The organism is Pseudomonas sp. AOB-7 (genome assembly GCF_003696305.1).
GTDB lineage: Bacteria > Pseudomonadota > Gammaproteobacteria > Pseudomonadales > Pseudomonadaceae > Aquipseudomonas.
In genome coordinates this window covers 337418-390606 of sequence record NZ_RFFK01000004.1, presented here as the reverse complement: position 1 = coordinate 390606, position 53189 = coordinate 337418, and the positions used below count along the sequence as shown (strand labels likewise).

The following is a 53189-nucleotide window of genomic DNA, read 5'->3' as shown; positions in this document are numbered from 1 at the left end:
AACCCTTCCGCCTCGCGCGCCGCCCAAGCCGCTCAATCGCCGTCGCCGCGCAGCAATGCGGCCGATGCGCAGTCCGTTCTGGCCAACCGCTTGGCCGACAAGCTCGGTTTGCAGCCCGGCGCGCTGAGTGGCAAGCAGGACGATTTCACTCCCGAGAAGGTCGCCGGGCGCATCCTCGGCTTTATCGAACAGCGCCTGCAGAGCGAGGCTGCGGCGGGTGCCGATCCGGCCAAGCTGGAGAAACTCCTCGGCCAGGCACGCGAAGGCGTGGAGAAGGGCTTCGCCGAAGCGCGCAAGATTCTCGACGGCATGGGCGTGCTGGCCGGCAAGGTGGCCGGCGATATCGACGATACCTATCAGCGCATCCAGGACGGCCTCGGCGATCTCGACCGGCGCTTCGGCGCTGTCGCACCGGCGTCGGGCTCGCTCGCCCTGGCCGGCTACAGCGAGCGCTTCAGCGCCCTGGCGGAAACCTTCGACCTGTCGGTGACCACCCGCGACGGCGACCGCCTGCGCATCTCCGTGGCGCAGGCTTCGGCCAGCTGGTCGCAGAGCAGCTTCGCCGCCGCCAGCAACGGCAGCGGCACGGCCGTGACGGCCAGCAGCCAGTCCGGCAGCCTACGGATCGGCGGCTGGCAGGTCAGCGTCGAAGGCGAGCTGGATGCCGACGAGGTCAAGGCGCTGGAGAAGCTCTTCAGTCAGGTGCAGGAGCTGTCCAACCAGTTCTACGCCGGCGACCTGGCCGGTGCCTTCGACCGCGCCATGGCCCTGGAAATGGACGGTGAGCAATTGGCCTCGATGTCCCTGCGCCTGACCCAGACCAGCGTGCGCCAGGCCACCGATGCCTATGGCGCCGTGGCCGGGCAGGGCGCCAGCGCGGTCAATGGCGACCTACAGAACTATGCCCAGGGCTTGCTCGAGGCGCTGCGCAGCGCCGAAGGCCTGGCGCAGGACGCCGGCGGCCTGCTCAAGGACCTGCTCAAGGGCGGCTTCTCGCTCGACGAGCGCTTCGACCTGCCGCGCCTTGAGAAGGCCGAAAGCCTCAACCGCAGCCTGCTCGACGGCCTGCAGGCGCTGTTCGCCGGTCAGCTCGGCGAGGGCGCGGCCGCGAGCTGATTCGCGGCGGTGCTAAACTGCGCACCTTGCCGACAGTGAGGTGCGCACATGACGCCGGAATGCCAACTCTTCGGAACCCTGGGCTGCCACCTGTGCGAGGTGGCCGAGGCGCTGCTCATGCCGTTCGTCGAGAACGGCCTGCTGGTGGAGCTAATCGATATCGCCGAGCACGAGGGCATGGTGGAGCAGTACGGCCTGCGTATCCCGGTGCTGCGTCGTTGCGACACCGGCGCCGAACTGAACTGGCCGTTCGACGGCGAGCAGGTGGTGGCCTTTCTTCGCTGAGGCGTTGGCCGGCGCCAGGCGGGATGGTAATCGCAGGCATAAAAAAACCCGCCGGTTAAGGCGGGTTTTTGATTTGGTCGGAGAGACAGGATTCGAACCTGCGACCTTCTCGTCCCGAACGAGACGCGCTACCAAGCTGCGCTACACTCCGAATGAGCCGTATTCTACCGAAAAACTTTTACCGCACAAGGGGTTAGCCCGAAAAAAATTTAGCGCAGCGGCCGTTTTCGTGCCAACCCCACAGCCTGCCTGGGCCTCGCAGGGGAGGCCCGGGGCGTCGATTCAGAGTTCCTTGACGGTCTGCACCTGGTCCTTGTTGACGGTGGCGCGCTTGCCGTCGAGTTGCTCGAACTCGTAGAAGCCGGAGTCCTCGTCGAACTTGGGCTTGTCCACGGTCTGGATCTCGCGGCCGTCGTTCAGGGTGATCACCGACGGCGAGGCGCAGCCGGCCAGTGCGGCGAAACCGAGGGCGATAAGCAGGGCGGGGATGATCCGTTGAGTCATGGTCTGTCTCCTTGGGTGATACAACCTATGTACCCAGGCTCAGACGCAGTAGCGGCGTGCGAGTTCCACCGAGTTTTCCCGGCGCCTCAGTCGGGTCGGGCGGCGGCGAGGAGTTCCGGCGTATTCAGGTTGGCCAGGCGCGCATCGTCGAGCGGGCAGTCCAGCGGCGTCGGTGCGAGGCTGTCGAGCCAGCGCTGCGGGCTGCGCTGGCCGGCCTGCCAGGCGCGTTCCAGATCGTCCCTCAACGCGGTCGGCAGCAGGCAGAACAACGGCTGCCAGTACTGCCCCTGGCGCACCACCGCCGGTTTGCTACCGGCGCGTTCGAGCAAGGCGTCGAGCAGCGGGCGATCCACCAGCGGCGCGTCGCAGGGCAGTACCAGCAGCTGGCTGTGGCGCGCCGCCGCCAGGCCCGCGCGAATGCCGGCCAGCGGTCCCTGGAAGTCGCTGTCCTGGTCGCTCACCAGGCGGTCGGCATAGGGCGCGTAGCGCTCGGCGTTGCGGTTGCAGGAAATGATCAGGTCGTCGCTCAAGGGGCGTACCAGCTCGTGCAGCCAGGCGATCAGCGGCCGCCCGCGCCACTCCAGCAGGCCCTTGTCGCGACCGCCCATGCGTTGGCCGCGGCCGCCGGCAAGCAGCAGCACGGAGCAGGGTGGTGGGGCGTTCGAGGCGGGCATGCTGGCGTCTCCGGTGGCGGGTGGTGTGATATAACTCCGGCCATTCTCTCGCAATTGGAAGCCTGCCATGAACCATAAGGCCGAGGCGCTGTTCGTGCCGCTGCAGATCGCCGTGCTCACCGTCAGCGACACCCGCACCCTGGAAACCGATACCTCGGGACAACTGTTCGTCGATCGCCTGCAGGCGGCCGGTCACCAGTTGGCCGCGCGCGTCCTGCTCAAGGACGATCTCTACAAGATCCGCGCCCAGGTCGCCGGCTGGATCGCCGATGACGGCGTGCAGGTGGTGCTGATCACCGGCGGCACCGGTTTCACCGGGCGCGACAGCACGCCGGAGGCGGTCGCCTGCCTGCTGGACAAGCAGGTGGACGGCTTCGGCGAGCTGTTCCGGCAGATCTCGGTGGCCGATATCGGCACCTCCACCATCCAGTCGCGCGCCTTGGCCGGCCTGGCCAACGGTACCCTGGTGTGCTGCCTGCCGGGTTCGACCAACGCCTGCCGCACTGCCTGGGACGGCATCCTCGGCGAGCAGCTGGATGCCCGGCATCGTCCCTGCAATTTCGTCCCCCATCTGAAACAGGTGGCCGCCTGCGAGAGCCGCGGATGAGCGGTTGCGAGCAACCCGGCCTGTTGCCCATGGAGGCGGCGCTGGCACGCCTGCTGGCGCTGGCCGAGGCCGCACCCATCGCGCAGCAGGAAACCGTCGCGTTGGCCGATGCCGATGGCCGGGTGCTGGCCGAGCCGCTGCTCGCTGCACTCGACCTGCCGCCTTGGGACAACAGCGCCATGGACGGTTACGCCCTGCGCCTGGCCGACTGGCAAGGCGAGGCGCTGCCGGTCAGTCAGCGCATCCAGGCCGGCACGGCGCCCTTGCCGCTGCAGCCGGGTAGCTGCGCGCGCATCTTCACCGGTGCGCCGCTGCCGGCTGGCGCCGACAGCGTGGAAATGCAGGAGAACGTGGAGCTGGATGACGCCGGGCGGGTGCGCTTTCGCCAGCCGCTCAGGCTTGGCCAGAACGTCCGCGCCCGCGGCCAGGAAACCCGTGTCGGCGACTGCGTGCTGCCGGCCGGCACGCGCCTGGGGCCGATCGAGCTGGGCCTGGCCGCCTCTCTCGGTGCGGCCGAACTGCGCGTGCGGCGGCGGCCGCGGGTCGCCGTGCTGTCGACCGGCGACGAGCTGGTCGAGCCCGGCCAGGCGCTCGGTCCGGGGCAGATCTACAACAGCAACCGGCGCCTGCTCAGCGCCTGGCTGCAGCGCCTGGGTTGCGCCGTGGTCGACGCCGGCATCCTGCCGGACGACCTGGCGCTGACGCGCGAGGCCCTCGGCAGGCTCGGCGACGTCGACCTGATCCTGTCCACCGGCGGGGTCTCGGTGGGCGAGGCGGATTATCTCGGCCTGGCCCTGCGCGAGGCTGGCGAGCTGACGCTGTGGAAGCTGGCGATCAAGCCGGGCAAGCCGTTGACCTTCGGTCATTACCAGGGCGTGCCGGTGATCGGTCTGCCGGGCAATCCGGCCTCGACCCTGGTCACCTTCGGTCTGCTGGCGCGCCCCTACCTGCTGCGGCGTCTCGGCGTGCAGCGCATCGAGCCGCTGGGCTTCGTCGTGCCGGCCGGATTCGCCTGGCACAAGCCGGGCATACGCCGCGAATACCTGCGCGCGCGCCTGGAACACGGTCGCGCGGTGCCTTACGCCAACCAGAGTTCCGGCGTGCTGCGCAGCGCCGCCTGGGCCGAAGGGCTGGCCGAGGTTCTGGAGGGGACGACGCTGGAGGAGGGCGACAGCCTGCGGTTCATTCCCCTCAGCGAGATCCTGGGCTAAGGCCATGGACGAGGCGCTGCGGCGAGTCGCGCGGGCCATCGAGCAGGCCGAGCGCATTCTGGTAATTACCGGGGCGGGGTTGTCGGCCGACTCCGGCCTGCCCACCTACCGCGGCCTCGGCGGGCTGTACAACGGCCATACCGCCGAAGGCCTGCCGATCGAGGCGGCGCTGTCCGGGCCGATGCTGCGCCGCGACCCGGCACTGTGCTGGAAATACCTGGCCGAGCTGGGCAAGGCCTGCCTCGGCGCGGCGCCGAATGCCGGCCACCTGGCCATCGCCGAGCTGCAACGGCGCAAGCCCGGTTGCTGGGTGTTGACGCAGAACATCGACGGTTATCACCGCGCCGCCGGCAGCCCCGGCGAGCGTCTGATCGAGATCCACGGCGAGCTGGCGCCGCTGTACTGCCAGTCCTGCGGCGCCGAGGACAGCGAATTGGCCGAGCACCTGCAGCGGCCGTTGCCGCCGCGCTGTCGGCAGTGCGGCGGAGTGTTGCGCCCGCCCGTGGTGCTGTTCGAGGAAATGCTTCCGGAGGCGGCCGTCGACAGCCTCTACGGCGAGCTGCGCAAGGGCTTTGCCGTGGTGCTCAGCGTCGGCACCAGCGCCAGTTTCCCCTACATAGTCGAGCCGGTGCTGCGTACCCGCCAGGCCGGCGGCCTGAGCGTGGAGATCAACCCCACGCTGACCGACCTCAGCGACGTGGTGGATGTACGGCTGGCTGGGCGGGCCTTAGATGTTTTGCCGGAACTACTGGGTCACATTTCGAGCGATAGAATTTGCAAATAGACGGCATAGAGGGCATAGTCGCGCACTTGTAAATTCAACCGACACGGTCGTGCCCATGCCCAAACGCTTCGCACCCCTCGTGCCTTTTGCACTCATCGCCTTCCTCGCCGCCTGCGCCGGCCATGCGCCGCAGCCGCAGCTCGACGAACCCGCGGTCAAGCCCGTCGCTCAGCAGGTCGAACCTGCCGAGGACGAGATAGCCGCGCTGATCGACGACAAACCCTACGAAATGCCGCAGCTGGCCGATAGCCTGCTCGACCTCGGGCGTTCGCTGGTCGGCACCCGCTATCGCTACGGCGGCAACTCGGTGCAGTCCGGCTTCGACTGCAGCGGCTTCGTCGGCTACCTGTTCCGCAAGGAAGTCGGCCTGGAACTGCCGCGCTCGACCCGCGAGCTGATCAACCTGGACGCGCCCAAGGTGGCCCGCGCCGACCTGGAACCGGGCGATCTGATCCTGTTCAACGACCGCGGCCGCGGCCGCGTCAGCCACGCCGGCATCTACCTCGGCGACGACCAGTTCATCCATTCCAGCAGCAGCCGCAGCGGCGGCGTGCGCATCGACAGCCTGGACGACAGCTACTGGAATCGCAGCTACCTGCAGGCCAAGCGCGTCCTCGCCCTGGCCCAGGTGGACGACGAGCAGGCCGCCAAGCGTCATCCCTGATGGCTTGCGGCGCGGCCCCGCAGGGTTGCGCCGTTCGTCCCGAGCCGGCAGAGTAGGGCGTATCCAGGCTCAGGATCGCCTCGCTCATGCCCGTCACGACCCGTGTTGCCCTGCTCGTTCTCGCCCTGCTGCTGAGTGCCTGCAGCAGTCGCGCTCCCACCCCCCAGCCCAGCTACACGCCAGCCACCGGCCAGTTCCAGGGCGGCGCCGACGACGTGCTGTTCCGCGCCCTCGGCCTGGTCGGCACGCCCTATCGCTACGGCGGCAATACCCCGGACGGCGGTTTCGACTGCAGCGGCCTGATCGGCTACGTCTACCGCGACGCCGCCGGCATCAGCCTGCCGCGTTCGACCCGCGAGCTGAGCGCCATGCGCAGCCCCAAGGTGCACCGCGACGCCCTGCTGAGTGGCGACCTGGTGTTCTTCGCCACCAACGGCGGGCGCGGCGTCAGCCATGCCGGCATCTATGTCGGCGAGGGACGTTTCGTCCACGCGCCGTCTTCGGGCGGCACGGTGCGCCTGGACAGCCTGGACAACAGCTACTGGCAGCGCGCCTATCTGGACGCCAAGCGCGTGCTCGCCCCCGAACTGGCGCGCAATCCGTGACCCAGCGCAGCCTGCAGCTCGACGACGCGCTTTACCAGTACCTGCTGGACGTCTCCCTGCGCGAGTCGCCGTTGCTCGCCCGCCTGCGCGCGGAAACCGCGCAGCTGAGCGAGGCGCGCTGGCAGATCGCCCCGGAGCAGGGTCAGTTCATGGCCCTGCTGGTGCGCCTGGTCGGCGCGCGGCGGATCGTCGAGGTCGGCACCTTTACCGGCTACAGCGCCATCTGCCTGGCCGATGCCATGGGGCCGCAGGGCCAGCTGATCTGCTGCGACCTGCCCGGCGACTACAACGCCACCGCGCGCCGCTATTTCGCCGAGGCCGGTCTGGCCGAGCGTATCCAATGGCGTCTGGGCCCGGCGCTGGACAGCCTGGCGGCGCTGGAGCACGAAGGGCAGGGCGACTTCGACCTGATCTTCGTCGACGCCGACAAGGCCAACTACCCGGCCTACCTGGAGCAGGCGCTGCGCCTGTTGCGCCAGGGCGGCCTGCTGCTGTTCGACAACACCCTGTGGAGCGGCCGGGTGCTGCAGCCGCAGCCGGACAGCGCCGACACCCGCGCCATTCAGGCGCTGAACCGGGCGCTCAAGGACGATGCGCGCGTCGAGCTGTCGCTGCTGCCGCTGGGCGACGGCCTGACCCTGTGCCGCAAGCGCTGAGCCGCCGTGGCCGACGCCATCCGCCTGCCGCCCCAGCCCGACGCCTGCGAACTGTGCGCGCGGTCGGTGGCGCTGACCCGTCACCACCTGATCCCCAAGGCCCTGCACGACAAGGCCTATGTGCAGAAGCGCTATCCCCGCCACGAACGCATCACTGCCACGCTCTGGGTCTGTCGCGCCTGCCATAACCAGATCCACCGGCTGTTCAGCGAGAAGGAGCTGGCACTGAGCTACAACAGCCGCGAAGCGTTGCTGGGCGACGAGCGCTTGCGCGGCTTCGTCGAGTGGCTGGCGCGCAAGCCGGCCGGCTTCGTCCCCCGCCACTGAGTCGCGTCGGCGTTGACGGGCGAGGCGGCCAGCCTCTACCCTGCGCGCCTTGCTTCAGGTGCCCGACGCCACGCGCGTACGAGGTGAAACAGGGAAGCCGGTACAGAATCCGGCGCTGCCCCCGCAACGGTAGGTGAGTCAAACGCCGCTCTATTGCCACTGTGCTTCGTGCATGGGAAGGCGCGGCGCTAGCCCGCGAGGCTCGCTCACAAGCCCGGAGACCGGCCTGCTGCAGTCCACGGCATCGCGGAGGGCGTTGTCTGGCGTGCGGGCTCGCCTTCCTGGTGGCCCGCGCGCGCCGTTCTCCGCCTGCCTTGTCCAGCCCAGTGTGTTCGGGAGCGCAACGATGCCGCCACGCCAGCTTGCCAGTCGTGCACGGCGGCCCGCGCCCGGATGCCCGCAGACCAGGAAACTTCGATGAGCGAATCGACCGAACGCGACAGCGAATCGCGCCAGCGCGACAGCGCATCGGCTGACCGCGACGCCCGGCACCAGGCGCGCATGGCGCGCAAGAAGGCGCTGATCGACGCGAAGATCGCCCAGGCCCAGGACCAGTACGGCCTGCTGCTGGTGCACAGCGGCAACGGCAAGGGCAAAAGCAGCAGCGCCTTCGGCATGGTCGCCCGCGCCCTCGGCCACGGCATCAAAGTCGGCGTGGTGCAATTCATCAAGGGCGCCGCCAGCACCGGCGAGGAGGCCTTCTTCCGCCGTTTCCCCGAGGAAGTCAGCTACCACGTGATGGGCGAGGGCTTCACCTGGGAGACCCAGGATCGCCAGCGCGATATCGCCAAGGCGGGCGAGGCCTGGGCCGTTGCCCAGCGCCTGCTGAACGACGAGGGCGTCGGCCTGGTGGTGCTGGACGAGCTGAATATCGCCCTCAAGCACGGTTATCTCCAGCTCGCTGCGGTGCTCGCCGATATCCAGGCGCGGCCGCTCTCGCAGCACGTGGTGGTGACCGGGCGCGGCGCCTTGCCGGGGATGATCGAGGCGGCCGATACGGTGACCGAGATGAGCCTGGTCAAGCATGCCTTCAAGGCCGGGGTGAAGGCGCAGAAGGGGGTGGAGTTTTGACCTCGCGCCAGTGCCCGGCGCTGCTGATCGCCGCGCCGGCCTCGGGGCAGGGCAAGACCACCGTCACCGCCGCCCTGGCGCGCCTGCACAGCCGTCAGGGGCGGCGGGTGCGGGTGTTCAAGTGCGGCCCGGATTTCCTCGACCCGATGATCCTCGCCCGCGCCAGCGGCGCGCCGGTGTACCAGCTCGACCTGGCCATGGTCGGCGAGGCGGAGAGCCGCCGCCTGCTCTGGCAGGCGGCGGGCGAGGCCGAGCTGATCCTGATCGAGGGGGTGATGGGCCTGTTCGACGGCCAGCCCTCGGCGGCCGACCTGGCGCGGCAGTTCGGCGTGCCGGTGCTGGGGGTGATCGACGGTTCGGCCATGGCCCAGACCTTCGGCGCCCTGGCCCATGGCCTGGCGACCTTCCAGCCCGACCTGCCGTTCGCCGGCGTGCTCGGCAACCGGGTGGCCAGCGCCCGTCACGGCGAGATCCTGCGCGCTGCGCTGCCGCCGAGTATCCGCTGGTACGGCGCGCTGCCGCGCAATGCCGCGGTGGAGCTGCCTAGCCGCCACCTGGGACTGGTGCAGGCGCAGGAGCTGGCCGACCTGGATGCGCGCCTGGATGCCGCCGCCGATGCCCTGGCCGCCAGCGCCGAGGTGGCCTTGCCGGCACCGGTGCGCTTTGCCGCGCCGCCGCCGCGGGTGGTCGAGCCGCTGCTGGCCGGCGTGCGCATCGGCGTGGCGCGCGATGGCGCCTTCGCCTTTCTCTACCAGGCCAACCTCGATCTGCTGCGCGAGCTGGGCGCCGAACTCGAATTCTTCTCGCCGCTGGCGGGCGACGGCCTGCCGCAGGTGGACAGCCTCTACCTGCCCGGCGGTTATCCCGAATTGCATCTGGCCCAGCTGCAAGGCAACCAGGCCATGGCCGCGGCGATTCGCGCCCATCACCAGGCCGGCAAGCCGATCCTCGCCGAGTGCGGCGGCATGCTCTATCTGCTCGACGAGCTGGCCGACAAGCAGGGCGTCAGCGGCCGCATGCTCGGCCTGCTGGCCGGCCGCGCGGCGCTGCAACCACGATTGACCGCCCTGGCCCTGCAGCAGGTGACGTTGCCGGAAGGCGAGCTGCGTGGCCACAGCTACCACCATTCGCGCCTGGACAGCCCGCTGGCGCCGCTGGCCCTGGGCCGTTGCCCGAACGGCAAGGCGGTGGCCGAGGCGGTCTATCGCCTGGGCCGGCTGACGGCCAGCTATATCCACTTCTACCTGCCGTCCAATCCCCTGGCGGCGGCGGCGCTGTTGCGTCCATGAGCGAGCAGGCCTTCAGCGCCGCTGAGCGCGCCGCGGTCTATCGCGCCATCGCCGAGCGCCGCGACATGCGTCATTTCAGCGGCGGCGAGGTGCCGGCCGAGGTGCTGGCACGCCTGCTGGAGGCGGCGCACCGCGCACCCAGCGTCGGCCTGATGCAGCCCTGGCGCTTTCTGCGTATCAGCGACCCGCAATTGCGCGAAGCCGCCTACGCGCTGGTGGAGGCCGAGCGGGTGCGCACCGCCGAGGCGCTGGGCGAACGCTCCGATGAATTCATGCGGCTCAAGGTCGAGGGCATTCGCGAGTGCGCCGAGCTGCTGGCGGTGGCGCTGATGGACGGGCGCCAAAAGCATGTCTTCGGCCGCCGCACCCTGCCGGAAATGGATATGGCGTCGGTGGCCTGCGCCATTCAGAATCTCTGGCTGGCCGCCCGCGCCGAGGGCCTGGGCCTGGGCTGGGTGTCGCTGTTCGAGCCCGAGGCGTTGGCCGCGCTGCTGGGCATGCCGGCCGGCAGCAAGCCGGTGGCGCTGCTCTGCCTGGGGCCGGTCGCGGCCTTCTATGACCAGCCGATGCTGGTGGAAGAGGGCTGGGCCAGGCCGCGGCCGCTCGCCGAGCTGCTGTTCGAGAATCGATGGGGAGAACGCGTTGACTGACCTATCCACTGGCAACGGGCGGTGGCGATGAGCCTGGCGCTCAGCACCCTGGCCGGGGTGGCGCTGGACGCCGCGCTCGGCGAGCCGAAGCAGGGCCACCCGCTGGTGGCCTTCGGGCGCCTGGCGAATCGTTTGGAGCAGCGCTTCAACCCCGCCGGCGGCGGCTGGCGCAGCCATGGGGTGAGCGCCTGGTGCCTGGCGGTGCTGCCGCTGACCCTGCTGACCTGGCTGCTGGCCCAGGTCTCGGCCTTCGGCTGGGCGGTGGAGATCGCTGCGCTGTACTTCGCCCTCGGTCTGCGTAGCCTCGGCGAGCACGCGCGGCCGGTGGCGCAGGCGCTGCGCCTGGGCGATCTGGCGCTGGCGCGCGAACGCGTCGGCTGGATGGTCAGCCGCAACACCGCCGCGCTCGACGCCGGCGGCGTGGCCCGCGCCGGCACCGAGTCGGTGCTGGAAAATGGTTCGGATGCGGTGTTCGCCGCGCTGTTCTGGTTCGTCGTCGCCGGCGCGCCGGGCGTGGTGCTGTACCGCCTGAGCAATACCCTGGACGCCATGTGGGGTTATCGCAACGAGCGCTTCGAACGCTTCGGCTGGGCCGCGGCGAAGATCGACGATGTACTCAATTACCTCCCCGCGCGTCTGGTGGCGCTGACCTACGCGCTGCTCGGCCACAGCGCCCTGGCGCTGCGCTGCTGGCGCCGCCAGGCGCCGCAATGGGACAGCCCCAACGCCGGCCCGGTGATGGCCGCCGGCGCCGGCAGCCTGGGGGTGAGCCTGGGCGGTGCGGCCGAGTATCACGGCGAGCTGCATGTGCGCCCGCAACTGGGCGAGGGGCCGCCGCCGCGGGCGCGCGATATCGAACGGGCGTTGAATCTGGTGTGGGGCGGCGTGCTGCTGTGGCTGGCGCTGCTGGGACTCTGGGAGGTACTGGGTGCTTGAGCATGGAGGCCGCCTGCGCGCGGCGGCGCAGCAATACGGCATCGCCCGGGAGGACTGGCTGGACCTGTCCACCGGCATCGCCCCCTATGGCTGGCCGCTGCCGGCGATTGCGGCCGAGGCCTGGGCCCGCCTGCCGGAGCCGGACGATGGCCTGGAAGCCGTCGCCCGCGACTACTACGGCGCGGCCAGCCTGCTGCCGGTGGCCGGCTCGCAGGCGGCGATCCAGGCCTTGCCGCGCCTGCGCAAGGGCTGCACGGTGGGCATCCTCTCGCCGACCTACGCCGAACACGCGGCCGCCTGGCGCCGCGAGGGGCACCGGGTGATGCAGCTCAGCGAGGGCGCCATCGACCGCGCCCTGCCGCGCCTCGACGTGCTGCTGCTGGTCAACCCGAACAATCCCACCGGCCGGCGCATCGAGACGCCGCGCCTGCTCGCCTGGCACGCGCAACTGGCCGAGCGCGGCGGTTGGCTGCTGGTCGACGAGGCCTTCATGGATTGCACCCCCGAGCACAGCCTGGCCGCTCACGGCGCGCAGCCGGGAATGATCCTGCTGCGTTCGTTCGGCAAGTTCTTCGGCCTGGCCGGCCTGCGCCTGGGCTTCGTCCTCGCCGAGCAGGAGCTGCTCGACGAATTGGCCGAGCTGCTCGGGCCCTGGGCGGTGAGCGGCCCGGCGCGGCAGCTGGCGCGCCAGCTGCTGGCCGACGGCGCCGGCCAGGCGCGTCAACGCCAGCGCCTGCAGGCCGACGGCGAGCGTCTGGCCGCGCTGCTGCGCGACTGCGGCCTGCCACCCACCGGCGGCTGCGCGCTGTTCCAGTTCTGCTGCCCGCCGCGGGCCGGCGACTGGCACGTGGCGCTGGCGCGGCGCGGCATCCTGGTGCGGCTGTTTCCCTTTCTCGATAGCCTGCGCTTCGGCTTGCCGCCGCACGAGGCGGGCTGGCAGCGCCTGCAGCAGGCCCTGCGCGAGTGCGCCGAGGAGCTGGGGCAATGATCGGCGCCACTCTGATGGTGCAGGGCACCACCTCCGACGCCGGCAAGAGCACCCTGGTGACCGCCCTGTGCCGCTGGGCGCGGCGCCAGGGCGTGGCGGTGGCGCCGTTCAAGCCGCAGAACATGGCGCTCAATTCGGCAGTGACGGCCGACGGCGGCGAGATCGGCCGCGCCCAGGCGGTGCAGGCCCAGGCCGCCGGCCTCGAACCTCACACCGACATGAACCCGGTGCTGCTCAAGCCCAACAGCGACACCGGCGCCCAGGTGATCATCCACGGCCGCGCGGTGGGCAATATGCAGGCGCTGGCCTATCACGGCTACAAGCAGGTGGCCATGGCTGCGGTGCTCCAGTCCCACGAGCGTCTGCGCCGGCAGTACCCGCTGGTGCTGGTGGAGGGCGCCGGCTCGCCGGCGGAGATCAACCTGCGCGCCGGCGATATCGCCAACATGGGCTTCGCCGAGGCGGTGGACTGCCCGGTGATCCTTATCGCCGATATCGACAAGGGTGGGGTGTTCGCCCACCTGGTCGGCACCCTGGCGCTGCTCAGCCCGTCCGAGCAGGCGCGCATCCAGGGCTTCGTGATCAACCGTTTTCGCGGCGACATCGCCCTGCTGCAACCGGGGCTGGATTGGCTGGAGCAGCGCACCGGCAAGCCGGTGCTCGGCGTGCTGCCCTACCTGATGGATTTCCACCTGGAGGCGGAGGACGCCGTCGACACCCGCCAGCAGGCCAAGGCCGAGGACGCGTTGCGGGTGGTGGTGCCGGTGCTGCCGCGCATCAGCAACCACACCGACTTCGACCCGCTGCGCCTGCACCCGCAGGTGCAGCTGAGTTTCGTCGGCCCTGGTCAGGCGATGCCGCCGGCCGACCTGATCGTCCTGCCCGGTTCCAAGAGCGTGCGCGCCGATCTGGCGCGGCTGCGCGAGCAGGGCTGGGACGCCGCCATCGCCCGTCATCTGCGCTACGGCGGCAAGCTGCTGGGCATCTGCGGCGGCCTGCAGATGCTCGGCCGGCACATCCACGACCCGCACGGCCTGGAAGGCGCCGCCGGCAGCAGCGAGGGCCTCGGTCTGCTCGATTTCGAAACGCGGCTGGAGCCGGAGAAACAATTGCGCAACGTGCGCGGCCGCCTGTGCCTGGAGCAGGCCGAGGTCAGCGGCTACGAGATTCATGCCGGGGTCAGCACCGGCGCCGGCCTCAATGGCGCGGTGAGCCTGGACGATGGCCGTCGCGACGGCGGCCTGAGCGGCGACGGTCAGGTGCTCGGCACCTACCTGCATGGCCTGTTCGAGCGCCCTGAAGCCTGCGGCGCGCTGCTGCGCTGGGCCGGGCTGCGCGAGGTGCAGGCGGTGGACTACCAGGCCCTGCGCGAGCGCGATATCGAGCGCCTGGCCGATCTGGTGGAGGCGCATCTGGATACCGATCAACTCAAGGCGCTCTGTGGCCTGGCGTAGGGTGGACGACGCTTTGTTCGTCCACCGCTGTGATCGCTGGACACCTGCCAATGGTGGATCGGTAAAGCGCGATCCACCCTACGTATTTGATCTGCCAACGGTGCGCACGGCGCACCCAACGGAGTGGACATGCTTGAACTGATCCTCGGTGGTGCCCGTTCCGGCAAGAGCCGGCTGGCGGAGAAGCTGGCGGCCGAGTCCGGCCTGGAGGTGGTGTATATCGCCACCAGCCAGGCGCTGGACGGCGAGATGAGTGCGCGCGTTGCCCAGCACCGCGCGCGCCGTCCGGCGCATTGGGCGCTGGTGGAGGAACCCGTGGCGCTGGCCCGTGTGCTGCGTGAGCAGGCGCGCGAGGAGCGCTGCCTGCTGGTGGACTGCCTGACCCTGTGGCTGACCAACCTGCTGCTGTTGGACGACGAGGCGCGCCTGGCCGCCGAGCGCGACGCGCTGCTCGACACCCTGGGCGAGCTGCCCGGGCGCATCCTGCTGGTCAGCAACGAGACCGGCCTGGGCGTGGTGCCCATGGGCGAGCTGACCCGCCGTTATGTCGACGAGGCCGGCTGGCTGCACCAGGCCCTGGCCGAACGCAGCCGGCGCGTGCAGTTCTGCGTCGCCGGGTTACCGATGATCCTCAAGGGAGAGGCGCTATGAGCCTGCACTGGTGGCAGGGCCCCTGCCAGCCGCTCGATCACGTGGCGCGGGCCAAGGCCGAGGCGCGCCAGCAACAGCTGACCAAACCGGCCGGCTCGCTCGGTCGCCTGGAAGCCCTGGCGATCCAGCTGGCGGCGCTGCAGGGCAGCGAGCGACCGAGGCTGGACAGGCTGTGGATCGCCATCTTCGCCGGCGATCACGGCGTGGTGGCCGAGGGCGTGTCGGCCTACCCGCAGGCGGTGACCGGGCAGATGCTGAGCAACTTCGTCCACGGCGGCGCAGCCATCAGCGTGCTGGCCGGCGAACTGGACGCCGCGCTGGAGGTGATCGACCTGGGCACCGCCGTGCCGCTGGAGACTCTGCCAGGTGTGCGTCATCTGTATGTCGGCGCCGGCACGCGCAATCTCGCCCGCGAACCGGCGATGACCAATGCCCAGGCGCTGATCTGCCTGCAGGCCGGCTGCGATAGCCTGCTGCGCGCCCGCGCGGTGGGCTGCGAGCTGTTTATCGGCGGCGAAATGGGCATCGGCAACACCACCGCCGCCGCCGCGCTGGCCTGCTGGCTGCTCGATTGCCCGCCGGCCGAGCTGGCCGGCCCCGGCACCGGGCTGGACGCCGCCGGAGTGGCGCACAAGGTACGGGTGATTGAGGCAGCGCTGGCCCTGCACCGACCGCAGCTCGCAGGGCCCTTGCAGGCGCTGGTGCACCTGGGCGGCTTCGAGATCGCCGCGCTGGTCGGCGCCTACCTGGCGGCGGCGCAGCAGGGCGTGGCGGTGCTGGTGGACGGCTTCATCTGCAGCGTCGCCGCGTTGCTGGCGGTGCGCCTGAAGCCCGGCTGCCGCGATTGGCTGCTGTTCGCCCACCGCGGCGCCGAGCCCGGGCATGCCCGGGTGCTGCAGGCGCTGGACGCCGAGCCGCTGCTGGAGCTGGGCCTGCGCCTCGGCGAGGGCAGCGGCGCGGCGCTGGCCGTGCCGCTGCTGCGCCTGGCCTGCACGCTGCACGGGCAGATGGCGACTTTCGCCGAGGCGGCGGTGGCGGAGCGTCCGGCATGAACCTGCGCCTGGAATTGCTGCGCCACGGCGAAACCGAGCAGGGCGGCGGCCTGCGCGGCAGCCTCGACGATGCCCTGACCGCCGCCGGCTGGGCGCAGCTGCGCGCCGCCGTGGCCGGCGCCGGGCCCTGGGACGCGCTGGTCAGCTCGCCGCTGCAGCGCTGCGCACGTTTCGCCGAGGAACTGGCGGCGCAGCATGAGCTGCCATTGGCCTTCGACGCCGCTCTGCAGGAGCTGCACTTCGGCGCCTGGGAGGGGCGCAGCGCCGCCGAACTGATGCAGACCGATGCCGAGGCCCTCGGCCGCTTCTGGGCCGATCCCTATGCCTTCACCCCGCCGGGCGGCGAGCCGCTGCTGCGCTTCGAGGCGCGCATCCTCGCCGCCCTGCAGCGGCTGTACGACGCGCACCGCGGCCGGCGCCTGCTGCTGATCACCCATGGCGGGGTGATGCGTCTGTTGCTGGCGCGCGCCCGCGGCCTGCCGCGCCACGAGCTGCTGCAGGTCAATGTCGGTTACGCCCAGCGCGTGCGCCTGCAGCTGGACGGGCAGGGCGCCCTGACGGAGCAGGCATGAGCCCGGCGCTGATCGCCCTGCAGTTTCTCACCCGCCTGCCGGTTCGCCTGCCGGGCATGCCGACGCCCGAGCAGCTCGGCCGTTCGCTGCTCTGGTATCCGGCCGTGGGCCTGCTGCTCGGCCTGCTGCTGTGGGGGGCTCACTTGCTGCTGGGCGCGGCCCCGGCATTGCTGCAGGCGGCGATCATCCTGGCGCTGTGGGTGGGCTTGAGCGGCGGCCTGCACCTGGACGGCCTGGCCGACAGCGCCGACGCCTGGGTCGGCGGCTTCGGCGACCGCGAGCGGACCCTGGCGATCATGAAGGACCCGCGCAGCGGGCCGATGGCGGTGACGGTGCTGGTACTGCTGTTGCTGCTCAAGTTCGCCGCCCTGGTCAGCCTGTTGCAGGCCGGGCAGGGCCTGCTGCTGGTGCTGCTGCCCTGGCTGGCGCGCGGCCTGCTGCCGTTGCTGCTGTGGACCACGCCTTACGTGCGCGCCGGCGGCCTGGGCCAGGCGCTGGCCGAGCAGCTGCCGCGGCACCAGCTGCCCTGGCTGCTGGCCGGTCACGGCCTGGCCATCTGCCTGCTGTTCGGCTGGGCCGGCGGGCTGGCGCTGGTGGTCGCTGCGCTGGTGTTTTTCTGCTTGCGGCGTCTGATGTGCCAACGCCTGGGCGGCACCACCGGCGATACCGCCGGCGCCCTGGTGGAGCTGGCCGAGTGCGCCGTTGTCCTTGCGCTGGCCTTGCTGGTCTGAAGGCAGAACCCGCGGCATCACCTAGGCTTCAGGCATAACCACAAAGATTGCCTGCCTTTATGCCTCTTCTGCGCTGGATGCTCGTGCTGCTGTGCCTGCTGCCGCTCGGCGTGCGCGGCGAAACCCTGACCTGGGGCGTGCTGCCGCTGCCCGGGGTATTCAACGTACGCGACGGCGAGTTGGTCGACGGCGTGCTCTACGAGGCCATGCAACTGCTCGATGCGCAGCTGGCGGAGTTGCAGATCCGCTACGAGGTGCTGCCGTTCGCCCGCCTGGAGCAGCGCCTGCTGGCCGGCGAGCCGCTGTGCATCAGCGGCCAGTTGCAGAGCGCCGAGCGCGACCGCCTGGGACACTTCGTCGCTTTTCTGCAGTCGCCACCGATCCATGTGCTGGTGCGGCGCCAGACCTATGCCCAGCTGGCCCTGGACGAGGGCCGGGTCAGCCTCGCCTGGCTGCTGGCCAACCCCTACCTGCGCGGCGCGCTGACCCGCGGCCGGGTCTACCCGCCGGCCATTCGCGAACCCCTGCAGCAGGCGCTGGACGCTCGCCGCCTGCTCGAACTGGCGGCCGGCACCGCCGGCGACGACCTGCTGCTGATGGTCAGCCACCGGCGCATCGACTACGCCTTCGAGTACCCCATGGTCTACACCGAGGTGGCGCGCAGCTTCAGCCTCGGCGACAGCCTGGTCAGCGTGCCCTTGCTGGAGGGCGATGCGCTGGTGCCGGTGGGTTTCTACTGCCCGCGCACGGCCTGGGGCGCGCGCATGGCCGCGCGCCTGGAACGCGCCGTGATCGCGCTGCTGGCGCAGCCGCAGGACCTGCTGCAGGTGCAGCGGAGTTGGCTGCCGGAGGAGGTCTACGCGCGATTCGCCGCGGATTTTCGCCGCTATTACCGGCAGCGCGCCGCCGGGCGCTAGCGGAAGCCCCTGGCGGACTGTTATGCCGACAAAGCGGGCAACTGTGCCTGTGTCTCGGGGCGAAGCGGGTATATACCTGTACCCCATGTTGCCGACCACCTGCCTCTGCACCCAATTGCGCCGCGCCAGCCGCGGGGTCACCCGACGTTACGACGACGCGCTCGCCGCGGTCGGGCTCGGCGCCGCCCAGTTTTCCCTGCTGCGCCATGTGCAGCGGCTGGGGCAGCCGAGCATTTCCGCGCTGGCCGAGGCCATGGGCCTGGATCGCAGCACCCTGGGACGCAACCTGCGGGTGCTGCAGGAGCAGGGCTTGCTGCAGCTCGGCGAAGGCCGCGATCAGCGCAGCCGCGAAGTGTTGCTCAGCGCCGCCGGTGTGCAGCGTCTGCAGCAGGCGCTGCCGCTCTGGCAACAGGTGCAGGACGAACTCAACGCACGCCTCGGCGAGGAGCGCCGCGCCGAGCTGATGCAACTGCTGGAACAACTGGCCTGATCGCGTATCGGCTCTTACTTATCGCCTTCACGGCCGCGACTGGCCGCCCCTGGGAGACACCCTAATGACCACCGCATGGCGCTCGACCACCTGGCTGCTGCTGGGCGCGTCGCTGATCCTGGCCCTGTCGCTGGGCACCCGCCACGGCTTCGGCCTGTTCCTGCCGCCGATGAGCGCCGAGTTCGGCTGGGGGCGCGAGGTGTTCGCCTTCGCCATCGCCCTGCAGAACCTGATCTGGGGCCTGGCGCAGCCATTCACCGGGGCGCTGGCCGACCGCTTCGGCGCACGCCGCACCATAGTGGTCGGCGGCCTGCTGTACGCCATCGGCCTGCTGCTGATGGGCCTGGCCGACTCGCCGCTGTCGCTGTCGCTGAGCGCCGGCCTGCTGATCGGCATCGGCCTGTCCGGCACCTCCTTCTCGGTGATCCTCGGCGTGGTCGGCCGCGCCGTGCCGGTTGAAAAACGCAGCATGGCCATGGGCATCGCCGCGGCGGCCGGCTCCTTCGGTCAGTTCGCCATGCTGCCCGGCACCCTGGGGCTGATCGGCTGGCTCGGCTGGTCGGCGGCGCTGCTCGCCCTCGGCCTGCTGGTGGCGCTGATCCTGCCGCTGGCGGCGATGATCAAGGAGCAGCCGATGCCGCTACCGAGCGGGCCTCAGCAGACCCTGGTCGAGGCGCTGCGCGAGGCGGCCGGCCACTCCGGCTTCTGGTTGCTGGCGCTGGGTTTCTTCGTCTGCGGCTTCCAGGTGGTGTTCGTCGCCGTGCACCTGCCGGCCTACCTGGTCGACCATCATCTGCCGGCGCTGACCGGCACCACGGTGCTGGCCCTGGTCGGGCTGTTCAATATCTTCGGCACCTATATCGCCGGCTGGCTCGGCGGGCGCATGTCCAAGCCGCGCCTGCTCAGCGCCCTGTACCTGACGCGCGGGGTGGTGATCACCCTGTTCCTGGTGGCGCCGCTGACGCAGTGGAGCGCCTACCTGTTCGGCATGGCCATGGGCCTGCTGTGGCTGTCCACGGTGCCGCTGACCAACGGCACGGTGGCGACCCTGTTCGGCGTGCGCAACCTGTCCATGCTCGGCGGCATCGTCTTCCTGTTCCACCAGCTCGGCTCCTTCCTCGGCGGCTGGCTGGGCGGCTACCTGTACGACCACACCGGCAGCTACGACCTGGTCTGGCAGATTTCCATCCTCCTCAGCCTGCTGGCCGCGGTCCTCAACTGGCCGGTGCGCGAGGTGCCGGTGGCGCGTCTGCAGGAGGCCGGCGCGTGAGCACGCGGCCGCTGCTGATCGGCGCCGCGCTGCTGGCGGCGGGCCTGCTGCTGGCGCTGGCCTGGTGGGGCTGGCGGCAGGGCGGCCTGGCGCTGCTGCAGCTGGGCATGAGCTTCTGCTGAGTTGCCCTGGGCACGCATGACGAGTAGCGTGGCCGGATAGCACCAGACTCTTCAGGGAAACCACCATGTCGCTGCGCCGCTTCGCCTGTACCCTCCTGTTGTCCGGCCTGGCCGTGCCGGCGCTGGCCGCCGACTGTCCGGCCCTGCTGCAGGGCGAGCTGCCGCGCCTGCGGGCCAAGGACAGCATCGACCTGTGCCAGTTCGCCGGCAAACCGCTGCTGGTGGTCAACACCGCCAGCTTCTGCGGCTTCACCCCGCAGTTCAAAGGCCTCGAGGCGCTCTATCAGCGCTACAAGGGCCAGGGCCTGGAAGTGCTCGGCGTGCCCTCCGACGACTTCCGTCAGGAAGCCGACGACAGCGAGAAGACCGCCACCGTCTGCTACGTCAACTATGGTGTGACCTTCACCATGAGCGAGCCTCAGGTGGTCACCGGTGCCGAGGCCATTGCGCTGTTCAAGGGCCTGGCCGAGCAGAGCAAGGCGCCGCGCTGGAATTTTTCCAAGTACGTGGTCGACCGCCAGGGCAAGGTGCTCGCCAGCTTCTCCAGCCTGACCAAGCCGGACGATCCGCAGCTGATCGAGGCGGTCGAGCGGGCCATCGCCTCGCAGCCCTGAGCCCGCGGCAGGCGCGCCGCCTGCCGTCTTAGCAAACGAGACCCGATGCACAGCCTCTCACCCATCTGGGCGATGGGCCGTGCCCGGCTGCCTGCCTAGACTGGCGCGGCGCCGGACGCAGTTCCCCGGCGTGCCCACAAGAACAATAACGGAGGCACCCATGCGTCGCGTCTATACCACTGCCCTTGCCACTCTGGCCCTGCTCGGCGCCGCCCAGGCCCAGGCCAACTACACCCAGACCAAGCACCCGATCGTGCTGGTGCACGGCATCACCGGCTTCGACACCATCGGCGGGCTGGTCAACTACTTCCACACCATCCCCTGGAACCTCGAACGCGACGGCGCCAAGGTGCATATCGCCAGCGTCGCCGCGTTCAACGACAGCGAACAGCGCGGCGCCGAGCTGGCCCGGCAGATCGTGCCCTGGGCCGCCGCCGGCGGCGGCAAGGTCAACCTCATCGGCCACAGCCAGGGCTCGCCCACCTCGCGGGTGGCGGCCTCGCTGCGCCCCGACCTGGTGGCCTCGGTGACCTCGATCAACGGCGTCAACAAGGGCTCCAAGGTGGCCGACGTGGTGCGCGGGGTGATCCCGCCGGGCGGCGCCATCGAAGGCGGCGCCAACGCCATCGCCAATGCGCTCGGTTCGCTGATCAACCTGCTGTCCGGCGCCAGCAACCCGCAGAACGGCCTCAATGCCCTGGCCACCCTGACCACCCCCGGCACCACCGCGCTCAACGGCCGCCATCCCTGGGGCGTGAACAGCAGTAGCTACTGCGCCAAGTCCACGGAAGTGCATAACGTGCGCGGACACAGCATTCGCTATTACTCCTGGACCGGCAACGCCGCCTACACCAACGTCTTCGATGCCGCCGATCCCTTCCTGGCCTTCACTGGCCTGGCCTTCGGCAGCGAGAAGAACGACGGCCTGGTGGGCGTTTGCGCCACCTACCTGGGCCAGGTGCTGGGCGACAGCTACAACATGAACCACGTCGATGCGATCAACCACCTGTTCGGCATCCGCGGCTGGACCGAGCCGGTAGCGCTGTATCGCCAGCACGCCAACCGCCTGAAGAACAAAGGCATCTGACCTCCCACCCGCGGCGGGCCCGCCGGCCCGCCGCAGCGAGTTGCTCATGTCCCGATCCCTGAGCCTTTGCCTGGCCGCGGCGCTGCTCGCCGGCGGTCTCACCCTGTATTGGCGCTGGCCGGCTGCCGAGGCCGTGCCGTCCGCCTTCGTCGCTCCCGTCGGCGCCAGCGTCGAGCAGCCAGCGCCAGCGTCGGTGCCGCGCGCAGCCGCGGCGACGCCCACCGCCACGCCACAGGCGCCAGCGGCGCCGCTGCCGAGCCTGGCCGGCACCGAAGTCGACGGCCGACTGCAGACCGATGCCGCCGGCAATCTGGTGCTGGAGCTGGCGCTGCGCGATTACTTCGATTATTTCCTCAGCGCCGTCGACCACTCCGGCCTCGACGCCTCGATCGCGGCGCTGCTGGCCGATGCTGGCGCACGTTTGCAGGAGCCGGCGCTGGGTCAGCTGACCAACCTGCTCGGCGACTACCTCGACTACAAGCGCGCCAGCCTGGCACTGTTGCAGCAGCCGCTGAACGCCCGCCAGCAGGTCGACCCCCAGGCCCAGCTGCAGGCGCTGCAGCAGGCCTTCGAGCGCCTGGATGCCCTGCGCCGCACGCATTTCTCGGCCGCCGCGCAGGAGGCACTGTTCGGCGCCGAGCAGGCCTACGCCCGCTACACCCTGGACAGCCTGGCGCTGCAGCAGCGCGACGACCTCGGCGAGGCGCAGCGCGCGCAGTTGCACGAGCAGCTGCGCCAGCAGTTGCCGGAGGCGCTGCGTGCCAGCGAGCTGCGCCAGCAGCAGGCCCAGGCACAACTGGCGCGCAGCGAACAGCTGTGGCGCGACGGCGCGGACGAGCAACAGGTGCGCGAGTTCCTGGCGATGACCTATGATCCGCCCACCGTGCAGCGCCTGCTGGCCGAGCAGCGCCGCGAGCGCGACTGGCAGCAGCGCTACCAGGCCTACCGCGCCGAGCTGGCCGGGTTGCAGGGCCAGGGGCTGAGCGCGGCGGATGGCGCGCAGGCGCAGCAACGGCTGCGCGAACGGCTGTTCGCCAGCGAAGATCGACACCGGGTGGAGACCTATGACGCCATCGCCGCCAAGCAGCCGCAGACGCCGCCCCAGCCCTGAGCGGCGGTGCCCATGAGCGTCGAGCAGCAGGAGCGCCTGCTGCTGGCCCAGCAGCGCCGCGGCTACAGCCGGCTGTGCTTCGTGCCGGCGCTGGAGCAGGCGTTCGTCGAGCACCGGGTGCAGCGCATTCGCCGCCGCCTGCCGTTGATCGCCGCCACCGCGGTGCTGTTCCAGCTGGCCTACGCACTGCTGGATATTTTCGCCATGCCGCTGGCCGTCAGCCTCTCGGCCTTGCCGCTGCGCCTGCTGGCGCTGGGCGCGGTGCTGCTGGCGTTCGTCTACTGCCGGCGTGCGGCTACGCCGCCGCGGCGGGCGGCCGCGGTCTACGCCGGCGCCTACCTGTGCAACGGCGTCAGCGTCGCGGTGATCGTCCACCTGTGCTGGCAGCAGGGCGTGGCGATGCCCTACGACGGTCTGTTCCTCATCCTGCTGTTCGGCTACGCGCTGCTCGGCCTGTCCTTGCGGGCGATCGGCCTGTGCAGCTGGGGCTTCTGCCTGCTGTTCGTCGGGCTCGGCCTGGGCCTCGGCGAGGCGGGGGACGAGCTGGCCTATCAGGCCATGTTCCTGTTCTGCGCCAACCTGATCGGCACGGTCGGTGCCTATATGCAGGAGCACGGTCAGCGCGGCGCCTGGCTCAACCTGCGCCTGCTCGATCTGGCGCGCCAGCGCGCCGAGGCCGACGACGCGCGCAAGCTGCGCCTGCTGGCGGCGGCCAGCCACGACCTGCGCCAGCCGTTGAACGCCATGGGCCTGTACGCCCAGCACCTGGTCGAGCAGGGCGGCGATGCCCAGACCCAGCGCATCAGCGCACGTCTGGCCGCCTCGGTGGAGCAGCTCGGCCGCCTGCTGCAGTCGCTGCTCGACTACAGCCGGCTGACCCTGCCCGGCGGCGTGCAGGCCAGGCCGCATGCCTTCGCCCTGCGCCCGCTGCTCGAACGCCTGCTCGGCGAGCTGGCCCCGGAGGCGCAGCAGCAGGGCGTGGCGCTGCGCCTGGAGTGCGCCGACTGTGGCGTGCGCAGCGACCCCCTGCTGCTGGAGCGGCTGCTGCGCAACCTGCTGAGCAACGCCCTGCAGCACGCCGGGGCGCGGCAGCTCAGCCTGAGCGCGCGCGTGCAAGGCGGCACGCTGCTGCTGGAGGTGAGCGACGACGGCCGCGGTTTGAGCGAGGCGGAGCAGGCGCTGGTGTTCGAGGAGTTTCGTCAGCTGGACAACCCCGGGCGCAATGTCGAGCGCGGTCTGGGCCTCGGCCTGGCCATAGTGCGGCAGCTGGCTGCGGTGCTGGAGCATCCGCTGCAACTGCATTCGCAACCCGGCGCCGGGGCGCGTTTCGTCCTGCGTCTGCCGCTGGCCGAGGTGCCGGCGTCGGCGCTGGCGGCGAGCGACGGCGTGCGGCGGTTGCGCGGACGCATCCTGCTGCTGGAGGACGACGCCACTGGGCGCGAGGCCCTGGCCGGCCTGCTGCGCCGCTGGGGCTGCGACGTACAGGCCTGTGCCGACCTGGCCGGCGCCCTGGCCGCCCTGCGCCGCGAACCGCCGCAGCTGCTGATCAGCGATTACCGCCTGGCCGAGTCGGGCGACGGGCTGCAGGCCATCGAGTGCCTGCGCGAGGCCGCCGGGCAGATGCTGCCGGCGCTGCTGATCAGCGCCGATCTGAGCCCCGAGCTGCAGGAGCGTTGCCTGCCGGCGCACGTCATGCCGCTGGGCAAGCCGCTGCTGCCGGCGCGCCTGCGCCAGGTGCTGGCCAGCCTGCTGCCGCGCAGCGCGGAGCAGGAAACGGCCTGACGCCGACTACAGCCAGCCGCGCTGGCGTGCGGCGCTAACGCAGGCGGTGCGGGTGTGCACGGCGAACACCTCGAACAGCGCCTTGAGGTGGGTTTTCACCGTGTCCTCGGCCAGGCCCAGCTGGCGGCTGATGGCCTTGTTCGGCAGGCCTTCGGCCAGCAGCTGGAGGATTTCCAGTTGGCGCGGGGTCAGCGGCGAGGCGCTGGCCGGGGCCGGCAGGGTTTCGCCGAGCAGCACGCGGGTGACCGCCTGGCGCAGGGCGTTGCCATCGGCGCTCTTGGGGATGAAGCCGAGCGCGCCGGCGGCCAGCGCGGCCTGGGCATCCAGGCTCGAGTCGCTGGCGCTGAGGATCGCCACCGGGGTGGCGTCGCCGCGCGCCAGCCAGCGTTGCAGCAGCTCCAGGCCGGGTTCGTCGGGCAGGCGCAGGTCGAGCAGGATCAGGTCGTAGGAATGCTGGCGCAGGCGCTGTTCGGCTTCCGCGGCGCTGTGCGCGGTGTGCACCTGCAGGTCTCGGGCGAGTGGCGCCAGGGCCAGGGCCAGGCCATCGAGGAAGATCCGGTGGTCGTCCACCAGCAGCAGGCGCAGGCGGTCGGGCAGGGTGGTGCAGAGGGCAGTCATGATGTTCTCACGCGGCTTTTCTTGTTGTTCTGCCGCGCGAGTGTAGCCAATCTCCGGCGCCGATTAGTAGCGGTAGGTCACCTGGGCGCCAAGACCGTGGGCGCTGTTCCGGTAGGTGGCGCGGTAGGAGCCCTTGAGCGGCTCGTCGAGGTCGATCTTGGCGTCTTCTTCCATCAGGTAGGAGTAGGCCAGGTCGAGGGTCAGGTCGTCGTTCGGGCTCCAGCCGGCACCGACGCTGAAGATGGTGCGGTCGCCGGTGGGGATGCGCGGCGAGCGGTGCCGATTGTTGGTCGGCGACTGGTCGACGGCCACGCCGGCGCGCAGCACCCACTGCTTGTTGAGCTGGTAGGCGGCGCCCACGGCATGCGCCCAGGTGTCGTGCCAGCCCTGTTTCTCGGTGATGGTGGTGAGGTTGGCGGCGAACGGGCCGGCCACGCCCTTGTTGTCCACGGTGATCTCCTGCAGGCGGCTCCAGCGCGTCCAGGTGCTGCCGGCGTAGAGGGTCCAGCGCTCGTCGAGGGCGTGGGTCACCGAGAAATCCACCGACTCGGGCGTCTGCAGCTCCAGGCTGGCATCGTACTTGCCGGCGGAGCCGGCCAGCAGGCCGTCGCTCTCGACCTTGGTGTGGCCCTTGAGCTTGTAGTCCACCTTGGAGTGATAGGTCAGGCCGAAGCGGGTGGCGGCGTTCAGTTCGAACAGCACGCCGGCGTTGAAGCCCATGGCGAAGTCGTCGCCCTTGACCTTTACCTGGCCGGCCGCCGAGCTGGGCAGGAAGGGGTTGGGAATGGTCGAGGTCAGCTGGCCCTCGATATGGTTGAGGGTGGGGCCGAAGCCGACCGACCACTGGTCGTTGAAGCGGTAGCTGAGGGTCGGCTGCAGGGTGATCACCCGCACTTCGCTGAGGTTGGCGTAGCCGCGGCCCTGGAAGTTGCGCTCGTAGTCGGTGACCAGGCCGAAGGGCACGTAGAGGCCGAAACCGAAGCTCCACTGCTCGTCCAGCGGCTTGACGTAATAGCCCATGGGCGCGGCGACGAACGGCACCATGTCGCCGTCGTTGCTACCGGGGATGGTGCTCTCGGCGTCGTCGATATCGCTCTTGGCGATGATCGCCGCCAGGCCGCCGCTGACCTGTTCGCGCTTGAGGCGGGCCATGCCGGCCGGGTTGCCGAAGACGGTGGTGGCGTCATCGGCGGCCGAGGAACGCCCGGCGAAGGCGGTGCCCATGGCGCTGACGCTCTGTTCGTTGATGGCGAAGCCGCTGGCCAGGCCGTGGCTCGAGGTGGCGGCGATGGCCATGGCCAGGCCGGTCTTGAGGAGGCGTTTGCTCACGAGAGAACTCCTGTGGGTGAGGCGGGGGGCGCACGCTACAGTTTTTCCTGACCCCTGCCAAGCCACATAAGTTCAGAGAAAATGGGGATATTGTCGGACAATTTTGCGAATTGTCGGACATTACTACAGATTGTGTTTGGCGCTCTCGGGCCTTGCCGCGGCGCCTCGGCACCCTGCCTGTGGTGACTGTGCTGCGCGGGGTGCGGCGTGCTGCCCGCTAGGCGACCCGACTGAACTGACCGACCCAGCGCTGCCAGGCGTCGATGAAGTCGCACAGCCGTCCCTGCGGCTGGAACACCTGGCGCCACACGCGGGCCAGGCCGAGCAGGTCGTCGGCGTCCGGCAGCTCGGCCTGCTCGGCTTCTATAAGCAGCCAGGCGATGGCGGTGGCGTAGCGCAGGTTGACCGTCAGCTCCAGGTGCGGCGCGGCGAGAAAGGCGTGCTGGCTGGCCAGGCCACGCACCCGGCTGGCCAGCTCCGGGTCGCGCGCCAGGTGCTGGTCCCACAACTGCAGGTGGCGCTGTTCGGCGATGCGGTACAGGCCATGGCCGCGACGGTCGTCCAGGGCGCTGCCGAGCGCCGACTGGCTGGCCGCGGTGCCGAGCAGCAGGGCCTCGGCGACGGCGGAGTGACGCCCCAGGTAGAGCAGGGTAGGGCGGATGACGTGCTGGCTGAGATCGCAGGCGGCTATTCCCATGGCATCCTCGCGAAGGGTGCCGGTGGGGCCGGGCGCTTGGCAGCCTTGTTCGTCGTTCTGATAAAGGCCCCACCGGAAGCGGGGTTAGCCGCTCATCCTCAAGTCTAGTGCGACCTTTTCACTGTAAAGAGCTGTTTTTAAATTGTTTTCGGCTTTCGGTTATTTGCCATATTCCTGCTGGTACTTAAGCCGCTTCAATCGCCGGTGGCGATGGGGCGCCGCTGATCGGTGATCCATTCGCTCCAGGAGCCGGCGTAGAGCGGCGCCAGCGGATAACCGGCGAGGCTCAGGGCGAACAGGTTGTGGCAGGCGGTGACCCCCGAGCCGCAATAGGCCACCAGGCCTTGCGCCGGGCGCGCGCCGCGCAGGGCATCGAAACGCGCGCGCAGCTGTTCGGCGGGGAGGAAATAGCCGTCGGCGTCGAGGTTGTCGGTGAACGCCGCGCACTGGGCGCCGGGGATATGCCCGGCGACCGGGTCGAGCGGCTCCACGTCGCCGCGAAAACGCGGCAGGGCGCGGGCGTCGAGCAGGCACAGATCGGCCGAACCCAGGCGCCGGGTCAGTTGCTCGGCGTCCACCAGCAGGCTGGCGTCCGCCTGGCCGGCGAAGTCGCCGGGCGTGGGCGTCGGTTGCCGCCGGTCGAGCGCCAGGCCGGCCTCGCGCCAGGCTTTCAGGCCGCCGTCGAGCAGGTACAGGCCGTCGCGCTTGCCCAGCCACAACAGCAACCACCAGGCGTGTGCGGCGAAGGCGCCGGGGCCGTCGTCGTAGAGCACCACCTGGCTGCCCGCGCGCAGGCCCCAGTCGCGCAGGCGCTGATTCAGCCGGGCCGGGTCGGGCAGCGGGTGGCGCCCGGTGACGCCTTTGACGAGCGGCCCGGACAGGTCCTCTTCGAGGTCGGCGAAGCAGGCGCCGGGAATATGCCCTTCCAGATAGCTGCGCCGGCCGTAGGCCGGGTCGTCGAGGGCGAAGCGGCAATCGAGCAGGACCAGCTCGGCTTGCCCCAGGCGTTGCTGCAGCTGGGCGGGGGTGAGCAGTTGCGCGAGCGGCATGGTGGCTCCTGTGTCGTGGCGGCGATTGCCGGCATCATAACGTCAAGCCTTTGCGCTGCAGCCATCTCCCGCGAAGAAGGAGCTATTTATGCTGAGCCTGCAACCCATCGCCCAGAGTGCGACCCTGGCCCGCCGTGTTGGCGTGGTGCTCGGTTCGCTCGCCGTGACCCTGTATTTCTGCCTGCGGGTGATCGGCCTGGCTACCGTCGGTCGGCTCGACCGCGCCCGCGTCGACCGCTACACCCGCCGCTGGTCGCAGCTGCTGCTGCGCCTGGTGCGTATGCGCCTGGCGGTGCACGGCGCCTGTCCGGACTTCGGCGACGGCCGCCGCTACCTGATCCTGTGCAGTCACGCCAGCCACTACGACATCCCCGCCAGCTTCGTCGCCCTGCCCGGTTCGATCCGCATGCTGGCCAAGCGCGAGCTGTTCCGCATCCCCTTTCTCGGCCGCGCCATGCGCGCCGCCGAGTTTCCCTCCATCGCCCGCCAGCAGCATGAACAAGCGCTGCGCGACCTGGCGCGGGCGCGGCAGATGATGGAGAGCGGCATCGTCCTGTGGGCCGCGCCGGAGGGTACGCGCTCGCCGGATGGCCGCCTGCAGCCGTTCAAGAAGGGCTGCTTCCACCTGGCCCTGGATACCGACGCGATCATCGTGCCGGTGACCATTCGCGGCATCCAGCACGTGCTGCCGGCGCGCACTTGGCGCTTCAACCTGGATCAGTCGGTGCAGCTGCTGATCGGCGCGCCGATCGACGCCGGCCGTTACCGCCGTGACGAGCTGCCGCGGCTGATGCTCGATACCCGTGCCGGCATGGAGCGCCTGCTCTACGGCGCCCCATCGCAGATGCCGGCGCCGAGCCCGGGCGTTGCACCTGCTTGTGTGCTCGAAAAGTGAGCGTAATCTGAGTCGATCTGGTGCGATTTTCTGTTGGGTGCTCTGAATTCACTGTTTTAGAGGGTTTTCCCGATAGGTTTTGCGCACCAAATAGTTTCATAAAGGCGACATATTGATCTGTTTTGGTGCCTTTGCTGCTGATAGAGTGCCGCGCATTCTGTCTGCCTGGCGTCGAGGTGCCGCATGTCGTTGTCCGTTGAAAGCTTCCTGTCGCGCCTGAAGCAGCGCGATCCCGATCAGCCGGAATTTCACCAGGCGGTGGAGGAAGTGGTGCGCAGCCTGTGGCCCTTCCTCGAGGCCAATCCGCGCTACCGCGAGGCGGGCATTCTCGAGCGCATGGTCGAGCCGGAGCGCGCCATCCTGTTCCGCGTGCCCTGGGTCGACGACCGCGGCCAGGTGCAGGTCAACCGCGGCTACCGCATCCAGATGAGCAGCGCCATCGGCCCGTACAAGGGCGGCCTGCGCTTCCACCCCTCGGTCAACCTGGGCGTGCTCAAGTTCCTCGCCTTCGAGCAGGTGTTCAAGAACTCGCTGACCTCGCTGCCCATGGGCGGCGGCAAGGGCGGCGCCGACTTCGATCCCAAGGGCAAGAGCGAGGGCGAGGTGATGCGCTTCTGCCAGTCGTTCATGAACGAGCTGTACCGCCATATCGGTGCGGATCTGGACGTGCCGGCCGGCGATATCGGCGTCGGCGCCCGCGAGATCGGCTACCTGTTCGGCCAGTACAAGCGCCTGTCCAACCAGTTCACCTCGGTGCTCACCGGCAAGGGCCTGAGCTACGGCGGCAGCCTGATCCGCCCCGAAGCCACCGGCTACGGCTGCGTGTACTTCGCCCAGGAGATGCTCAAGCGTATCGATCAGGGCTTCGAGGGCCAGCGCGTGGCCATTTCCGGCTCCGGCAACGTCGCCCAGTACGCGGCGCAGAAGGTCATGGAACTGGGCGGGCGGGTGATCTCGCTGTCGGACTCCGAGGGCACCCTGTACGCCGAGGGCGGCCTGAGTGACGAGCAGTGGCAGTACCTGATGGCGCTGAAGAACCAGCGCCGCGGCCGCCTGCGCGAGATGGCCGAGCACTTCGGCCTGCAGTTTCTCGCCGGGCAACGGCCCTGGCGCCTGGCCTGCGACATCGCGCTGCCCTGCGCGACGCAGAACGAGCTGGACGGCGAGGATGCCCGCGCGCTGCTGAGGAGCGGCTGTATCTGCGTGGCCGAAGGCGCCAACATGCCCTCGACCCTGGAAGCGGTGGACCTGTTCGTCGAGGCCGGCATCTGCTACGCCCCGGGCAAGGCCTCCAACGCCGGCGGCGTGGCCACCAGCGGCCTGGAGATGAGCCAGAACGCCATGCGCCTGCACTGGAGCGCCGGCGAGGTGGACGAGCGCCTGCACGGCATCATGCAGAACATCCACCACGCCTGCGTGCACCACGGCGAGGAGAAGGGCCGGATCAACTACGTCAAGGGCGCCAACATCGCCGGCTTCGTCAAGGTGGCCGATGCCATGCTGGCGCAGGGCGTGGTCTGAGAACCTGCTCAAAGGCTGACTTTGAAAAGGCTCTGAAAGCAGCGTCGCTGTAGTCACGAGGCCTCGCGTGTCAACGCGGGGCCTCGTCGTTTCTGGCGGGGCTGTGCTGCCCGGCCGATTCAGGCATGCTGCCTGCCCTCACGCTCGCTACACAGGTCTTCGCTCTGCATGAAACGTTTTGTCTTGCTCGACACCGCTCCGATCCCGGGCACGAATGGTGCGCTGAACCTGTTCGAGTATGGGGACGACTTCGTCATCAAGATCGCCGGCGGCGATGGCGGGCAGCTGATGAATACCCGCATGCACGGCTCGGAAGATGCCCTGGCGGCGATTCCCTGCAAGCAGATCGCGAGCCGGCCAGAGGTGCGGGTACTGATCGGAGGTCTGGGCATGGGCTTTACCCTGGCCTCGGCGCTACAGCACCTGGGGGCTGACGCCGAGGTCGTGGTGGCCGAGCTGGTGCCGGGCGTGGTCGAGTGGAACCGTGGCCCGCTCGGGGCGAAGTCCGGTTATCCGTTGAATGACCCGCGTGCGGTGATCATTCAGGAGGACGTCGCCAAGGTGCTGCAGGCCGCCGAGCAGCGCTACGACGCGATCATGCTGGACGTCGACAACGGCCCCGAAGGCCTGACTCAGAAAGGCAATGACTGGCTGTACAGCATGGATGGCCTGCGTCAGTGCGCCAAGGCGCTGAGGCCCAGGGGCATGCTGGCAGTGTGGTCGTCCAGCGCCGACCGCGCCTTTTCGGAGAAAGTGCGCAAGGCCGGCTTCAAGGGTGAAGCGGTGCAGGTGTATGCCCATGGCAACAGGGGCACGCGGCATACCATCTGGATTGCCCAGAAGGTCTGAGCGGGCTGCCCAGGTCGTGAGTGACCTGGGCAGCTGCATTGCTCAGTGCATCTGCAGTTTGCCGATACGGTCGTTGTCCAGGCTGCCGAAGTACAGATGGTCGCCCACCGGTTTCACCGAGGTGACCATGCGCAGGTGGGTGCCGCTGGTGTCGTGCAGGCTGCGCACGATCTCGCCCTGTTCGTTGAGGGCGATGGCGAAACCGTAAGGGATCGCCTTCGGCCACAGCGCGCGCGGCAGCTTGGCCAGTTGCGCCTTGAGCCAGGGGTGACGGTGGAGGAAGTCGGCGTCGGCCTTGCGCGGGGTGGGCAGGGCAACCCAGAAGGTGCCCTTGCGGTCGCCCTGCAGGTTGTCCGGCAGGCCCGGCAGGTTGTCGATGAAGATGTCGTGCTGGCCGGCCTTGTCGCCCTTGAGCCAGTAACGGGTGATGCGATAGCGGTAGGTCTCATTGACCAGCACGAAGTCCTCGTTCGCCGACAGCGCCACGCCGTTGGCGAAGTACAGGTCCTTGAGCAGCACGCGGGTCTGGCCTGTGGCCGGGTCATAGGCCAGCAGGCGGCCGTGCGGGCGGGCCTCGAGCAGGTCGAGCAGGTAGTCCGGCTGTTGGAAACGCGAGGAGGCGTCGCTGAAGTAGATGGTGCCGTCGCTGGCGATATCCAGGTCGTCGGTGAAGGCGAAGGGCAGGCCCTCGGCCTCGGTAGTCAGTACCTTGACGTTACCTTGTGGGTCGATGCTCAGCAGGCCCTCGTAGGCGTCGGCGACGATCAGGTTGCCGCTGGCGTCGAAGTCCATGCCCAGCGGCCGGCCGCTGGTGTCGACGAAGGTCTCCACGCTGTCGTCTGCCAGCACGCGGACGATGCGCCCGTCGTGCAACCCGGCATAGACCCGGCCTTCGGCGTCCACGGCGGTATCTTCCGGACCATGCAGCTGGCCGCGGGCCAGCAGTTCGGCCTTCATCAGGGTGTCGTTGGGCTCCAGCACGCCGGTCATGGCCGGCGCGGCGGGCGCGTCCCAGCCCAGCGGGTCGATGGGACTGGGGGTGATGGCCAGGTAGCCGGCCGCGGCGGCCAGCAGCACGACGAGCAGGGCAAGCAGTTTCTTCATTGTTGTTCTTCCGTGTCGGGGGCAAGCGATGCGCGGCACAGGTTACACAGTTCGCCGGCGCAGTGGCAGGGCGCTGCCCCGTCCGGCGGCCGGGGCATATATACTGCGCGGCATTCTTCACGGGAGAGCCGCGTGGCTAACGATATTCACTGGATTCGCGACGACGCCAGCCTGGCCGAGCATTGCGCCGTCTGGCAGGCGTTGCCCTTCGTCGCGCTGGACACCGAGTTCATGCGCGTCGACACCTTCTATCCCATCGCCGGCCTGCTGCAGGTCAGCGAGGGCGCGCGGGCCTACCTGATCGATCCGCTGTGCATCGGCGACTGGGCGCCCTTCGCTGCGCTGCTGCAGGCGCCGCAGGTGGTCAAGGTGCTGCATTCGTGCAGCGAGGACCTGGAAGTCTTCCTGCGCCTGACCGGCAGCCTGCCGACGCCGTTGTTCGATACCCAACTGGCCGCCGGCTACCTCAACCTGGGCTTCTCCATGGGCTACTCGCGCCTGGTGCAGGCGCTGCTGGGCATCGAGCTGCCCAAGGGCGAGACCCGCTCCGACTGGCTGCAGCGGCCGCTGTCGCAGACCCAGGTGAGCTACGCCGCCGAGGACGTGCTGCACCTGGCGGAGGTGTACCGGGCGCTGACCGCCCGCCTGTCGCCGGAGAAGTATGCCTGGGTGCTGGAGGATGGCGCCGAACTGGTCGCAGGCCTCGGCCGCGAGGTCGACCCGGAGCAGGCCTGGCGCGAGGCCAAGCTGGCCTGGAAGCTGTCGCGTCAGCAACTCGCCGTGCTGCGCGCACTGTGCGCCTGGCGCGAGCGCGAGGCGCGGGCGCGCAACCAGCCGCGCAACCGCATCCTGCGCGAGCATTCGCTGTGGCCGCTGGCGCGCACCCAGCCGGACAACCTGGTGGCCCTGGCGCGCATCGAGGACATGCACCCGAAGACCGTGCGCCAGGACGGTGAGACCCTGCTGGCGCTGATCCGCGAGGCCGCCGCGCTGCCGCCGGGCGAGTGGCCCGAGGCGCTGCCCGAGCCGCTGCCGGTGGAGGCTTCGGCGCTGCTGAAGAAACTGCGTGCCATCGGCCAGCGCGAGGGCGAGCGCCTAGCGATCGTGCCCGAGCTGATGCTGCGCAAGAAGACCCTGGAAGCCCTGCTGAAGAGCGGCTACCCCAGCGGTCCCTACCAATTGCCCGAGTCCCTGCGCGGTTGGCGCCGGGAGTTGATGGGCCAGGCGCTGCTCGACTGCCTGGCCGCCGAAGGAGAATCCGCGTGAAACGCATCTGTTCCATCTACAAGAGCCCACGCAAGAACGAGATGTACCTCTACGTGCTCAAGGCCGACGCCCTGAGCCGGGTGCCGGAAGGCCTGCTCGGCGTGTTCGGCGCGCCGGTGCACGCCTTCGACCTGGTGCTCAGCCCCGAGCGCCAGCTGGCCCGCGAGGACATCGCCCAGGTGCTGGAGAACCTGGAGAAGCAGGGCTACCACCTGCAGATGCCGCCGCCGGAAGAGGAGTACATCGAGCACCTGCCGGACGAACTGCTGCGTCGCAACGACCCGGTCTGAACCATGCGCCTGCTGATTGCCGAGCACGACCACGGGCGCTACGCCGAGCTGATTCGCGCGGCGCGGCCCGAGTTGGTGCTGCTGGCCGGCGCCGACCCCGTCGAGCTGGCCGCGGCGGCCGGCGACTGCCCGTTGTGGCTGGGCCAGCCCGATCTGCTCGCGCCCCTGCTGCGCCAGGGCCTGCGCCCGCAGTGGCTGCAGTCGACCTGGGCGGGGATCACGCCGCTGCTGGCGCCCGACTTGCCGCGCGACTATCGCCTGAGCCGCGCCGTCGGCATCTTCGGCCAGGTGATGGCCGAGTACGTGCTGGGCCATCTGCTGGCCCATGAACGGGGCCTGTTCGCCCGTCTGGCCGCGCAAGTGGCGCAGCGCTGGGAGCACAGCCTGCCGCGCAGCCTGGCCGGGCGGCGGGCGCTGATCGTCGGCTGTGGCGATATCGGTCAGGCCGTGGCGCAGTTTCTCGCGCCCTTCGGTCTGCAGCTGCGCGGCGTGGCCAGCGCGCCGCGCCAGCAGCCGCCCTTCGTCGAGGTGGCCGGCCTGGATCAGCTGCCGCGCCTGGCCGCCTGGGCCGACTATGTGATCAACCTGTTGCCCGATACCCCGGCCACCCACGATCTGTACGACGCCGAGCTGCTGGCCCGGCTGCGCCCCGAGGCGCTGCTGATCAATGCCGGGCGCGGCGCCGCGGTGGTCGATGCCGATCTGGTGGCGGCGCTGGAGCAGGGCCAACTGGCCGGCGCGGTGATCGACGTCTGCCGCGAGGAGCCGCTGCCACCCGGCCATCCGTTCTGGAACGCGCCGCGTCTGCTGCTCACCGGACACAGCGCTGCGCCCACCGAGCCGGCGCTGATGGCCGCGCTGTTTCTCGACAACCTGGCGCGCTGGCAGGCCGGCGAGGCGCTGCGCGGCGAGGTGGCGTTCGCCCGCGGCTACTGAGCCCAAGCGCTGCCGTTCGGCATCCGCCGCTTGGCCGTGACCGGCGCTCGGGCTAGACTGCCGCGCTTTTCTCCTCCGAGCTTCTGCCTGTCGCCATGGCCGCCAAAGTCGAACCCTTCTGGAAACGCAAGACCCTCGCCCAGCTCGATCAGGACGAGTGGGAGTCGCTGTGCGACGGTTGCGGTCTGTGCTGCCTGCAGAAGCTCGAAGACGAGGACGACGGCGCCGTCTACTACACGCGCATCGCCTGCAAGCTGCTCGATCTCAAGAGCTGCCGCTGCAGCGACTACGCCAACCGCGCCAAGCAGGTGCCCGACTGCATCCAGCTGACCCCGGCGCAGGCCGACCAGTTCCAGTGGCTGCCGCCGACCTGCGCCTACCGCCTGGTCAGCGAGGGCAAGGACCTGCCGCTGTGGCACCACCTGGTCTGCGGCGATCCGGAGGCGGTGCATATCGAGCGCATCTCGCAGTCCGGGCGCATGCTCAGCGAGAACAGCGTGGCCGAGGACGACTGGGAAGAGCACCTGATCTTTCGCGCCGGTTGATCGGCGCCGGGCTTCGTGGCAAATCTGTGCGCCCAGCCATGGAATTGCCCGAGGGCGTCGCGGTCATATCGGATCGCCGCGTCCCACCGCATCAGGAGCCTTGCGCGATGCCCGTTCGTTACCCTTTGTTGTCCCTGCTGTTGCTGAGTCTGAGCCTGCCGACCTGGGCGGCCACGCATAAGGTCGATTTGGACTACCGCGTGCGCTTTCTGCCCGAAACCAACCAGGCCGAAGTCAGCCTGACCCTGGAGCAGGGCGAGCGCGTGCTCAGCCTGGACTTCGACCTGGGCAAGGAGGGCCGCTACAGCGACTTTTCCGCCGACGGCCAGTGGCAGCAGGAGCAGCCCGAGCGCGGCATCTGGCAGCCGGCCGCCGGCAAGAGCCGCCTGAGCTACAAGGTGCGCATCGATCACGAGCGCCAGCCGGGGAGCTTCGATGCGCGGATGACCGAGGACTGGGCGCTGCTGCGTGGCGACGACCTGGTGCCCAGCGCGGTGCTGCGCCAGCAGGACAAGACCGAGCTGGTGGCGCGCCTACAGTTCGAGCTGCCCAAGGGCTGGAAAAGCGTGGAAACCGGCTGGCCGCGCATCGGCAAGAATCGCTTTCGCATCGACAACCCGCTGCGCAAGTTCGACCGCCCCACCGGCTGGCTGGTCGCCGGCAAACTCGGCACCCGCCGCGCCCGCCTCGGCGAGACCGATGTCGCCATCGCCGCGCCGGTGGGCGAGGGCATGCGGCGCATGGACATCATGACCCTGCTGACCTTCGTCTGGCCCGAAATGCAGGCGGTGTTCCCGCGCGATCCGGCCAAGCTGCTGATCGTCGGCGCCGGCGACCCGATGTGGCGCGGCGGCCTGTCGGCGGCCAATTCCTACTACATGCACGCGGACCGGCCGCTGGTCAGCGAGAACGGCACCAGCTCGCTGGTGCACGAGCTGGTCCACGTGTTCAGCCGCATCCAGTCGCGCGACCGTAGCGACTGGATCACCGAGGGTCTGGCCGAGTACTACGCCATCGAACTGATGCGCCGTGCCGGCGGTATCGGCGAGGACCGCTACCAGAAGATGCGCGAGCAACTGACGCGCTGGAGCAAGCCGGTGAAGAGCCTGCGCACCGCGCGCGCCACCGGCCCGGTGACCGCGCGCGCGGTGCTGCTGCTGCAGGAGCTGGATCGGGAAATCCGCCAGAAGACCAAGGGCAATACGCAGCCGCGTTCGCTGGACGACGTGACCCGCGGCCTGATGCGCCTGGACAAGGCCAGCACCGAGGATTTCATCGACATCGTCGAGAACGTCATGGGCGGGCCGTCGCGGGTGCTGGATACGCGGTTGTTGCGCTGAGACCAAGGCGGCGGCGCGCCCTACGGAGAAGCCGGCACCGCACCAGTTCCTCTAACGCTTGAGCAGCGCCTCCAGCCCGGCCAGCGCCTTGTGGGTGACCTTGCTGCCGGAGCCGGCGCTGGCGGCTTCCTCCTTCTGGTAGTGCAGGTCGACCTGACGCTGATGCTCGTTGTCGTGGCAGTACAGGCACAACAGTTCCCAGTTGGAGCCGTCTTCCGGGTTGTTGTCGTGGTTGTGGTCGCGGTGGTGCACGGTCAGCTCGCTCAGGCGCTTGCCGCTGAACTCGCGGCCGCAGCGCCCGCAGATATGCGGGTACATCTTCAGAGCTTTTTCGCGGTAGCTGGTTTCGCGGCGCCGCTGCGCCTCGGCGAGGATCTGGTCCAGCTTGCTGGTGGTGCTCATGGCGTGGCTCGTGCTCGGGTGGCGAACGTTGGCGTTCGGATGCTGCCAGAATAGAACGAAAGCTCGCCGATCAGGAGCCCCATCATGCGTCGCTCGATACTTGCCGCCTCGATCCTGGCCTGCGCCGCCGCCGCACTGGCCCAGGCCCAGCAACCGCCGCGCATGCCGACGTCACCCGCCGCCGGCACGCCCGGCACCGCCACGCCGCAACCCTACGGTCAGCCGCAAAGCGCGCCGATTCAGCGCCAGGGACCGGGGACGGCGCCCTTGCTACCGCCACCGCAGGGGCAGAGCCTGCCGCGGCTGGCGCCGCAACCGCCCAAGGATCAGGCCATCCCGCTGCTGGAACAGCAGCTGCAGCGCAATCGCCAACCGGTCGAGCCGGGGAAGACGCAGAACTAGGGCGCTGTCTCAACCTAGTGTTGCGGAACTGCGGGTCGGTGCGCCATGCGCACCAATCGGCCGAGGACGGCGCAGCGCTCGTCCTAGCTCGGCTCCTCGTCCGCCGGATAGCGGCTGGCGGTCAGGCTTTCCTTGATCTTGCGCAGGTGCGGCTGGAAGTCCACGCCGCGGCGCAGGGTCACGCCGGTGGCGAGCACGTCGAGCACGGTGAGCTGGATGATGCGCGAGGTCATCGGCATATAGATGTCGGTGTCCTCCGGCAGCGGAATGTCCAGGCTCAGGGTGCTGGCCTTGGCCAGCGGCGAGCCGGCGGCGGTCAGGCCGAGCACCGAGGCGCCGTTCTCCCGCGCCAGGCGCGCCACCTCCACCAGCTCGCGGGTGCGCCCGGTATAGGAAATGATCACGAACAAATCGCCGGTGTGCGCCACCGAGGCGATCATGCGCTGCATCAGCACGTCTGAATGCGCCGACACCGCCAGGTTGAAGCGGAAGAACTTGTGCTGCGCGTCCAGCGCCACCGAGGCCGAGGCGCCGAGGCCGAAGAAGTGGATCTGCCGCGCCTGGATCAACAGGTCGACGGCGCGGCTGACGTGTTGTGGATCGAGGCTCTGGCAGGCGGCGTCGAGCGAGGCGATGGTGCTGCCGAAGATCTTCCGCGTGTAGGCCTCGGGGCCGTCGTCGGCGGCCACCGCGCGGCTGACGTAGGCGGCGCCGCTGGCCAGGCTCTGCGCCAGCTGCATCTTCAGCTCGGGGTAGCCGTTGGCGCCGAACGAGCGGCAAAAGCGGTTGACCGTCGGCTCGCTGACCGCGGCAGCCTGGGCCAGCGCGGCGATGCTGAAGCGGGTGGCCTGCTGTGGGTCGTGCAGGATCACCTCGGCGACCTTGCGTTCGGCCTTGTTCAGGTCGTCCAGGCGGCTCTGGATTTGTTCCAGCAGGTTGCGCACGCGATCCATAGGGAGCTCCTAACGGGCTTGGCGCCGTCGCGGCGGGCGCTGGCGACGGGCGGAAAAATGGCTGGCCTATCCTACTGGTGACGCCCGATGGCCACCACTGCTTATCCGGATAATGGAAAAATGTTGTTGTTATTACAACATTTACTCTTGATAAAACCGCTGCTACCCGGTATTTCTAGTGCATCTTGATAAAAGAACGAACATCATGGCCGCGATAAAGCTTGAATCCTGCACCTTTGCCCTGTTCGGCGCCCTCGGCGATCTGGCTCTGCGCAAGCTGTTTCCTGCGCTTTACCAGCTCGATCGCGCCGGTTTGCTGCACGACGACACCCGCATCCTCGCCCTGGCCCGCGAAGCCGGCGAGCCGCAGCGCCACCTGGCCGCCATCGACCAGGCGCTGCGCCTGCACGTGCCGGCCAAGGAGCTGGAGGAGGGCGCGCTGGCGCGTTTCCAGGCGCGCCTGCACTACCTGACCATGGATTTCCTCCAGGCCGAGGACTACCTGGCTCTGGCCGAGCTGGCCGGCGCACAGGACCAGCTGATCGCCTACTTCGCCACCCCGGCCTCGGTGTACGGCGGCATCTGCGCCAACCTGGCGGCGCTGGGCCTGGCCGAGCGCAGCCGGGTGGTGCTGGAAAAACCCATCGGCCACGACCTGGCCTCCTCGCGGGCGGTCAACGACGCGGTGGCGCGGGTGTTCCCGGAGAACCGCGTCTATCGCATCGACCACTACCTGGGCAAGGAGACGGTGCAGAACCTGATCGCCCTGCGCTTCGCCAACAGCCTGTTCGAGACCCAGTGGAACCAGAACCATATCTCCCACGTGGAAATCACCGTGGCCGAGAAGGTCGGCATCGAGGGCCGCTGGGGCTACTTCGACCAGGCCGGTCAGCTGCGCGACATGATCCAGAACCACCTGCTGCAGCTGCTCTGCCTGATCGCCATGGACCCGCCCAGCGACCTCTCCGCCGACAGCATCCGCGACGAGAAGGTCAAGGTGCTCAAGGCCCTGGAGCCGATCAGCGCCGAGCACCTCGGCCAGCGCGTGGTGCGCGGCCAGTACGTCGCCGGCAGCGCCGACGGCCGGCCGGTGCCGGGCTACCTGGAGGAGGAGAACTCCAATACCCAGAGCGACACCGAGACCTTCGTCGCCCTGCGCGCCGACATCCGCAACTGGCGCTGGGCCGGCGTGCCCTTCTACCTGCGCACCGGCAAGCGCATGCCGCAGAAGCTGTCGCAGATCGTCATCCACTTCAAGGCGCCGCCGCACTACATCTTCGCCCCCGAGCAGCGCCAGCTGATCGGCAACAAGCTGATCATCCGCCTGCAGCCGGACGAGGGCATCGCCCTGCAGGTGCTGACCAAGGACCAGGGCCTGGACAAGGGCATGCAGCTGCGCAGCGGCCCGCTGCAACTGAGCTTCTCCGACACCTACCGCAGCGCGCGCATCCCCGATGCCTACGAGCGGCTGCTGCTGGAGGTGATGCGCGGCAACCAGAACCTGTTCGTGCGCAAGGACGAGATCGAGTACGCCTGGCAGTGGTGCGACCAGCTGATCGCCGGCTGGAAGCAGCTCGGCGAGGCGCCGAAGCCCTATACCGCCGGCAGCTGGGGGCCGATGGCCTCGGTGGCGCTGATCACTCGCGACGGGAGGAGCTGGTATGGCGATCTCTGATCTCGACCTGCCGCCGGGCGTCAGCGCCCGCAGCTACGCCGCGGCCGAGCAACTGGCCGACGCCCTGGCCCTGCGCGGGGCCGAGGCGCTGCGCCAGGCCATCGACAGCCGCGGCAGCGCCACCCTGGTGGTGTCCGGCGGGCGCAGCCCGGTGGCCTTCTTCGAGGCCCTGGCGCAGCAGCCGCTGCACTGGCGCCAGGTGCTGGTGAGCCTGGCCGACGAGCGCTGGGTGCCGGTCAACCATGCCAGCAGCAACGAGGCGCTGGTGCGTCGCCACCTGCTGCGCGGGCCGGCCGCCGAGGCGCGTTTCCTTGGCCTGTACCGGGTCGCCGGCAGCCTGGAGCAGGCCGCCGAGCTGGCCGACGCGGCCTTCGCCGAGCTGCCGCCGATCGACGTGCTGGTGCTCGGCATGGGCGACGACGGCCACACCGCCTCGCTGTTCCCCGATAGCCCCAATCTCGACCTGGCGCTGCAGCCCGACTGCCCGCGCCGGGTGCTGCCGATGCAGGCGCCGAGCCAGCCGGCGCAGCGCCTGACCCTGACCCTGCCGCTGCTGGCGAGCGCGCGTTTGCCGCTGCTGGCGATCCAGGGCCAGGCCAAGCTGGCCACCCTGGCCGAGGCGCTGGCGCCCGGTGCGCTGGCTAGCCTGCCGATCCGCGCCTTCCTGCATTCCCCTCTCGAAATCCATTGGTGCCCCTGACATGAGCAGCCCCAACGAAGGCCAGCGCGCGCGCATGGCCGAAAAGATCGCCGAGATCGACCGCATCTGTGCCCAGGCGCGGATCATGCCGGTGATCACCATCGCCCGCGAGGCGGACATCCTGCCGCTGGCCGACGCCCTGGCCGCCGGCGGCCTGCGCGTGCTGGAGGTGACCCTGCGTTCCGAGCATGGCCTGGAGGCGATCCGTCGCCTGCGCGCCGAGCGCCCCGAGCTGTGCGTGGGCGCCGGCACCGTGCTCGACGAGCAGATGCTGGCCGCCGCCGTCGCTGCGGGGGCGCAGTTCATCGTCACCCCGGGCAGCACCCGCGAGCTGCTGCTGGCCGCCCTGGACAGCCCGGTGCCGCTGCTACCGGGGGTGAGCAGCGCCTCCGAGCTGATGATCGGCTACGCCCTCGGCTACCGCCGCTTCAAGCTGTTCCCGGCCGAGGTCTGCGGCGGCGTCGCCGCGCTCAAGGCGCTGGCCGGCCCGTTCGGCGGCGTGCGTTTCTGCCCCACCGGCGGCATCACCCCGGACAACCTGCAGCGCTACATGGCCCAGCCCAACGTGATGTGCGTCGGCGGCACCTGGATGTTCCAGCGCGAATGGGTCGAGCAGGGCGACTGGGCGCGTATCCGGCAGTGCAGCGCCGAGGCCTTGCAGTTGTTGGAATAAGTCTCGCGTTGGCGTGGTGGTGCGCGCCGCCTAGTCCGAGCGCACCGCTGCTATGCATGGCCTGTCTGGAGTTCTCCCATGACTGCACACCCGATCCGGCAGCCGCTGCTGCTGGGCATGATGCGCCTGCTCGACTATCCCGAGCTGGCCACGCCGCAGGCGCTGCTCGGTTTTGTCGAGCGCTGCGTGGAGCGCGGACTCAATGGTTTCGATCACGCCGATATCTACGGCCTGGGCGAGTGCGAGGCGCGCTTCGGCGCCGCCCTGCGCCTGCGTCCGGCGCTGCGCCAGCGCCTGGAGCTGATCAGCAAGGCCGACATAGTGCCGGCGGCGCAGGACGTCTCGCGCTGGCGGGTCAAGCACTACGACAGCAGCGCCCGCTACCTGACCCGGGCGGTGGAGGCCTCGCTGCAGCGCCTGGGCGTCGAGCGGCTGGACGGCTTCCTGCTGCATCGGCCCGATCCGCTGCTGCAGCTGGACGAGGTGACGCGGGCGCTGCAGACGCTGGTCGCGGCCGGCAAGGTCGGCTGGCTCGGCCTGTCCAATGCCGAGCCGCTGCACTGGCAGGTGCTCGGCCGCGAGCTGCCACTGCGCTGCAACCAGATCGAGCTGTCGTTGAATGCTCAACAGGCGGCCTGGGATGGCCGTCTGCAGGCGCTGCAGGCCGACGGCCTGCAGGTGCTGGCCTGGTCGCCGCTGGCCGGCGGGCAGTTCGCGGCGGCCCTGCAGCAGGCGCTGGACGAGGTGGCCGCGGCGCTGCAGGCCACCCCGACTCAGGTCGCCCTGGCCTGGCTGCGCCGTTTGCCGGGGCAGCCGGTGCCGATTCTCGGCAGCCTGCGCGAGACGCGCATCGACGAGGCCCTGGCCGGCGCCGAACTGCAACTGGATGCGCCGACCTGGTTCCATCTCAGCGAAGCGGCGCGCGGCATGCGCGCGCCCTGAGACCCGGCATACCAGCAGTTGTCGCAGATCATGACCCGGCCGCCGCGAGTCGCCTATGCTGACGGCTTCTTCACGCTGGGACGTCGAGCATGCCCTCCATCCCCACGGTCGATGTGTTGGTCATCGGCGGCGGCCAGGCCGCCCTGTCGGTGGCCTATTTTCTGCGCCGCACGCCGCTGTCCTTTGTCGTTCTTGACGCCGAGCAGGGGCCGGGCGGCGCCTGGCGCCACGGCTGGGATTCGCTGCGGCTGTTCTCGCCGGCCACCTGGAGCTCCATCGCCGGCTGGATGATGCCGCCGGTGGCCGATACCTACCCCACCCGCGATCATGTGCTGAGCTACCTGGCTGAGTACGAGCAGCGCTACCAGCTGCCGGTGCAGCGCCCGGTGTGGGTCGAGGCGCTGCAGCGTGACGGCGACTGGTTGCTGGCGCGCGCCGCCGATGGTCGGCAATGGCGGGCGCGGGCGGTGGTCAGCGCCACCGGCACCTGGCGCGCCCCCTATATTCCCGAGTACCCCGGCGCCGAGCTGTTCGCTGGGCGTCAGCTGCATTCGGCGCACTATGTCGAGCCCCGGGCCTTCGCCGGCCAGCGGGTACTGGTGGTGGGCGGCGGTAACTCCGGGGCGCAGATTCTCGCCGAGCTGTCGAAGGTGGCCGAGGCTACCTGGGTGACGCCGAGCGAGCCACTGTTGCTGCCCGACGAGGTCGATGGCCGGGTGCTGTTCGAGCGCGCCACCGAACGTTGGAAGGCGCAGCAGCAGGGGCGGGTGGTCGAGCAACCGGTAGGCGGCCTGGGCGACGTGGTGATGGTGCCGCCGGTACGCGAGGCGCGCGAACGTGGCGTGTTGCACGCGGTGCGGCCGTTCGTGCGGTTCACCGAGCGCGGCGTGGTCTGGGCTGATGGTAAGGAGTCGGCGGTGGATGCGGTGATCTGGTGTACCGGCTTTCGTCCGGCGCTGGAGCATCTTGCCGCGCTAGGCGTACTCAACGAGGAGGGCAAGGTGGATGTCACCGGCACCCGTGCGTGCAAGGAGCCGCGGTTGTGGTTGGTCGGCTACGGCGAATGGACCGGCGCAGCCTCGGCCACCCTGATCGGGGTTGCCCGGACGGCGCGCAGCACCGTTCATGAAATCGTCGAGGCCTTGCAGCGCTAGCCTGCAAGGTACTCATCACAACAGGACAACACATGCGTGACGCAACCGCTGTACCGAGCGCTGCCAGCCCGCTGGGTTTATTCGAGCGCTACCTGAGCATCTGGGTGTTTCTCTGCATCGTCGCCGGCACTTTGCTGGGGCTACTCGTGCCGGCCGTGGCGCAGGGCGTGGGCGCACTAGAGGTCGCCCAAGTGAATATCCCGGTGGGGGTGCTGATCTGGGTGATGATCATCCCGATGCTGATGAAGATCGACTTCCGCGCCCTCGGCGAAGTACGGCAACAGAAGGCCGGTATCGGCATCACCCTGTTCGTCAACTGGGCGGTCAAGCCGTTTTCCATGGCCCTGTTCGGATGGCTGTTCCTGCATCATGTGTTCGCCCCTTGGCTGCCGGCCGGCGAGATCGACGGCTACATGGCCGGGCTGATTCTGCTGGGGGCTGCGCCTTGTACGGCAATGGTGTTCGTGTGGAGCAATCTGTGCAGGGGCAACGCCAACTTCACCCTCAGCCAGGTGGCGCTCAATGATCTGGTGATGGTGTTCGCCTTCGCCCCGATCGTCGCCTTGCTGCTCGGCGTGTCGTCGATCCCGGTGCCCTGGGACACCCTGTTGCTGTCGGTGGTGATGTACATCGTCATTCCGCTGAGCATTGCCCAGTTCATTCGCGTCCGCCTGTTACGTCGTGGCGAGGCGGCGTTCCGGGCGGCGCTGGCGCAGGTCGCGCCGTTCTCCGTGATCGCCCTGTTGGCGACCCTGGTGCTGCTGTTTTCCTTCCAGGGCCAGGCCATCGTCGCCCAGCCATTGATCATCGTCATCCTCGCCGTGCCGCTGCTGCTGCAGACGCTGTTCATCGCTGCCCTGGGTTACGGGCTGAACCATCGGTTCCAGGTGCGTCACGATATCGCCGGGCCATCGACCATGATCGGCGCCTCCAATTTCTTCGAGCTGGCGGTGGCGGTGGCCATCGTGCTCTACGGTTTCGATTCCGGGGCGGCTCTGGCCACGGTGGTCGGCGTACTGATCGAGGTGCCGCTGATGCTGTTGTTGGTGCGTATGGTCAATCGCAGCCGCCAGTGGTACGAGCGTGGCTTGCCGTCCACCTGAGCATCGATGCAGCTCGGCTTGCGCCGCCGCGAGAGGGCTGCTGGTCAGTTAGGTGCGATGCCGTGGCAGCCCCAGCGAGATCAGCGCGGCGGCCAGCACGAAGGCGCTCGACACCCACAGGCAGGCCGCCAGGCCCCAGCTCTGGAACACCCAGCCGGAGAGCAGGGTGCCGAGCAACCGGCCGAGGGCGTTGGACATGTAGTAGAAGCCGACGTCCAGCGACACTCCGTCTTCCTGGGCGTAGCTGACGATCAGGTAACTGTGCAGCGAGGAGTTGACCGCGAACAGCACGCCGAACGCCAGCAGGCCGCCGATCAGCACCACCTGCGCCGGTAGCGCGCTGCCCAGGCCGAGGGCGATGGCCGCCGGCAGGCCGGCCAGCAGCGCGGCCCAGACGAAAGCGGCGCGGCCGTCCGGCACCTGGCCGCTGCGCTTGCCGGTGATCGCCGGGGCCAGGCTCTGGACGATGCCATAGCCGATGATCCAGACGGCGAGGAAGCCGCCGACCCACCAGAAGTCCCAGCCGAACACCGTGGCCAGGTACACCGGCAGGGCCACCACGAACCACACGTCGCGCGCGCCGAACAGAAACAGGCGGGCGGCCGAGAGGATATTGATCGCCCGGCTCTTGGACAGCAGGTCGCGGAACTTGGGTTTGGCCTTGGCCTTGCCCAGGTCCTTCTTCAGCAGCGCCAGGCTGGCCAGCCAGATGGCGCCGAGCGCCAGGGCCATGGCCAGCACCGCGCCGGCGAAGCCGAGCAGGCTGAGCAGGGCGCCGCCGAGGAAGAAACCGACGCCCTTGAGCGCGTTCTTCGAACCGGTCAGGCGCGCGACCCAGGTGTACAGGGTGGCCTGCTGCTCGCCGGGCACCAAGAGCTTGATCGAGCTCTTGGCGCTCATCTTGTTGAGATCCTTGGCGATGCCCGACAGCGCCTGCGCGCCCATCACCCAGGGTACCGTGAGCATGGCCGCCGGCACGGTGAGCATCAGCAGGGCCAGCACCTGCAGCGCCAGGCCCAGGTTCATGGTGCGGTTCAGGCCGATGCGCGCGCCCAGCCAGCCGCCCACCAGGTTGGTGACCACGCCGAAGATCTCGTAGAACAGAAACAGCGCGGCGATCTGCAGCGGCGTGTAGCCCAGGCTGTGGAAATGCAGCACCACCAGCATGCGCAGCGCGCCGTCGGTGAGGGTGAAGGCCCAGTAGTTGCCGGTGACCAGCAGGTACTGGCGCACTTCGGGGGCCAGGCGGGATAAGGCGTGCATGACGAAGTCCAAGAATTCAGCGAAGTTCAGCCGTAGGGTGGATGGCGCTTTATCCATCCACCAAATCGAGGTGGATGAAAAAGGCGTCATCCACCCTAGGGATCAATCGGCCAGACCGACCATCCGCGCCAGCTCCACCGCGCGGTTGGCGTAGCCCCATTCGTTGTCGTACCAGGCGTAGATCTTCACCTGGGTGCCGGCCACCACCAGGGTCGACAGCGCGTCGACGATAGAGGAGCGCGGATCGCTGCGGTAGTCGATGGACACCAGCGGGCGTTCCTCGTAACCGAGGATGCCCTTGAGCGGCCCTTCGGCGGCGGCCTTGAGCAGGGCGTTGACCTCCTCGGCGGTAGTCGCGCGCTCGACCTCGAACACGCAGTCGGTCAGCGAGGCGTTGGCCAGCGGCACCCGCACGGCGTGGCCGTTGAGCTTGCCGCGCAGCTCGGGGAAGATCTCGGCGATCGCCGTGGCCGAGCCGGTGGTGGTCGGGATCAGGCTCATGCCGGAGGCCCGCGCCCGACGCAGGTCCTTGTGCGGTTGGTCGAGGATGCTCTGGGTATTGGTCAGGTCGTGGATGGTGGTGATCGAGCCGTGACGGATGCCCAGTGCCTCGTGGATCACCTTGACCACCGGCGCCAGGCAGTTGGTGGTGCAGGAGGCGGCGGTGACGATGCGGTGCCGCGCCGGGTCGAACAGCTGCTGGTTGACCCCCATCACCACGTTCAGTGCTCCGGCCTGCTTGACCGGCGCGCAGACCACCACGCGCTTCACGCCCTGGTCCGGATAAGCCTGCAGCACCTCGACCGTCTTCATCTTGCCGCTGGCCTCGAGCACCAGGTCGCAGTTGCTCCAGTCGGTGTCGGCGATGGCCTTGTTGGCTGTCACCTGGATGCGCTGGCCGCCCACCACCACGCAGTCGCCGTCGCTGCCCGCCTCGTGCTGCCAGCGGCCGTGCACCGAGTCGAAATTCAGCAGGTGGGCGTGGGTGGCGGCGTCGCCGGCCGGGTCGTTGATCCGTACGAACTGCAGCTGTGGCCAGTCCCAGGCGGCGCGCAGGGCCAGGCGGCCGATGCGGCCGAATCCGTTGATACCGACTTTGATGCTCATGTGCTGGTCTCCGCTGGGGTCAGTGAGTGGCGTCGAACTGGTTGATCCAGTCGACGTGCGCCGGGTGTTGGATGGCCTTGGGTCGCAGCGCCTGGACCAGGGCGATGGCCTCGCTGCGCGCTACGCCGGCCTCGATCAGCAGGCGCGCGGCGATCAGCCCGGTGCGCCCGGAGCCGCCCTTGCAGTGCAGGGCCAGGCGCTGCCCGGCGCGCAGGCGTGCCAGGATGGCGGCGCTGGACTGCTGCCAGGCCGCGGCGAAGTCGTCCAGCGGCACCTGTTCGTCGGCCACCGGCAGGTGGAACCAGGCCAGGCCCAGGGCCTGGCAGCGCGCGTCGATGGCCTCGACCGCATTGGCGGCCAGTTCGCTGTGCGGCATCAGGCTGATCACCGCGCTGGCGCCGGCCTGTTGCAGGGTGGCCAGGGCCTCGTCGAGCGAGCTGCCCCGGGTGCCGGGGCAGGGGGTGAAGATCAGCTGGCCGGCGCAGCCGGGAATGCTCAGCAGGTCGTAGGGATGGCTCATGCAGGCTTCCTTAATTCAGATGGCGCGCTGGTTGACCCGCGCGGACAGTTGTTCGGCGGATTCCTTGCGCTCGGAGTAGCGGTCGACCAGGTAGTCGGTACGCTCGCGCAGCAGCAGGGTGAACTTGACCAGTTCCTCCATCACGTCCACCAGGCGGTCGTAGTAGGACGAGGCTTTCATCCGCCCCTGCCCGTCGAATTCGAGGAAGGCCTTGGGCACCGAGGACTGGTTGGGGATGGTGAACATGCGCATCCAGCGCCCGAGCACGCGCAGCTGGTTGACCACGTTGAACGACTGCGAGCCGCCGCACACCTGCATCACCGCCAGGGTCTTGCCCTGGGTCGGGCGCACCGCGCCCATGGCCAGCGGCACCCAGTCGATCTGCGCCTTGAACACCGCGGTCATCGCCCCGTGACGCTCCGGCGAGCACCACACCTGGCCTTCCGACCACTGCATCAGCTCGCGCAGCTCCTGCACCTTGGGGTGGCTGTCCGGCGCGTCGTCCGGCAGCGGCAGGCCGGCGGGGTGGAAGATGCGCGTCTCGGCGCCGAAGCGTTCGAGCAGGCGCGCCGCTTCCTCGGTCAGCAGGCGGCTGAACGAGCGCTCGCGGTTGGAGCCGTACAGCAGCAGGATGCGCGGCTTGTGGGCAAACTGCCGGGCGATGTCGAGGCGCTCGGCGCTGGGCGGCTCGGCCAGGTCGGCATCGAGTTGGGGGATGTGATCGTCGTTCATTTGCTCTGCTCCTGGGCCAGTGCGGCCTCGTCGCTATCGAACCAGCGGCGTTTGAGCCACAGCGCCACGCCGACCAGGGCGATCAGCACCGGTACTTCCACCAGCGGGCCGATCACCGTGGCGAAGGCCACCGGCGAGGCCAGGCCGAAGGTGGCGATGGCTACGGCGATGGCCAGTTCGAAGTTGTTGCTGGCGGCGGTAAAGGCCAGCGAGGTGGTGCGCGGATAGTCGGCGTTCAGCAGCCTGCCCATGGCGAAGCTGATGGCGAACATCACCACGAAGTAAATGGTCAGTGGGATGGCGATGCGCAGCACGTCCAGCGGCAGCTGCAGCACCATGTCGCCCTTGAGGCTGAACATCGCCACTATGGTCAGCAGCAGCGCCACCAGGGTCAGCGGGCTGATGCGCGGGATAAAGCGTTCGCTGTACCACTGCTCGCCGCGGCGCGCGATCAGCAGCTTGCGGGTGAGGAAGCCGGCGAGGAAGGGGATGCCCAGATAGATCAGCACCGACTCGGCGATGGTCAGGAAGCTCACCTCTATCACGCTGCCCTCCAGTCCCAGCAGCGGCGGCAACACGCCGAGGAACAACCAGGCGTAGAGGCTGAAGAAGGCGATCTGGAACAGGCTGTTGAAGGCCACCAGGCCGGCGACGTACTGGTTGTTGCCGCCGGCGATCTGGTTCCATACCAGCACCATGGCGATGCAGCGCGCCAGGCCGATAAGGATCAGCCCGGTCATGTACTCGGGCTGATCGCGCAGGAAGATCACCGCCAGGGCGAACATCAGCAGCGGGCCGATCAGCCAGTTCTGCACCAGCGACAGCGCGAGGATGCGCTTGTCGCGAAACACCTGCGGCAGCTCCTCGTATTTCACCTTGGCCAGCGGCGGGTACATCATCAGGATCAGGCCGATGGCGATGGGAATATTGGTGCTGCCGAGCGACAGGCTGTCGAGCCAGGCCGGCAGGCCTTCGAACAGGCTGCCCAGGGCTACGCCCAAGCCCATGGCGAGGAAGATCCACAGGGTCAGATTGCGGTCGAGAAACGACAGGCGGCTGTTGCTCATGGTCGGGCTCCCAGGGTGCCGATGCGGGCCAGCTCGGCCTTGAGCTGCTCACCGCTCAGTTGCGCCAGCGGCAAGGCGAGAAAGGCGCGTACGCGCCTCTCGATGAGCGCCAGGGTGTGGTCGAAGGCCGCCTCGCGAGCATCGCTGCTGCCCGCCAGTTCGGAGGGGTCGCTCAAGCCCCAGTGCGCCTTCAGCGCCGGGCCGAAGAACACCGGGCAGGACTCGCCAGCGGCCTTGTCGCAGACCGAGATGACGATGTCCGGGGCGAGCTCGGCGTGGGTTTCGCTGCCCTTGCTGGACAGACCGTCGCAAGCGATGCCGGCGCGGCGCAGGGCGGCCAGGCTCAGCGGATGCACTTCGCCCCTGGGCTGGCTGCCGGCGCTGTAGGCGCGCAGGCCGGCCGGGGCCAGGTGGTTGAACAGCGCCTCGCTGAGGATGCTGCGGCAGCTGTTGGCGGTGCACAGAAACAGTAGCTTCATCTCGGATTCCTTGAGCGTCAGCAGCAGGCGGCGATACGTTCCGGGCGCTCGCCCATGGCATCCAGGCGCTTGCTGTCCGGGCTCAGCCAGTGGCTGTTGGCCGCCAGCGTGGCGTCGAGCACGGCGATCACCCAGTCCGGCAGGTGCGGGTGCAGGCGGTAGTAGACCCACTGGCCCTGGCGGCGGTCGGCCAGCAGGCCGCAGCTGCGCAACTGCGCCAGGTGGCGCGAGACCTTGGGCTGGCTCTCGCCGAGGGCGCAGGTCAGCTCGCAGACGCACAGCTCCTCTTCGCGGGCGACCAGCAGCATCAGGCGTACGCGGGTGTCGTCGGCCAGGCATTTGAAGACGGTGGTGGGGGTGAGCAGTTCGGCCATGGCGGCGTCCGCGGAAAATCTGAGGTGCGGGGAGAATATATGTTTATCCGTATATTTGAAACCGCCGCTTGATAAGAGGTAGTGCAAGGATTACTCGCTGCGTTGGCCAGTCGCGCGCGGATGAGCCGAGCATTCTGGTCTATAGATATTCGATAAAGCATATGTATGGAGCGGCGCAGCTGCGCTCATCTGTCGCCGCCGCGGCCCTTCATGACTGTGCCCCGCCGGTCGCCTGGTACGTCTGCTGACCCCTTGTGCTGGCTTTACAAAAACAATTCTCCAGCGAAACCCGAACCGCCTGTCATCCGCACAGTTGGAGAATTGTCATGAACACCTGGTTTGCCAACCTCAGCGTCACCCGCAAGCTGGCCCTCGGCTTCGGCCTGGTGCTGGCCCTTACCCTGGCGCTGGCCTGGACCGCCTGGAGCGGCCTGGGCAGCGTCATCCAGCGCAGCACCTGGATGAGCGAGATCGCCCAGCTCAACACCAGCCTGACCAACCTGCGCATCGCCCGCCTGCAGTTCATGCTGGCCAAGGGCGACGCCCCCAGCAGCGAGCGCCTGCTGAGCAACCTCGAGCTCTACCTGCAGCAGCAGAAGAAACTGCTTGGCACCTTCACCAACCCGGTCAACGTCAAGCTGCTGCAGGAGCAGGACCGCTACAACCAGGATTACCAGCGCTCGCTGGGCGGCATGCGCGCCGCCTACGCCGCCGCCGACGCAGCGCGGCGCCAGGTGGCTGGCGAGGATGCGCAGCTCGGCGAACTGCTCGCCGCCATGCAGCGCAGCGTGCAGCTGCTGCCGGAATACGACGGCGGGCGTTTCCCCCAGCTGCAGGCGCTGACCCACACGCAGGCCGAGCTGCTGCGCCTGCGCTACCTGCTCGAACGCTACGACAGCGCGCCCGATGCGCAGACCGAGCAGGCCCTGGCCGAGCGCATCGCCGCCGCCCGCGCCAGCCTCGGCGCGCTGCAGCAGGCCTTCGGCAGCGCCCAGCAGGACGCGGTGCGGCGCATCGCCGCCGCGCTGGGCCAGTTCGAGCAGACCGTGCAGGCGTTCAAGGCCGCCACCGCCGATATCGCCCGCACCCGTCAGGAGATGACCGAGCAGCAGGCCGAGATCGTGCGCATCAGCGAGACCCTGTACCAGTTCCAGATGCAGCGCATGGCCATCGAGAGCGCCCAGGCGCGCAGCCTGCAGATCGGCGCCACGCTGCTGGCCCTGCTGTTCGGCGTGCTCGCCGCCTGGGTCATCACCCGGCAGATCACCCGTCCGCTGCAGGACACCCTGGGCGCGGTGCAGCGCATCGCCGACGGCGACCTGACCGCCAGCGTGCGGGTCGATCGTCGCGACGAGATGGGCCAGCTGCAGCAGGGCATCCAGCACATGGCCACGACCCTGCGCGAGCTGATCGGCGGCATCCGCGACAGCGTCACCCAGATCGCCAGCGCCGCCGAGGAGCTGTCGGCCGTCACCGAGCAGACCAGCGCCGGCGCCAACAGCCAGAAGAGCGAGACCGACCAGGTGGCCACCGCCATGCACGAGATGTCGGCCACCGTGCAGGAAGTGGCGCGCAACGCCGAGCAGGCCTCGCAGGCGGCCAACGACGCCGACGGCCAGGCGCGCCTGGGCGATCAGGTGGTGGCCGAGGTGATTTCGCAGATCGAGCGCCTGGCCGCCGAGGTCAGCCGCTCCAGCGAGGCGATGCACGGCCTGCAGCAGGAGAGCGACAAGATCGGCAGCGTGATGGACGTGATCAAGTCGGTGGCCGAGCAGACCAACCTGCTGGCGCTCAACGCGGCCATCGAAGCGGCGCGTGCCGGCGAGGCGGGGCGCGGTTTCGCCGTGGTCGCCGACGAGGTGCGCGGCCTGGCGCAGCGCACGCAGAAGTCCACCGAGGAGATCGAGGCGCTGATCGCCGGGCTGCAGAGCGGCACCCAGCAGGTGGCGACGGTGATGCGCAACAGCCGCAACCTCACCGACAGCAGCGTCGAGCTGACGCGCAAGGCCGGCGACTCGCTGGGCAGCATCACCCTGGCGGTGTCCAACATCCAGTCGATGAACCAGCAGATCGCCGCCGCTGCGGAAGAGCAGAGCGCGGTGGCCGAGGAGATCAGCCGCAGCATCCTCAGCGTGCGCGACGTCTCCGAGCAGACCGCCACCGCCAGCGACGAGACGGCCAAGTCCTCGGCCGAGCTGGCGCGTCTGGGCGGCCAGCTGCAGGCGCTGGTCAGCCGCTTCCGCGTGTAGTCGCGCTGTACAAAAAAAGGGCGGCCGAGGCCGCCCGAATCATCCCTGGAGGGGAAGCCGTCACTTGATTTCGATGCGCTCGAGCAGATAGGCCCTGGCGCTGGCGTCGCCGACCCGCTCGGCCTCGTCGGCCAGGCGCAGGGCGCGCTGCAGGTCCTTGCCGGCGAGGGCGGCGTCGATGCCCTGGCGGTAGTAGGCCTGGGTCTCCGGCAGCACGGCCGGGGCCGGTACGCTGGGCAACTGGTTGCCCATCTCGCGGCCGATGCTGAACGGCGGCACATAGGTGTTGGCCTGCTGGCCGGCCACCTCGTCCTCGATCAGCACCATCTTGATCACCCCCACCGGCGCATGCTGGGCCACCGGGTCGGGAATGTTCGGCGCCTCGTTGCCGAGGGCGCGGGCGAAGGCCTTGGCCGGGTGCTCGATGACGGTCTGGCCGCGCCGCTGCGCGTCGCTGGTGTAGAGCACCAGGTAGTGTTCGTTGCCGGGGTTGTCCGGGTACAGGCGGTCGACGCGCAGGCGCGCGTCCAGGCTGTCGCCCTTGAAGCCGGAAGCCGGGGCGTAGACGAAATCCTCGGCGCCGAGCAGGCGGGTGACGCGGAACCGGCTGTCGAGCAGCATGGCGTTGGGCGCCAGTACCGTGTCGCCGGCCTGGCTGTACAGGCGGATCTCGAACGACTTGCTGGAGGCCGGCAGCTGGAAGGCGCGGAAAAAACTCTTGCCGCTGTCGAAGGC

60 protein-coding genes, 1 tRNA gene and 1 riboswitch (2 of these 62 running past the window's edge) are annotated in these 53189 nt (G+C 69.3%); of the genes, 43 read left to right on the top strand and 18 right to left on the bottom strand.

Annotation, left to right across the window (positions count from 1 at the left end; translation table 11 throughout):
* Positions 1-1116 carry the 3' portion of a DUF5610 domain-containing protein gene (locus EA796_RS10720; protein WP_122108605.1) on the top strand. 21 nt of this gene lie to the left of the window's left edge, so only the last 1116 of its 1137 coding nucleotides appear in the window; its start codon lies beyond the left edge, outside the window; the stop codon is at positions 1114-1116.
* 48 nt (positions 1117-1164) lie between these two features.
* Positions 1165-1401, top strand: a complete 237-nt coding sequence (locus EA796_RS10715) for a glutaredoxin family protein (RefSeq protein ID WP_021445715.1) — start codon at positions 1165-1167, stop codon at positions 1399-1401.
* Positions 1402-1475: 74 nt separating this feature from the next.
* Here EA796_RS10715 and EA796_RS10710 read toward each other — a convergent pair.
* From EA796_RS10710 to mobA, 3 genes are all read right to left on the bottom strand, one after another.
* A tRNA-Pro gene (locus tag EA796_RS10710) sits at positions 1476-1552 on the bottom strand.
* Between the two features lie 131 nt (positions 1553-1683).
* Positions 1684-1905 carry a YgdI/YgdR family lipoprotein gene (locus EA796_RS10705; protein ID WP_021445716.1) on the bottom strand — a complete coding sequence of 74 codons (222 nt, stop codon included), beginning with the start codon at positions 1903-1905 and terminating at the stop codon, positions 1684-1686.
* 86 nt (positions 1906-1991) lie between these two features.
* Entirely contained in the window at positions 1992-2579 is a 588-nt protein-coding gene (gene mobA / locus EA796_RS10700) for a molybdenum cofactor guanylyltransferase MobA (RefSeq protein WP_122108604.1), read from the bottom strand.
* A 67-nt stretch (positions 2580-2646) separates the two neighbouring features.
* Between mobA and moaB the strand changes: the two genes are divergently transcribed.
* The 25 genes from moaB (at position 2647) to EA796_RS10580 (ending at position 24220) form a co-directional block, all read left to right on the top strand.
* Positions 2647-3186, top strand: coding sequence for a molybdenum cofactor biosynthesis protein B (gene moaB / locus EA796_RS10695; RefSeq protein WP_021445718.1), 540 nt, complete (start codon positions 2647-2649; stop codon positions 3184-3186).
* A complete protein-coding gene (glp, locus tag EA796_RS10690; RefSeq protein WP_122108603.1) occupies positions 3183-4397 on the top strand; it encodes a gephyrin-like molybdotransferase Glp in 1215 nt (404 codons plus the stop codon). Before moaB ends, glp begins: the two co-directional genes overlap by 4 nt.
* Positions 4398-4401: 4 nt before the next feature.
* Positions 4402-5181 carry an NAD-dependent deacylase gene (locus tag EA796_RS10685; protein WP_122108602.1) on the top strand — a complete coding sequence of 260 codons (780 nt, stop codon included), beginning with the start codon at positions 4402-4404 and terminating at the stop codon, positions 5179-5181.
* Positions 5182-5236: 55 nt separating this feature from the next.
* Positions 5237-5845 carry a C40 family peptidase gene (locus EA796_RS10680; RefSeq protein WP_122108601.1) on the top strand — a complete coding sequence of 203 codons (609 nt, stop codon included), beginning with the start codon at positions 5237-5239 and terminating at the stop codon, positions 5843-5845.
* Positions 5846-5931: 86 nt separating this feature from the next.
* Positions 5932-6450, top strand: coding sequence for a C40 family peptidase (locus EA796_RS10675; RefSeq protein ID WP_122108600.1), 519 nt, complete (start codon positions 5932-5934; stop codon positions 6448-6450).
* Complete coding sequence (locus EA796_RS10670) at positions 6447-7106, top strand: O-methyltransferase (protein WP_122108599.1); 660 nt, start codon at positions 6447-6449, stop codon at positions 7104-7106. The genes EA796_RS10675 and EA796_RS10670 overlap by 4 nt, the downstream gene beginning before the upstream one ends.
* Positions 7107-7112: 6 nt before the next feature.
* Positions 7113-7433, top strand: coding sequence for a hypothetical protein (locus EA796_RS10665; RefSeq protein WP_021445724.1), 321 nt, complete (start codon positions 7113-7115; stop codon positions 7431-7433).
* A gap of 39 nt (positions 7434-7472) precedes the next feature.
* A riboswitch (cobalamin riboswitch) is annotated at positions 7473-7678 on the top strand.
* A 172-nt stretch (positions 7679-7850) separates the two neighbouring features.
* Positions 7851-8504 (top strand): cob(I)yrinic acid a,c-diamide adenosyltransferase, encoded by a 654-nt coding sequence (gene cobO, locus EA796_RS10660; protein ID WP_122108598.1) that lies wholly within the window; start codon positions 7851-7853, stop codon positions 8502-8504.
* Positions 8501-9793: a cobyrinate a,c-diamide synthase gene (locus tag EA796_RS10655; RefSeq protein WP_122108597.1), complete on the top strand. Its 1293-nt coding sequence runs from the start codon at positions 8501-8503 to the stop codon at positions 9791-9793. The genes cobO and EA796_RS10655 overlap by 4 nt, the downstream gene beginning before the upstream one ends.
* Positions 9790-10443: a 5,6-dimethylbenzimidazole synthase gene (bluB, locus tag EA796_RS10650; protein ID WP_021445312.1), complete on the top strand. Its 654-nt coding sequence runs from the start codon at positions 9790-9792 to the stop codon at positions 10441-10443. The genes EA796_RS10655 and bluB overlap by 4 nt, the downstream gene beginning before the upstream one ends.
* A 27-nt stretch (positions 10444-10470) precedes the next feature.
* Complete coding sequence (gene cbiB / locus EA796_RS10645) at positions 10471-11379, top strand: adenosylcobinamide-phosphate synthase CbiB (protein ID WP_122108596.1); 909 nt, start codon at positions 10471-10473, stop codon at positions 11377-11379.
* Positions 11372-12367 carry a threonine-phosphate decarboxylase CobD gene (cobD, locus tag EA796_RS10640; RefSeq protein ID WP_122108595.1) on the top strand — a complete coding sequence of 332 codons (996 nt, stop codon included), beginning with the start codon at positions 11372-11374 and terminating at the stop codon, positions 12365-12367. The genes cbiB and cobD overlap by 8 nt, the downstream gene beginning before the upstream one ends.
* On the top strand, positions 12364-13821 hold the full coding sequence (locus tag EA796_RS10635; RefSeq protein WP_122108594.1) for a cobyric acid synthase: 1458 nt from the start codon (positions 12364-12366) through the stop codon (positions 13819-13821). Before cobD ends, EA796_RS10635 begins: the two co-directional genes overlap by 4 nt.
* Before the next feature lie 129 nt (positions 13822-13950).
* Positions 13951-14472, top strand: a complete 522-nt coding sequence (gene cobU, locus EA796_RS10630; RefSeq protein ID WP_122108593.1) for a bifunctional adenosylcobinamide kinase/adenosylcobinamide-phosphate guanylyltransferase — start codon at positions 13951-13953, stop codon at positions 14470-14472.
* Positions 14469-15524 (top strand): nicotinate-nucleotide--dimethylbenzimidazole phosphoribosyltransferase, encoded by a 1056-nt coding sequence (cobT, locus tag EA796_RS10625; RefSeq protein ID WP_122108592.1) that lies wholly within the window; start codon positions 14469-14471, stop codon positions 15522-15524. The genes cobU and cobT overlap by 4 nt, the downstream gene beginning before the upstream one ends.
* Positions 15521-16096, top strand: coding sequence for an alpha-ribazole phosphatase family protein (gene cobC, locus EA796_RS10620; RefSeq protein ID WP_122108591.1), 576 nt, complete (start codon positions 15521-15523; stop codon positions 16094-16096). Before cobT ends, cobC begins: the two co-directional genes overlap by 4 nt.
* On the top strand, positions 16093-16827 hold the full coding sequence (locus EA796_RS10615) for an adenosylcobinamide-GDP ribazoletransferase (protein ID WP_122108590.1): 735 nt from the start codon (positions 16093-16095) through the stop codon (positions 16825-16827). Before cobC ends, EA796_RS10615 begins: the two co-directional genes overlap by 4 nt.
* A gap of 59 nt (positions 16828-16886) precedes the next feature.
* Positions 16887-17744, top strand: a complete 858-nt coding sequence (locus EA796_RS10610) for a hypothetical protein (protein WP_147459045.1) — start codon at positions 16887-16889, stop codon at positions 17742-17744.
* A gap of 85 nt (positions 17745-17829) precedes the next feature.
* On the top strand, positions 17830-18234 hold the full coding sequence (locus EA796_RS10605; protein ID WP_021445174.1) for a MarR family winged helix-turn-helix transcriptional regulator: 405 nt from the start codon (positions 17830-17832) through the stop codon (positions 18232-18234).
* Between the two features lie 64 nt (positions 18235-18298).
* Positions 18299-19504, top strand: a complete 1206-nt coding sequence (locus EA796_RS10600) for an MFS transporter (RefSeq protein ID WP_021445175.1) — start codon at positions 18299-18301, stop codon at positions 19502-19504.
* A complete protein-coding gene (locus EA796_RS23430; RefSeq protein WP_256679207.1) occupies positions 19501-19626 on the top strand; it encodes a hypothetical protein in 126 nt (41 codons plus the stop codon). Before EA796_RS10600 ends, EA796_RS23430 begins: the two co-directional genes overlap by 4 nt.
* A 65-nt stretch (positions 19627-19691) precedes the next feature.
* The gene (locus EA796_RS10595) at positions 19692-20240 is read left to right on the top strand and encodes a glutathione peroxidase (protein ID WP_021445066.1); all 549 of its coding nucleotides are present in this window, start codon (positions 19692-19694) and stop codon (positions 20238-20240) included.
* Between the two features lie 160 nt (positions 20241-20400).
* Positions 20401-21327 carry a triacylglycerol lipase gene (locus tag EA796_RS10590; RefSeq protein WP_122108588.1) on the top strand — a complete coding sequence of 309 codons (927 nt, stop codon included), beginning with the start codon at positions 20401-20403 and terminating at the stop codon, positions 21325-21327.
* Positions 21328-21373: 46 nt separating this feature from the next.
* Positions 21374-22438: a lipase secretion chaperone gene (locus EA796_RS10585; RefSeq protein WP_122108587.1), complete on the top strand. Its 1065-nt coding sequence runs from the start codon at positions 21374-21376 to the stop codon at positions 22436-22438.
* Positions 22439-22450: 12 nt separating this feature from the next.
* Positions 22451-24220 (top strand): hybrid sensor histidine kinase/response regulator, encoded by a 1770-nt coding sequence (locus EA796_RS10580; protein WP_122108586.1) that lies wholly within the window; start codon positions 22451-22453, stop codon positions 24218-24220.
* A gap of 6 nt (positions 24221-24226) precedes the next feature.
* On the opposite strand, the gene EA796_RS10575 is transcribed toward EA796_RS10580, so the two are convergent.
* The 4 genes from EA796_RS10575 to EA796_RS10560 form a co-directional block, all read right to left on the bottom strand.
* Positions 24227-24838 (bottom strand): response regulator, encoded by a 612-nt coding sequence (locus EA796_RS10575; RefSeq protein WP_021442619.1) that lies wholly within the window; start codon positions 24836-24838, stop codon positions 24227-24229.
* A 63-nt stretch (positions 24839-24901) separates the two neighbouring features.
* Positions 24902-26167 carry an OmpP1/FadL family transporter gene (locus EA796_RS10570; protein ID WP_122108585.1) on the bottom strand — a complete coding sequence of 422 codons (1266 nt, stop codon included), beginning with the start codon at positions 26165-26167 and terminating at the stop codon, positions 24902-24904.
* 217 nt (positions 26168-26384) lie between these two features.
* Positions 26385-26864 carry a hypothetical protein gene (locus tag EA796_RS10565; RefSeq protein WP_021442621.1) on the bottom strand — a complete coding sequence of 160 codons (480 nt, stop codon included), beginning with the start codon at positions 26862-26864 and terminating at the stop codon, positions 26385-26387.
* A 194-nt stretch (positions 26865-27058) separates the two neighbouring features.
* Positions 27059-27913, bottom strand: a complete 855-nt coding sequence (locus EA796_RS10560; protein WP_122108584.1) for a sulfurtransferase — start codon at positions 27911-27913, stop codon at positions 27059-27061.
* A gap of 88 nt (positions 27914-28001) precedes the next feature.
* Here EA796_RS10560 and EA796_RS10555 point away from each other — a divergent pair, with 88 nt between their 5' ends.
* The 3 genes from EA796_RS10555 (at position 28002) to EA796_RS10545 (ending at position 31178) form a co-directional block, all read left to right on the top strand.
* Entirely contained in the window at positions 28002-28808 is an 807-nt protein-coding gene (locus tag EA796_RS10555) for a 1-acyl-sn-glycerol-3-phosphate acyltransferase (protein WP_122108583.1), read from the top strand.
* A gap of 183 nt (positions 28809-28991) precedes the next feature.
* Positions 28992-30329: an NADP-specific glutamate dehydrogenase gene (gdhA, locus tag EA796_RS10550; RefSeq protein WP_122108582.1), complete on the top strand. Its 1338-nt coding sequence runs from the start codon at positions 28992-28994 to the stop codon at positions 30327-30329.
* 168 nt (positions 30330-30497) lie between these two features.
* Positions 30498-31178: a spermidine synthase gene (locus EA796_RS10545; protein WP_122108581.1), complete on the top strand. Its 681-nt coding sequence runs from the start codon at positions 30498-30500 to the stop codon at positions 31176-31178.
* A gap of 42 nt (positions 31179-31220) precedes the next feature.
* Here the strand turns inward: EA796_RS10545 and EA796_RS10540 are convergent, their stop codons facing one another.
* Positions 31221-32282, bottom strand: a complete 1062-nt coding sequence (locus tag EA796_RS10540; RefSeq protein ID WP_122108580.1) for an SMP-30/gluconolactonase/LRE family protein — start codon at positions 32280-32282, stop codon at positions 31221-31223.
* Positions 32283-32414: 132 nt separating this feature from the next.
* Between EA796_RS10540 and rnd the strand changes: the two genes are divergently transcribed.
* The 5 genes from rnd to EA796_RS10515 all read left to right on the top strand — a co-directional run bounded on the left by rnd (position 32415) and on the right by EA796_RS10515 (position 36659).
* Entirely contained in the window at positions 32415-33548 is a 1134-nt protein-coding gene (gene rnd / locus EA796_RS10535; protein ID WP_122108579.1) for a ribonuclease D, read from the top strand.
* Complete coding sequence (locus tag EA796_RS10530; protein WP_021446077.1) at positions 33545-33838, top strand: YcgL domain-containing protein; 294 nt, start codon at positions 33545-33547, stop codon at positions 33836-33838. The genes rnd and EA796_RS10530 overlap by 4 nt, the downstream gene beginning before the upstream one ends.
* Positions 33839-33841: 3 nt before the next feature.
* On the top strand, positions 33842-34774 hold the full coding sequence (locus tag EA796_RS10525; protein WP_122108578.1) for a D-2-hydroxyacid dehydrogenase: 933 nt from the start codon (positions 33842-33844) through the stop codon (positions 34772-34774).
* 95 nt (positions 34775-34869) lie between these two features.
* Positions 34870-35319, top strand: coding sequence for a YcgN family cysteine cluster protein (locus EA796_RS10520; RefSeq protein WP_122108577.1), 450 nt, complete (start codon positions 34870-34872; stop codon positions 35317-35319).
* 107 nt (positions 35320-35426) lie between these two features.
* Complete coding sequence (locus EA796_RS10515) at positions 35427-36659, top strand: hypothetical protein (RefSeq protein ID WP_122108576.1); 1233 nt, start codon at positions 35427-35429, stop codon at positions 36657-36659.
* 51 nt (positions 36660-36710) lie between these two features.
* Here the strand turns inward: EA796_RS10515 and EA796_RS10510 are convergent, their stop codons facing one another.
* Positions 36711-37061 carry a YajD family HNH nuclease gene (locus tag EA796_RS10510; protein WP_122108575.1) on the bottom strand — a complete coding sequence of 117 codons (351 nt, stop codon included), beginning with the start codon at positions 37059-37061 and terminating at the stop codon, positions 36711-36713.
* A gap of 84 nt (positions 37062-37145) precedes the next feature.
* Between EA796_RS10510 and EA796_RS10505 the strand changes: the two genes are divergently transcribed.
* Positions 37146-37463 (top strand): hypothetical protein, encoded by a 318-nt coding sequence (locus EA796_RS10505; protein WP_122108574.1) that lies wholly within the window; start codon positions 37146-37148, stop codon positions 37461-37463.
* 83 nt (positions 37464-37546) lie between these two features.
* Here EA796_RS10505 and EA796_RS10500 read toward each other — a convergent pair whose 3' ends face one another.
* Positions 37547-38407: a MurR/RpiR family transcriptional regulator gene (locus EA796_RS10500; protein WP_177342895.1), complete on the bottom strand. Its 861-nt coding sequence runs from the start codon at positions 38405-38407 to the stop codon at positions 37547-37549.
* Positions 38408-38621: 214 nt separating this feature from the next.
* Between EA796_RS10500 and zwf the strand changes: the two genes are divergently transcribed.
* From zwf to arsB (EA796_RS10470), 6 genes are all read left to right on the top strand, one after another.
* The gene (zwf, locus tag EA796_RS10495; protein WP_021443832.1) at positions 38622-40091 is read left to right on the top strand and encodes a glucose-6-phosphate dehydrogenase; all 1470 of its coding nucleotides are present in this window, start codon (positions 38622-38624) and stop codon (positions 40089-40091) included.
* On the top strand, positions 40078-40791 hold the full coding sequence (gene pgl, locus EA796_RS10490) for a 6-phosphogluconolactonase (protein WP_122108573.1): 714 nt from the start codon (positions 40078-40080) through the stop codon (positions 40789-40791). Before zwf ends, pgl begins: the two co-directional genes overlap by 14 nt.
* A gap of 1 nt (position 40792) precedes the next feature.
* Positions 40793-41464, top strand: a complete 672-nt coding sequence (locus tag EA796_RS10485) for a bifunctional 4-hydroxy-2-oxoglutarate aldolase/2-dehydro-3-deoxy-phosphogluconate aldolase (RefSeq protein WP_122108572.1) — start codon at positions 40793-40795, stop codon at positions 41462-41464.
* 78 nt (positions 41465-41542) lie between these two features.
* The gene (locus EA796_RS10480; protein WP_122108571.1) at positions 41543-42406 is read left to right on the top strand and encodes an aldo/keto reductase; all 864 of its coding nucleotides are present in this window, start codon (positions 41543-41545) and stop codon (positions 42404-42406) included.
* An 89-nt stretch (positions 42407-42495) separates the two neighbouring features.
* Positions 42496-43560, top strand: coding sequence for an ArsO family NAD(P)H-dependent flavin-containing monooxygenase (locus EA796_RS10475; RefSeq protein ID WP_122108570.1), 1065 nt, complete (start codon positions 42496-42498; stop codon positions 43558-43560).
* Positions 43561-43592: 32 nt separating this feature from the next.
* The gene (gene arsB, locus EA796_RS10470; RefSeq protein WP_122108569.1) at positions 43593-44663 is read left to right on the top strand and encodes an ACR3 family arsenite efflux transporter; all 1071 of its coding nucleotides are present in this window, start codon (positions 43593-43595) and stop codon (positions 44661-44663) included.
* Positions 44664-44711: 48 nt separating this feature from the next.
* Here the strand turns inward: arsB (EA796_RS10470) and arsJ are convergent, their stop codons facing one another.
* The 7 genes from arsJ to EA796_RS10435 form a co-directional block, all read right to left on the bottom strand.
* The gene (gene arsJ, locus EA796_RS10465) at positions 44712-45926 is read right to left on the bottom strand and encodes an organoarsenical effux MFS transporter ArsJ (protein ID WP_122108568.1); all 1215 of its coding nucleotides are present in this window, start codon (positions 45924-45926) and stop codon (positions 44712-44714) included.
* Between the two features lie 102 nt (positions 45927-46028).
* Positions 46029-47033: an ArsJ-associated glyceraldehyde-3-phosphate dehydrogenase gene (locus tag EA796_RS10460; protein ID WP_122108567.1), complete on the bottom strand. Its 1005-nt coding sequence runs from the start codon at positions 47031-47033 to the stop codon at positions 46029-46031.
* 19 nt (positions 47034-47052) lie between these two features.
* Positions 47053-47553 (bottom strand): cyclin-dependent kinase inhibitor 3 family protein, encoded by a 501-nt coding sequence (locus EA796_RS10455; RefSeq protein ID WP_021442908.1) that lies wholly within the window; start codon positions 47551-47553, stop codon positions 47053-47055.
* 15 nt (positions 47554-47568) lie between these two features.
* Positions 47569-48285, bottom strand: coding sequence for an arsenical resistance protein ArsH (gene arsH / locus EA796_RS10450; RefSeq protein WP_021442907.1), 717 nt, complete (start codon positions 48283-48285; stop codon positions 47569-47571).
* A complete protein-coding gene (arsB, locus tag EA796_RS10445; RefSeq protein WP_122108566.1) occupies positions 48282-49352 on the bottom strand; it encodes an ACR3 family arsenite efflux transporter in 1071 nt (356 codons plus the stop codon). Before arsB (EA796_RS10445) ends, arsH begins: the two co-directional genes overlap by 4 nt.
* On the bottom strand, positions 49349-49831 hold the full coding sequence (locus EA796_RS10440; RefSeq protein WP_122108565.1) for an arsenate reductase ArsC: 483 nt from the start codon (positions 49829-49831) through the stop codon (positions 49349-49351). Before EA796_RS10440 ends, arsB (EA796_RS10445) begins: the two co-directional genes overlap by 4 nt.
* Before the next feature lie 17 nt (positions 49832-49848).
* Positions 49849-50205 (bottom strand): metalloregulator ArsR/SmtB family transcription factor, encoded by a 357-nt coding sequence (locus EA796_RS10435; RefSeq protein WP_021442904.1) that lies wholly within the window; start codon positions 50203-50205, stop codon positions 49849-49851.
* 326 nt (positions 50206-50531) lie between these two features.
* On the opposite strand from EA796_RS10435, the gene EA796_RS10430 reads away from it, so the two are divergent.
* The gene (locus EA796_RS10430; RefSeq protein ID WP_122108564.1) at positions 50532-52454 is read left to right on the top strand and encodes a methyl-accepting chemotaxis protein; all 1923 of its coding nucleotides are present in this window, start codon (positions 50532-50534) and stop codon (positions 52452-52454) included.
* A 60-nt stretch (positions 52455-52514) separates the two neighbouring features.
* On the opposite strand, the gene EA796_RS10425 is transcribed toward EA796_RS10430, so the two are convergent.
* Positions 52515-53189, bottom strand: the 3' portion of a protein-coding gene (locus tag EA796_RS10425) for a MalM family protein (protein ID WP_122108563.1). It continues 249 nt past the right edge of the window; 675 of the gene's 924 nt are visible here — the last part of the coding sequence; its start codon lies beyond the right edge, outside the window — the gene reads right to left on this strand; its stop codon occupies positions 52515-52517.

Bases quoted from the DNA above. Each gene is read 5' to 3' on its own strand.
- EA796_RS10715 (WP_021445715.1), top strand. From the start codon at position 1,165: ATGACGCCGGAATGCCAACTCTTCGGAACCCTGGGCTGCCACCTGTGC.
- EA796_RS10705 (WP_021445716.1), bottom strand. From the start codon at position 1,905: ATGACTCAACGGATCATCCCCGCCCTGCTTATCGCCCTCGGTTTCGCC.
- mobA (WP_122108604.1), bottom strand. From the start codon at position 2,579: ATGCCCGCCTCGAACGCCCCACCACCCTGCTCCGTGCTGCTGCTTGCC.
- moaB (WP_021445718.1), top strand. From the start codon at position 2,647: ATGAACCATAAGGCCGAGGCGCTGTTCGTGCCGCTGCAGATCGCCGTG.
- glp (WP_122108603.1), top strand. From the start codon at position 3,183: ATGAGCGGTTGCGAGCAACCCGGCCTGTTGCCCATGGAGGCGGCGCTG.
- EA796_RS10685 (WP_122108602.1), top strand. From the start codon at position 4,402: ATGGACGAGGCGCTGCGGCGAGTCGCGCGGGCCATCGAGCAGGCCGAG.
- EA796_RS10680 (WP_122108601.1), top strand. From the start codon at position 5,237: ATGCCCAAACGCTTCGCACCCCTCGTGCCTTTTGCACTCATCGCCTTC.
- EA796_RS10675 (WP_122108600.1), top strand. From the start codon at position 5,932: ATGCCCGTCACGACCCGTGTTGCCCTGCTCGTTCTCGCCCTGCTGCTG.
- cobO (WP_122108598.1), top strand. From the start codon at position 7,851: ATGAGCGAATCGACCGAACGCGACAGCGAATCGCGCCAGCGCGACAGC.
- bluB (WP_021445312.1), top strand. From the start codon at position 9,790: ATGAGCGAGCAGGCCTTCAGCGCCGCTGAGCGCGCCGCGGTCTATCGC.
- cbiB (WP_122108596.1), top strand. From the start codon at position 10,471: ATGAGCCTGGCGCTCAGCACCCTGGCCGGGGTGGCGCTGGACGCCGCG.
- EA796_RS10635 (WP_122108594.1), top strand. From the start codon at position 12,364: ATGATCGGCGCCACTCTGATGGTGCAGGGCACCACCTCCGACGCCGGC.
- cobU (WP_122108593.1), top strand. From the start codon at position 13,951: ATGCTTGAACTGATCCTCGGTGGTGCCCGTTCCGGCAAGAGCCGGCTG.
- cobT (WP_122108592.1), top strand. From the start codon at position 14,469: ATGAGCCTGCACTGGTGGCAGGGCCCCTGCCAGCCGCTCGATCACGTG.
- cobC (WP_122108591.1), top strand. From the start codon at position 15,521: ATGAACCTGCGCCTGGAATTGCTGCGCCACGGCGAAACCGAGCAGGGC.
- EA796_RS10615 (WP_122108590.1), top strand. From the start codon at position 16,093: ATGAGCCCGGCGCTGATCGCCCTGCAGTTTCTCACCCGCCTGCCGGTT.
- EA796_RS10610 (WP_147459045.1), top strand. From the start codon at position 16,887: ATGCCTCTTCTGCGCTGGATGCTCGTGCTGCTGTGCCTGCTGCCGCTC.
- EA796_RS10605 (WP_021445174.1), top strand. From the start codon at position 17,830: ATGTTGCCGACCACCTGCCTCTGCACCCAATTGCGCCGCGCCAGCCGC.
- EA796_RS10600 (WP_021445175.1), top strand. From the start codon at position 18,299: ATGACCACCGCATGGCGCTCGACCACCTGGCTGCTGCTGGGCGCGTCG.
- EA796_RS10595 (WP_021445066.1), top strand. From the start codon at position 19,692: ATGTCGCTGCGCCGCTTCGCCTGTACCCTCCTGTTGTCCGGCCTGGCC.
- EA796_RS10590 (WP_122108588.1), top strand. From the start codon at position 20,401: ATGCGTCGCGTCTATACCACTGCCCTTGCCACTCTGGCCCTGCTCGGC.
- EA796_RS10585 (WP_122108587.1), top strand. From the start codon at position 21,374: ATGTCCCGATCCCTGAGCCTTTGCCTGGCCGCGGCGCTGCTCGCCGGC.
- EA796_RS10580 (WP_122108586.1), top strand. From the start codon at position 22,451: ATGAGCGTCGAGCAGCAGGAGCGCCTGCTGCTGGCCCAGCAGCGCCGC.
- EA796_RS10575 (WP_021442619.1), bottom strand. From the start codon at position 24,838: ATGACTGCCCTCTGCACCACCCTGCCCGACCGCCTGCGCCTGCTGCTG.
- EA796_RS10565 (WP_021442621.1), bottom strand. From the start codon at position 26,864: ATGGGAATAGCCGCCTGCGATCTCAGCCAGCACGTCATCCGCCCTACC.
- EA796_RS10560 (WP_122108584.1), bottom strand. From the start codon at position 27,913: ATGCCGCTCGCGCAACTGCTCACCCCCGCCCAGCTGCAGCAACGCCTG.
- EA796_RS10555 (WP_122108583.1), top strand. From the start codon at position 28,002: ATGCTGAGCCTGCAACCCATCGCCCAGAGTGCGACCCTGGCCCGCCGT.
- gdhA (WP_122108582.1), top strand. From the start codon at position 28,992: ATGTCGTTGTCCGTTGAAAGCTTCCTGTCGCGCCTGAAGCAGCGCGAT.
- EA796_RS10545 (WP_122108581.1), top strand. From the start codon at position 30,498: ATGAAACGTTTTGTCTTGCTCGACACCGCTCCGATCCCGGGCACGAAT.
- EA796_RS10540 (WP_122108580.1), bottom strand. From the start codon at position 32,282: ATGAAGAAACTGCTTGCCCTGCTCGTCGTGCTGCTGGCCGCCGCGGCC.
- EA796_RS10525 (WP_122108578.1), top strand. From the start codon at position 33,842: ATGCGCCTGCTGATTGCCGAGCACGACCACGGGCGCTACGCCGAGCTG.
- EA796_RS10520 (WP_122108577.1), top strand. From the start codon at position 34,870: ATGGCCGCCAAAGTCGAACCCTTCTGGAAACGCAAGACCCTCGCCCAG.
- EA796_RS10515 (WP_122108576.1), top strand. From the start codon at position 35,427: ATGCCCGTTCGTTACCCTTTGTTGTCCCTGCTGTTGCTGAGTCTGAGC.
- EA796_RS10510 (WP_122108575.1), bottom strand. From the start codon at position 37,061: ATGAGCACCACCAGCAAGCTGGACCAGATCCTCGCCGAGGCGCAGCGG.
- EA796_RS10505 (WP_122108574.1), top strand. From the start codon at position 37,146: ATGCGTCGCTCGATACTTGCCGCCTCGATCCTGGCCTGCGCCGCCGCC.
- zwf (WP_021443832.1), top strand. From the start codon at position 38,622: ATGGCCGCGATAAAGCTTGAATCCTGCACCTTTGCCCTGTTCGGCGCC.
- pgl (WP_122108573.1), top strand. From the start codon at position 40,078: ATGGCGATCTCTGATCTCGACCTGCCGCCGGGCGTCAGCGCCCGCAGC.
- EA796_RS10485 (WP_122108572.1), top strand. From the start codon at position 40,793: ATGAGCAGCCCCAACGAAGGCCAGCGCGCGCGCATGGCCGAAAAGATC.
- EA796_RS10480 (WP_122108571.1), top strand. From the start codon at position 41,543: ATGACTGCACACCCGATCCGGCAGCCGCTGCTGCTGGGCATGATGCGC.
- EA796_RS10475 (WP_122108570.1), top strand. From the start codon at position 42,496: ATGCCCTCCATCCCCACGGTCGATGTGTTGGTCATCGGCGGCGGCCAG.
- arsB (WP_122108569.1), top strand. From the start codon at position 43,593: ATGCGTGACGCAACCGCTGTACCGAGCGCTGCCAGCCCGCTGGGTTTA.
- arsJ (WP_122108568.1), bottom strand. From the start codon at position 45,926: ATGCACGCCTTATCCCGCCTGGCCCCCGAAGTGCGCCAGTACCTGCTG.
- EA796_RS10460 (WP_122108567.1), bottom strand. From the start codon at position 47,033: ATGAGCATCAAAGTCGGTATCAACGGATTCGGCCGCATCGGCCGCCTG.
- EA796_RS10455 (WP_021442908.1), bottom strand. From the start codon at position 47,553: ATGAGCCATCCCTACGACCTGCTGAGCATTCCCGGCTGCGCCGGCCAG.
- arsH (WP_021442907.1), bottom strand. From the start codon at position 48,285: ATGAACGACGATCACATCCCCCAACTCGATGCCGACCTGGCCGAGCCG.
- arsB (WP_122108566.1), bottom strand. From the start codon at position 49,352: ATGAGCAACAGCCGCCTGTCGTTTCTCGACCGCAATCTGACCCTGTGG.
- EA796_RS10440 (WP_122108565.1), bottom strand. From the start codon at position 49,831: ATGAAGCTACTGTTTCTGTGCACCGCCAACAGCTGCCGCAGCATCCTC.
- EA796_RS10435 (WP_021442904.1), bottom strand. From the start codon at position 50,205: ATGGCCGAACTGCTCACCCCCACCACCGTCTTCAAATGCCTGGCCGAC.
- EA796_RS10430 (WP_122108564.1), top strand. From the start codon at position 50,532: ATGAACACCTGGTTTGCCAACCTCAGCGTCACCCGCAAGCTGGCCCTC.